Source organism: Phycobacter sedimenti (genome assembly GCF_038148855.1).
Taxonomy (GTDB): Bacteria; Pseudomonadota; Alphaproteobacteria; order Rhodobacterales; family Rhodobacteraceae; genus Phycobacter; species Phycobacter sedimenti.
Map to the genome: position 1 here is coordinate 1 of NZ_JBBVGR010000010.1, position 57,222 is coordinate 57,222.

Genomic DNA, 57,222 nt, shown 5'->3' on the forward strand with positions numbered 1-57,222 from the left:
CCGCCGGTGAAGGGGGTTCTAGTCCCAACACAAAATACCCGCAACCCTAAAATCAAAGAAAATGGAAGAAAACTGAAAAGTAGTTTTATTTCAGTGTGTTACCCTCAATTTTTGCGAGAAACTGGCAACCAAACAGGAGATGTCCGGCAGTGATGAGCATGCTGTTCTTCAAGATGCAGACCTCAACCCGGATCATCCACCGGCTTATCCCAAGACATATCCACAGCGCGCGCTCCGATCCGTCCGAATGCCATGAATCACCGGTCGACTCGGTCTGTTTCGCAACACTCCCCCTTCCTGTCAGATGTCCTTCATCAGACGCAGAGCGTCATAGATTGCCGCATGGGTGTTGCGGGCCGAGACGGCATCGCCGATCCGGAACAGCTGGAAGGCGCCGTCTGCGTTCCGGGTTACCTGCTGCGGCGCGCCCGCAATCAGAGCCTCGTGATCCAACTCGCCATGATTGCGGCTGAGCGGTTTCAGGTCGAAGTAGAGATCATCCAGCGGCAGGGTGCCATAGTTCACCACCACCTGATCGTAATCGGCGGAATAGCTGTGATCGCTGTAATCGGTGCCGATGGTGGCGGTCAGCGTGTTGCCCTTACGCGCGACTCCCAGCAGACGGCGGGTGACGGTGAAGCGCACATCCTTGTCCTGTAGGCTGCGCATGTAGGGCACAAGGTTCATCGCCATGATGTCCGGGGCAAAGACGCGGTCCGGCGTCATCACCTCGACCGTGCTGCCCGCGGCGGCGGCGACTTCGGCCGCCATCAGGCCCGGATGATCGCCGCTTTCGTCATAGATCAGCACGTTCTGCGCAGGCTTCACATCGCCCGAGATCAGATCCCAGGCCGAGATCACATTTGCGGCTTCCTCCTTGGCCTCGAAGAGATGGCCGTTGGGCTGCCCGCCAGTGGCGACGATCACCACATCGGGGTTGAGGGCGGTCACATCCGCCGCCTCTGCCCAGGTGTTGAAATGGAAACTCACATCGCGCGCCGCGCATTGGGCCATGCGCCAGTCGATGATGCCGATCATCTCGCGCCGACGCGGGCTTTGCGCGGTGAGCCGCACCTGCCCGCCGGGATCAGCGGCGGCCTCGAAGACCGTCACAGCATGGCCGCGCTCGGCGGCAACCCGTGCCGCCTCAAGGCCCGCCGGGCCTGCCCCGACGATCACGACCTTCTTTTTCTTATCTGCGGCCGGTATGTCATGCGGCATGCTCAGCTCTCGCCCGGTGGCAGCGTTGTGAATGCACAGGGCATCCCCCGCCTGATAGATCCGGTCCAGACAATAGGTGGCGCCGACACAGGGGCGGATATCCTCCTCGCGCCCCTCCATGATCTTTTTCACCACATGGGGATCGGCCATATGGGCGCGAGTCATCCCCACCATATCGAGAAGGCCCGACGCGACCGCATGGCGCGCCGTCGCCACATCTGGGATACGGGCGGCATGGAAGGTGGGCATGCCGGTGGCCTGTTTCACGGCGCCTGCAAAATCAAGATGCGGCGCGGCGGCCATGCCCTGCACCGGGATCACATCGGTCATCGCCGGGTCGGTGTGGATACGGCCCCGGATCACGTTGAGGAAATCCACCATTCCAGTCGCGGCAAGGCGTTTGGAGATCTCCAGCCCCTCCTCGGGGGTGATGCCGCCCGCCTGATCCTCATCCGCCGTATAGCGCAGACCGACGATGAAGTCGCCCCCGACCCGATCCCGCACCGCCTGCAAGACATCCAGCGGCAGCTTCATACGACTTTCGAGGCTCGCACCGCCATAGGGGCCATCGAGATCATTGGTGAGCGGCGACCAGAACTGGTCCAGCAGGTGGCCGTAGACCTGCAGCTCGATCCCGTCCATGCCGCCTGCCTTCATCCGCTCGGCGGCATCGGCGAAATCGGTGATGATCCGCTCAATGTCCCAATCCTCGGCCAGTTTCGGAAAGGCGCGGTGCGCGGGTTCCCGGTGCCGGGTGGAGCTGACCGAGGGCAGCCAGTCTCCCTTGTTCCAGGTGGTGCGGCGGCCCAGGTGGGTGAGCTGGATCATCACGGCGGCGCCATGCTCATGCACCCGGTCAGTCAACGCCTTGATCCAGGGCACCACCTCGTCCTTGTAGGCCAGCACATTGTTGAACACCGGCGGGCTGTCCTTGGACACCGCCGCGGAGCCTGCCGTCATGGTCAGCGCCACGCCCGCCTTGGCGCGTTCAGCGTGATAGGCGGCATAGCGCTCCTTTGGCATGCCGTCCTCGGGGTAGGCCGGTTCATGGCTGGTGGTCATGATCCGGTTGCGCAGGGTGAGGTGCTTCAGTTTGTAGGGCTGCAAAAGCGGATCATTGGACATCTTGTTGTCTCTCCTGCCGGGCGTGTCGTTTGCGGGAATGGTGGGACGGATCAGGGGTCATAGGAAGGGGTCAGTACCAGGCGTCGGCCACTTCGGCCTTCTTGCGGGCGATGAAATCGCGCAGCGCCTCGTCCACGCCTTCATCCAGCGGCGGCGCCTCATAGGCGGCCAGCTGCGCCTTCCAGCGGGCATTGGCGCGACTGGCGGCATCGATGCCGCCCTTCTCGTCCCAGGTCTCCCAGGGCTGGTGGTCGTCCACGGCGCTGTCCCAGTAGGCGGTCTGGTAATGGCGCAGAGTATGCTGGGTCGAGAAGAGGTGCTCTCCGGGCCCCCCTTCGGCAAGGGCGTCAAAGCCCAGCGTGTCCTCGTTCACTTCGAAGCCCTTCAGATAGGCATGCAGCGCACCACAGAGATCCGCATCCAGAATGAACTTCTCGTAGGACATGGAAAGCAGCCCATCGAGGAACCCCGCCGAATGCAGGATGTAGTTTGCGCCGCTCTGCACCGCCGACATCATCGACATCATCGACTGCTGCATCGCTTGGGCATCGGGCCGTTTCGAGGTCGAGAAATTCCCGGCGCAGCGCAGGGGCAGATTCAGCCGCCGCGCCAGCTGCCCCATGGCCAGCGAGGCGAGAGCCGGTTCCGGCGTGCCAAAGGTGGGCGCGCCCGAGCGCAGCGACATCGAGCTGATGAAGGAGCCAAGAATGGCCGGGGCGCCGGGGCGCACCAGTTGGGTGATCGCGCAGGAGACCATGGTTTCGGCCAGGCATTGCGCCAGCGATCCGGCCATGGTCAGCGGCGAGACCGCCCCGCCCAGGAGGAACGGCAGATGGATCGACCCCTGCCCCGCCGCCGCATAGGCGCGGATCCCGCGCGAGGTGATCCCGTCGATCACCAGCGGCGAGGTGGTGTTGAAATTGCCCATGATGACGCAGTTCTGATCGACAAAATCGGCCCCGAACAGGATGCGGCACATCTCGATACTGTCCTCGGCGCGCTCGGGCGCGGTGATCGAGCCCAGAAAGGCGCGGTCGGAATAGCGGATATGGGCATAGACCATATCCAGATGGCGCTTGTTCACGGCGATATCTGTGGGCTCGCAGATGGTGCCGCCGGAATGATGCAGGTTCGGGCTCATCTGCGCCAGTTTCACGAAGTTCTGGAAGTCTTCGATGGTGCCGTAGCGGCGCCCATTGTCCAGATCCATCACGAAAGGCGAGCCGTATGAAGGCGCAAACACCATGGCATCGCCACCGATCTCCACCGTGTTGGCCGGGTTACGGGCATGTTGGGTGAACCGCGCGGGCGCGGTCTTCAGGATCTCGCGGATCATGCCCGGCGCGAATTTCAGGTTCCAGCTGTCCTTTGTCAGCTCACTCACCTCGGCGCCCGCGGAGCGGAACAGGGCAACGGTTTCGGGATCCTCGCGGAACTCGATCCCGATCTCGGCCATGATGCGCTCGGCCGTCGCCTCGATCTGCGCAAGGCTTTCCCCAGACAGGATATCATAGGTGGGAATCTTGCGGCTGATGTAAGAGACGCGCAGATGATCGTTCTGTCCCGCCGCGCCGGTGCGCTGCGCACCGCGACGCCCCCGCCTGCCGCGCGCCTTTTCCACAAGTTCCGCCATGTCGCGCCCTCTCCGGTGGTTACGATCGCCATTCTTGACACTACTGTCAATTCAGCATTCACTACCGTCAACTCCAATTGCGTCACGGGAATGTCGCTGCCATGCCACATGCCATGAGCCCGCCCCAGATCATCCAGCCCCCCTCGCGACCGGCCACCACCGAGGAGGCCTGGCTGACGGCGGCTTACGACGTGCTGACCACCCAAGGGGTTGAAGCGGTGAAGATCATGCCGCTGGCCAAGCGGCTTCAGGTCTCGCGCACCAGTTTCTACTGGCATTTCAAGGACCGTGAGGCCCTGCTCGAAGCGATGATCCGCCACTGGGAGGACAAGAACACCGGCACGCTGGTGGCCCGCACCGAAGCCTATGCGGAGAACGTCTTTGAGGCGGTGTTCAACCTTTTCGACTGCTGGCTCGACCCGCAGCTTTTTGATTCAAGGCTTGATCTGGCGATCCGCAACTGGGCGCGCAGCGACCCGGCCCTGCAGGCGCGGCTGGACAGGGCCGATGGGCAGCGCCAGCAGGCGATGACCGACATGCTGATGCGCTTTGGCTATGACGCCGAAGAGGCCGAGGTCCGCGCGCTGACCATGATCTACACCCAGATCGGCTATATCTCGATGCAGGTGCACGAGGATGAGGCCCGACGCCTTGCCCGGATGCCCGCCTATATGGAGGTCTTCACCGGCAAACGGCCCGCGCAATCGGACATCGACCGCTTCATGGCGCGCCATCGCTGACGGCTGCATCAGGAAACAGCGCCCCTGGCCGGGGTATTTACACAGAGGGCTTCAGGACAGGTTGGTAAACACGGATCTGTTGCTGCGAAACCAGGGCTCCAGAACATCTTTCATCGCCGTCACCTTGGCCGATCCCTGCAGGTCCCGGTGACTCAGCAGCCAGATCGGCGCATAGGGCTGCAGCGTCAGATGCTGCAAGGGCACCAACCCCGGATAGGCCCGCGACAGAAAGACCGGCATCCGCAGCGCCCCCATGCCTGCCAGCGCTGCTGCAATCATGCTCGGCATGTCATCAAGCCGTGCGCGTACGCGGATATCGGGATGGGTCTTGCGTGCGGCAAGCGGTGGCGCCTCATGACCGGAGTATAGCACCCAGTCGAGGGGAGCTTGCGGGGTCTCGGCGGCGGCTTTTGCAATGTCCGGCAAGGCAAAAATGCCGCTCATCTGCTCGACCAGCTTTCGGCCCACCAAGGTTTCCTGCGGCTGACGGCTGATCCGGAGCGCAAGATCCGCCTCGCGCCGCGACAGGTCCAACACACCGTTTGACGCCAGGACTGTCAGCTCCACCTGCGGATGCAATGCCGTAAACTCGGCCAGCAACGGTGCCAGCAGCGTCTGGATCAACAAGGGCGGGGCGGTCAGGCTCAAGGGACCGGTCAGATCCCGAGCCCTGCCGGACAGGCGGCGCAGCGCGGCCTGTTCCTCTGCCTCCATCCGGCTGGCAGCCTGCGCAATCTCAAGCGCCTCTTCCGTAGCATGATAGCCCTCGGGCCGACGTTCGAACAGCGGGCGGCCCAGCGCGTCTTCGGCGCGGCGGATCCGGCGGGCAACGGTGGTGTAGGTCAGGCCCAGCTCTGCCCCGGCCTCGGTCAGGCTACCGCCCCGCACTAGGGCCAGCACGGTCTGCATATCGTCCCAGCTGATCTTCATGCATGCGTTTTTGCATATCGCATGTCGATAATCACGCGTTTTCTGGCAGCGCCCTGTTTGGCAATCAGAACCGGCAACACCACCAGAGGAGGCCACCATGGTCTATGCCTACGTCAATCTCAGCGTCACTGATGAAACCACCTTCGCCGCCTACCGGGAGCAGGCAGGCGCAGCCCTCGCCAAACACGGTGCACGGGTCGTCACCTCCAGCCCCCAGCAAAGCGTGATCGAAGGCAGCCGCGATGCGACCGGGCGCGGCGTCATCCTCGAATTTGACACCAGCGAAGCTGCGCTTGGCTGGATCAATGACCCGGAACTCAAAGAGGTGCACGCCCTGCGTCAGGCCTCCGGAGACAGTGCAATCACGCTTTTGGCCTGACTCCCCTGCCCGCGCAGCGCCACAAGGATGGCGACTTTGCGCAACCGCGGCGCGCATCGCGCGGCGCCACCAAAAGCGCGGGCGCGGAGCATTCTGCTCTGCGCCCGCCTGCCAATTCGCAAAAGGTGCTTACTCTGCCGCGATCTGGCCGTCGGCCTTTTCGACCCGCACCGCCGAGAACTTGAACTCCGGGATCTTCCCGTACGGGTCCAGCGCCGGATTGGTCAGGATATTGGCAGCAGCTTCCACATAGGCGAAAGGCACGAACACCATATCTTCGGACACCGCGCGATCCGCGCGCGCCATGATCTCGATCGAGCCGCGCCGTGTGGTCAGACGAACCATCTCTCCGGCCGCCACCCCCATCTTGCGAAGGGTTTTCGGGTGCAGCGAGCAGTTCGCCTCAGGCTCCACGGCATCGAGCACCATGGACCGTCGCGTCATGGATCCCGTGTGCCAGTGTTCCAGCTGCCGCCCGGTGGTCATGATCATCGGGAAGTCCGCATCCGGCGCCTCGTCCGGCGGGATCACGGCGGCAGGGGTAAAGCGCGCGCGCCCCTCGGCCCTCGGGAAACCATCGCCAAAGACCACTGCCTGACCAGGGTCTTCGGGCGAGAGCGACGGGTAGGTCACGCTCTCATGCTCCAGCCGCTCCCAGGTGATATTGTCGAGCGAGGGCATGTTGAGCTTCATCTCGGCAAAGACCTCGGACACATCCGCATAAACCCAGGGCAGACCGACCCGTTGCGCCAGATCCACGGTGATGCGCCAATCCTCGCGCGCCTCGCCCGGCGGCACCACTGCGGGGCGCACCCGCTGCACCTGCCGGTTGGTGTTGGAGACCGTGCCGTTCTTTTCATAAAGCGCCGAGGCGGGCAGGATGATATCGGCATAATTCGCCGTCTCGGTCAGGAAGATATCCTGCACGATCATCAGATCCAGCTTTGCAAAAGCCTCGCGGGCGTGATCGGCGTCGGGGTCGGACATCGCCGGGTTTTCGCCCTGGATGTACATGCCACGGATGTTCCCTGCGTAGACCTGATCGACGATCTCGGTCACGGTGAGGCCCTTCTCGCTGGAGAAATCCCCGCCGCCCCAGACATCCGTGAAGCTCTTGCGCACATCGTCTGACGTCACAGTCTGATAATCCGGCAGGAACATCGGGATCAGGCCCGCGTCCGAGGCGCCCTGCACGTTGTTCTGTCCGCGCAAAGGATGCAGACCGGCGCCGGGTTTGCCCACATTGCCGGTCATCAGCGCCAGCGAAATCAGGCAGCGCGAATTGTCGGTGCCGTGAATGTGCTGGCTGACGCCCATGCCCCAAAAGATCATCCCCGCCTCAGCGCCCGCAAACAGGCGCGCCACGCGGCGCAGCTGCTCCGGCTCGATACCGCAGATCGGGCTCATCGCCTCTGGCGTGAACTGGCGCAGGTGCTCTTTCTCTGCCTCCCAGTTCTCGGTCCAGCGGTGGATGTACTGGCTGTCGTATAGCTCTTCCTCGACGATCACGTTCATGATCGCGTTCAGCATCGCCACATCGGCGCCGGGGCGGAATTGCAGCATCTCGGCGGCGTGGCGTTTGAGGCCCACGCCGCGCGGGTCCATCACGATCAGCTTGCCGCCGCGTTTGGCGAATTGCTTGAAATAGGTCGCGGCAACCGGGTGATTTTCGACCGGGTTGGCCCCGATCACGATGGCCACATCGGCGTTTTCGATCTCGTTGAAGGTCGCCGTCACCGCGCCCGAGCCGACGTTCTCGATCAGCGCCGCCACGGATGAGGCATGACACAGCCGGGTGCAGTGATCGACGTTGTTATGGCCGAACCCCTGGCGGATGAACTTCTGAAAGAGATAGGCCTCCTCATTGGTGCATTTGGCCGACCCGAACCCCGCCACGCTGCGCGGATCTGCATCCCGCAACTGTCGCAGGCCCTTGGCGGCCAGATCCAGCGCCTCGTCCCAAGTGACTTCACGGAAATGGGTGGCGAGGTTGCCGGGGTCCACGTTCAACCCCTTCGCGGGCGCGTCTTCGCGGCGGATCAGCGGTTTGGTCAGCCGGTGCGGGTGGTGGATATAATCAAAGCCAAACCGCCCCTTGACGCAAAGCCGCCCTTCATTGGCGGGGCCATTGATGCCTTCGACATATTTGACCTTGCCGTCCTTCACCTTGAGGGAAACCTTGCAGCCCACCCCGCAGAAGGGGCAGACACTTTCGGTCTCAGAGTCGTAATCCCTGCTGTCGCCCTGCTGGGCATCATCCATCACGCTGGCAGGCATCAGCGCACCCGTGGGGCAGGCCTGCACACATTCACCGCAGGCCACGCAGGAGGACGCGCCCATGGGGTCAGAAATATCAAAGGTCGGATAGGCATCATGTCCACGCCCGGCCATGCCGATCACATCGTTGACCTGCACCTCGCGGCAGGCGCGCACGCACAGCCCGCAGGAGATACAGGCATCCAGGTTCACGCGCATCGCGACGTGGCTGTCATCAAGCAGTGGAATGCGGCCTTCTTCCAGTTTCGGGAAACGCGACTCCGAAACCCCGTTTAGCTCGGCCATATCCCACAGGTGTGAAGACTTATCGTGCGCCTCTTCCTGCTTGGGCTGATCGGCGACCAGCAGCTCCATCACCATCTTGCGGGCGTTCGTGGCGCGGGCGTTGTTGGTGGTGACCACCATGCCTTCACTGGGTTCGCGAATGCAGGAGGCCGCCAGCGTGCGTTCGCCCTCGATCTCGACCATGCAGGCGCGGCAGTTGCCATCGGGGCGATAACCCGGTGCGGGCTTGTGGCACAGGTGCGGGATTTTGAGGCCCCGGCCATTGGCGACTTCCCAGATGGTCATGCCCGCCTCGGCGGTGACCTCTTCGCCATCAAGGGTAAAGGTGATTTTCGCGGACATGGCTCAGATCTCCTCCGGGAAGTGTTTCATGGTCAGGCGGATCGGGTTGGGCGCGGCCTGGCCCAGACCGCAGATGGAGGCATCGACCATGGTCTGACTCAGCTCCTCCAGAAGTCCCTGATCCCACTTCGGCGCCTGCATCAGCTTCACCGCCTTTTCGCAGCCGACCCGGCAGGGGGTGCACTGGCCGCAGCTTTCATCCTCGAAGAACCGCAGCATGTTGAGCGCCGCATCGCGCGCGCTGTCCTGATCGGACAGGACCACCACGGCAGCCGAGCCGATGAAGGTGCCATGGGGCTGCAACGTGTCGAAATCGAGGGGGATGTCATCCATATGCGCGGGCAAGAGCCCCGAGGACGGCCCCCCCGGCTGGTAGGCCTTGAAGACATGCCCGTCGAGCATACCGCCCGCAGCCTCGATAATGTCGCGAATGGTGGAGCCAGCCGGCAGCAGGTGCACACCGGGGTTCTTGACCCGGCCAGAGACGGAGTAGTTCCGCAGACCCTTGCGGCCGTTCTTTTCCACCGTGTTCAGAACCTCGGGGCCGAAACGGCAGATGCGCGCCACCCAGTAAAGCGTTTCGACATTGTGGACGAGCGTCGGCTGACCGAAGATCCCCACCTGCGCCACAAAGGGCGGGCGGTGGCGCGGCTCTCCGCGCTTGCCCTCGATGCTTTCGATCATGGCGCTTTCTTCGCCGCAGATATAGGCCCCTGCCCCGCGTCGCAGATCGATATAGCCTGCCTCGACGATCCCGGCGGCCTCAAGCGCGGCGATCTCGCGGTGCAGTATTTCCAGCACCGCCGGGTATTCGTCGCGCATGTAGATAAAAGCTTTCTCAGCCTCCACCGCCCAGGCGGCGATCAGCATGCCCTCAAGGAACATATGAGGCTCGCGCTCAAGGTGGTGACGGTCCTTGAAGGTGCCCGGCTCGCCCTCGTCGCCGTTGACGGCCAGATAGCGCGGACCGGGATTGGCGCGCACGAAACCCCATTTCTTACCCGAGGGAAAACCGGCCCCGCCAAGACCGCGCAGGCCCGCCTCAAGCACCTTGTCCTGAACTGCCTCCCAATCGCCCCCCGCGCGCAGGGCGGCAAGGCTGCGATAGCCGCCATCGGCCACGTATTCCGCATAGGTCTGGTAATCCGGTATCTGCGGGTGCACCTCGCCCGCATGGATCGCGGCAATGGTCTTTTCCGCGGTCGCATGATCGATGTGATTGTGGCCGATCTCCAGCACCGGCGCGGTATCGCATCGGCCCATGCAGGGCGCGCGCAAGACGCGCACCTCGGACGGATCCAGGCCGTCCTCAAGCGCCTGCTTCAGCTGTTGGGCGCCCGCCAGCTCGCAAGAGAGGCTGTCACAGACCCGGATGGTCAACGCGGGCGGCGGTGTCTCACCTTCGCGCACCACATCGAAATGGGCATAGAAACTGGCAACCTCGTAGACCTCGGCCTGCGACAGGCGCATATCCTCTGCCAGGGCGCGGATATGGGCGGCACTCAGATGACCATGAGCATCCTGAATGAGATGCAGAAACTCGATCAGAAGATCGCGATTGCGGGGCCTGTCGCCCAAGAGGGACAAGATCTCTTCATGGGCCTGATCGTCCAGTTGACGCCCCTTGGGGGTCTTGCGCCCCTTGCCCTTGCCGGATTTCCAGATGCCCTTGCTATTGTCCAACGGTGCCACGCCGATCTCCACTTCGCTGGTGCCATGCCCAAAGGCATTTCATCAGCATGGCATATCGTCAAATCGCAATTCCCAAAGGCACGATAACGAAGGCTTATTGCACAAAGGCGTCAACGACAGTCTTCAGGGCCCGCACAGTGCTCAGCTCGGACTGACGCTGCATGGTCGCAAGGCAGATGGGGCGCGCCGGGCTCGGCTCGACCAGCCGCAGAACACATGTACCTTCGAGCGGGCCGAGGGCATCCACCAGTGCCCGAGGAAGGATGGTTGCCAATTGCCCCTCGCGGGCCATGACAATCGCGGACATGAACCCGTTCGACTCGGACACCACCCTTGGCTTCAGTCCCTGCTCGGCAAAGATCCAATCCAGAATGCGGCGGTTCTGCATGGATTGATCCAGAAGCCCCAAGGGCAGTTCGGCGGCCTTTGACCAGGTGATCTCCTCACCCTGCCCGCGCACCAACTCTGGCGTGGCCATCAACACGTAGCACTCATCATAAAGGGGCAGTCGGCGCACCAGGGTCTGCTCGATGGAGTCGGCATAGGTCAGACCCGCATCAATCGTGCCCGAAAGCAAACGCTCCTGAATGGAGGCCGAGGACATCACGTTGATCCGGGTCAGTATATGTGGATGCGCCTGCCGCAGACGCGTGACAAGGCGAGCCGCAAAACTGGTGGCAGTGGGCACGACCCCCAGATCCAGAGTACCGGTGACCTGCCCGCGCGCCGCCGCGATCTCTTGCTCCAGGGCCTTTGCTTCTTCCAGCAGGCTGCGCCCGCGGCTCACCAATAGCTCTCCCTCGCCGGTCAGTCCCTGAAACCGATTGCCCCGGCGCACGATGGACACGCCCAGCCGATCCTCGAGATTGCGAATGCGCATCGAGAATGCAGGCTGCGACATGCCGCAGTCTTCGGCCGCCTTGGCAAAGTGCTGATGACGTGCCAGCGCCGTCAGCAATTGGAGATCTCTCAGTTCCAGCATGGGGGAACAGTAGGGCCTTGCAGAGGTTGGCCGCAATGGCTGTGGTTGAGCAAAACACTGCCATTCCTCGCAACCTGGTCGGCAAAACGGGCCAGGCTTCAGGCAGAATCACGCTTTCATTCGCCACCGCCCCGTCAACCCCCTCCAAAAAGTGAGCAAAAAATCCGCAGCAAAAAATGCAGACGATTTTAAAGGACTGATGCTGCATTCACTCCGTTCAACGGCGAACGGCCATGAAAGACTGGGCAGTGGCAGACATTGGGCTGGTCGTTCGGTCGCTTGTGATTTCAGCATCAAAACAGGGCCTTGGCCTGAAAAGGCATGGTCAGACCTCTGCGGTACTGCCCCCTCGGAAGTCAAAGCAGGCCGCGCTCAGTGCAGCACGCCACCGAGTGAAAGATTGCGTTAATCCATCCGTAAAGGCTTGGGCGTAGCGTTGAGGTTGGTCTGCATCCCGACCTCGTAACGCAAAGAGTAAACTTATGAAAACGTTAACCTGTTCCGCCCTGTTCACCCTCATTCTGTCCCCTGTTTGGGCAAACGACTACGAGCCAAGCATGAGAGCATATCTGGAAAATAGCATTCGCAGCTGGGCTGCCGCCCCGGTGCTGGTTGAGGCCATCAACGGGCAAAATGCCCGGACCTCCGGCTATTCCCAGGATCAAATCGATGCTCTGGACACTGCCTGGCGCAACGAAGTGGGCACCGCATCGACCCCGACCCTGACTCCGGTTCTGCAGAACGCCGCATCTGACTTCCTGCGTGACCAGGTCATGCAGTCCGGTGGGCGCATCACCGAAGCCTTTGTCATGGACGCCCAGGGTCTGAACGTCGCGGCCTCGGCGGCGACATCGGACATGTGGCAGGGCGATGAGGCCAAGTTCCAACAGACCTACCCCGTCGGTCCAGATGCTGCACACTTCGGGGACGTTGAGATGGATGCGTCGACACAGACGTATCAGGCTCAGATCTCACTCACAATTGTGGATCCTGCAACCGGCGCTCCGATCGGGGCAATGACGGTGGCTGTTGACGCTGAATCGCTGATGTAGTCCCGCGCACTCCACGCACTTCAAAAGATCGAAAGGTGCACAAATGAAAGTCCGTCTTCCCTCGATATCCTTGTTCAAAGGCATGTCGGTGTTCATGAAATGCTGCCTGCTGATTGCAGTCACCACCCTGGTGGTGGCTGGGTCGCTGACCTACAAGAACGAAAAAACCTTCAAGGCAGCTGTCGAAAAGGGTGTTCGCACCCTCGGCAACGGTGTCACGATCACCGTGGCAGCCCGCAGCGGTGGCGCGATCCGGTTTGGGGACTCTGAGCGGCTCGCCGCTGACATCCAGAAGATCATCGATCTGTCCGAGGGCCGCGCCCTTTCAGGCATTGCAGTGAACAAGGACGGCAAGGTGATTTCCACCGCAGGCGAGATCAGCGATGCTGACCTTGCCACGCTGGCAGAACTGGGCCATGCATCGGCGCAGTCCGGCCAGACCGAAGTTTCACCGGATGGCTACTTCGTCGCGGCCCCGGCTGCTGCTGGCGCGGACGGCTCGGTCATCGTCGGCTCGGTCGCGATGATCTGGTCGCCCGAGGTTGCCTTTGCGGAGGCCGCATTTGACGAGATGATGTCGCTGGTCTTTGCGGTGGCTGCCTTTGTCATCATGTGCACCCTGTCGGTTTTTGCACTCCGCTCGATCCTGTCGCGACCGCTGAATGACGTGACCCACTCCATCGATGTCATTGCCGACGGCGACTATGACACCGAAGTGAACCACCTGGATCGACGGGACGAGATTGGCAAGATCGCCAAGACCCTGGACCACCTCAAGGACCAGCTGTCCGCCGCACGCGACATCGAAGAGCAGAACAAGGCTGCTCAGGCCAGCCAGAAAAAGGTTGTCGAAAGCCTCAATATCGCCCTGCAAAGCCTGTCCGAAGGCGATCTGACCAACAAACTCGACAGACCTTTCGCGGCGGAATACGAGAGCCTGCGTCAGAACTACAACACGGCCGTGGAAAAGATGGTCGGTATCATCGATGCGGTGAAGGAAAACTCTTCGCGAATCCGCGACAACTCCGAAGAGATCAGCCAATCCTCCAACGACCTGTCTCAGCGCACCGAAAGCCAGGCCGCAACCCTGGAAGAGACCGCAGCGGCGATGGAAGAGCTGACCGTGAGTGTACGCTCGGCCGCCGAAGGTGCCAAGGAAGTCGAAAGCATCGTTTCCGAGGCGAAATCCACCGCCGAGCAAAGCGGCAAGGTCGTGACCGACGCCGTGAACGCCATGTCGGAAATCGAAACCTCCTCCGAACAGATTTCGCAGATCATCTCTGTCATCGACGACATCTCGTTCCAGACCAACCTCTTGGCGCTGAACGCCGGTGTGGAAGCGGCCCGAGCGGGCGAAGCCGGTCGCGGATTTGCGGTCGTGGCATCAGAAGTGCGCGCTCTTGCCCAGCGGTCGTCGGATGCGGCGCAGGAAATCAAAGGCCTGATTGCCCAAAGTACACAGCACGTGAACAAGGGCGTGGACCTCGTTGGCAAAGCAGGCGACGAGCTGAAGAAGATCATCGATCGTGTCGGCACCATTTCCGGCCACATCTCTGAGATCGCAGGGGGCGCACGCGAGCAGTCGACCACCCTGGCCGAGATCAACACCGGTGTGACCCAGCTGGACCAGGTGACGCAGCACAATGCAGCCATGGTTGAAGAAGCCACCGCCGCGGCCCAGATTCTGCGCAACGACGCAAATGAACTGGCACGTCAGGTTTCTGTCTTCAACACCGGGGGCGGTCGAACGAACGTCGCCACGCTCTCGGCGGCACCTGCACCTGCCGCACATCCTCCGATGGGCAGCGAGGATGAGGACTTCTTTGCAGACGAAGCGCCGCCCAAGGCCGCCGTGGGCTGGGAGGACTTTTAAAAGCCACTCCTGCGACCCAAGCAGACGGAGAATCAGCGCGCTGCCCGGACGGGCGGCGCGTTTCCGTTTGGAACGGAAAGACCAGGGAGAAGCGTGACGGCATGCCCGGAGCCGCGATGGCGTATCCGGCAATCCGGCCCGGCTCGGGTTCGATAGGTAGTCAGCTGCCGTAGACCTGCCCCCAACGCTCGATCAGCCGTTGCTGCAAGACCTTGGCCCGGCGGTTCCAACTGCGCGCACCGGGGGGGCGTTCGCGGTCCGCCCGTTTGATCCGTGCGCGCGCCGCACTGTCGGCAGCAAAGATCGCAAAGGCCAGCTCGGTACCATCGGTCGCCGTCAGGAAACCGCCAAGCCCCGAGACGAAGTTGAGCGTGCCTGTCTTGGCGACCACCTTGATCGGATGCGTTTTCAGAACGCGCCCCTTGCTGTCGCGCATCGGAAAGGGTTTCAGCAAGGGTTTCAATTGCCCTGTCCGGTGCGCCGCCACCAGAACGGAGACCATGTCATTGGCCGTCATGCGCGAGGCCTCCCCCAGTCCGGAATGATCCACCAACCGGCTGCTTTTCACGCCATAGCTGCGTGCCGCCCAGGCTGTCATTTCCGCGGCCGAGGCCTTCAGGGATGCCGGGCGCTTCCCCAGGGCCGCGGTCGCGGACATCCCGATCATCTCGGCCATCAGGTTGTTGGAATACTTCAGCATCGCCTTCAGCAACAAAGGCAGGGGGGCGCTTTGGTGGTGGGCGAGTTCACGGGCCTGCGGCAAAACACCCGTCACCTTGGCCTCGCGCAGCACGATCCCCTGCGCCCGCGCCATGGTGCGAAAGACATCCCCCGCATAATGGCCCGGATGGCGCACCGGCAACCAGCGGGATCCCCCCTTGCCAAGGGCCTCGCTTGCCACGCTCCAACTGTCCACATCGCCCTTGTCGGCATAGGTGTAGACCGGCAAAGCGCGGTGCTTGACAGTCATCTTCGCCATCGCAACGTCGGGTCGGTATTTCTCGGTGCGGGCATCCATGCTGACCGACCATCCCTTGGCCGCGCGTTTCCACTCGAAGTGCACCCGGTTGAAATTGAGTGCGATGCCGGACACCGCCGGGCTGTAGCCCACATGATCAGGCTGATCGGGATCGATCGTCTCCATGCGTGCGAGGGCGCCGTCCCACACCTTGAAGTCACCGCGGACCTCGCGCACACCCGCCTGCTTCACGGACCGCGCAAGGTCCGCCAGATGATCGGTGCTCAGCGTCGGATCCCCGCCGCCGGCCAGGATCAGATCGCCGTGCAGAACACCCGCCCGCAGTTCTCCGGCCGCAAGGATGCGGGTTGCATAACGATGGTCGGCGCCCAGAACGTCCAAGGCATAAAGCGCGGTCAGCGTCTTGGCGACACTGGCCGGTGGCAACCCGACCTCGCCCCCTTCTGTCTCAAGCCGCGCACCGGTCTCAACATTTGCCACGGCACAGGCGATCCTGCCCCGCAATCCGGATCCCGCAAGCAGGGTGTCCAGATCCGAAACGGACCCAACGGGCAGGGCTGCCTTGCGCGCCAAGGGACGCAAGGAGATTGCAGGCGCATTCGCCAATGCCTGTGCGGCAGAGGAGCCCGCAAGCGCCGCCAGACCGGCGCGTAGGAAATGTCGTCGTGATAACATGTCTGTCAGTATCTATTAAAATTGCTGCCAAACGGCAAACGCAGGACGTTTTTTGCGTTTCCCCTGTTCCGCTTGCCTGCTACCGCTGTCTCTCATGTTTCAAGCAGTCATTATCATGTTCATCGCCATGTCAATGATCCCGGCCGGGGACCTGTGCGGGAAACTGTTGACCAGCAGCGGCTTGGCAACACCCGCTTTTGTCGCTTGGTCCCGCTTTGCCATCGGCGCAGCCCTGGTCCTGCCCTTTGCCCCAAAAGGCTGCCTGCGCCTGCTCAAGGACTGGCGGATCTGGCTGCGGGCCAGTTTCATCACCGGCGGCATCCTGTCGATCCAGACGGCCCTGAAAACCGAAGCGATTGCAGATGTCTTTGCCGCCTTTTTTATCGGACCGGTCATCAGCTACCTCCTGTCCGTGTTCCTGTTGCGCGAACGCACGACGCCACTTAGGGCGCTCTTGATGGGTGCGGGGTTCTGCGGCGTCCTCTTGGTGGTGCGGCCCGGCTTTGGCGGCTCTGCCAACCTGCTCTATGCGGTACTTGCGGGCTGTTTCTATGGCTGTTTTCTCACCGCCTCCCGGTGGCTGGCGCATCTGGGAAAACCCGTGGAGCTGAGCTTCACGCAACTCCTGCTCAGCGCCCTGTTCCTATTGCCCATCGGCCTTGCGAACCTGCCCGAAGCAACGCCCTCTGTCGCGGCGCTCACATTTGGCAGCGCCGCCTTTTCGATGCTGGGCAACCTTCTTCTGCTCTATGCCTATAGCCGGGCCGAGGCTTCAAGGCTGGCGCCCACCGTCTATTTCCAGCTGATCGCAGCGGTCCTGCTGGGCTGGGCCGTGTTTGGCCAACTGCCGGACCTTCTGACCTGGGCGGGGCTTTTGGTGGTGATCAGCGCGGGCATCGCCTCGGCCAGCCTACGCCGCTGACCAGTCGCCACGGGCGCGGATCTCGGTCGAGCTGGCCTCCACCATGGGCACGTTGAGGAAACACCAGGCGGGCGCCTCGGCCTGCGCGAGCAGATGGCTCTCGCTGCTTTTCAGCCGATATTGCCCATAGATGCGCGCCGCGGGCGACAGCCGCGCCGAGATCCGGTCGCCGGGCCGGGCCAGCACTCCCACCGGCACGGTCTCAAGGATCTCGCGCCAGTCCTTCCAGCGGTGAAAATGGGTGAGGTTGTCGGCCCCCATCAACCAGACAAAGCGCACGCCAGGATAGCGCGCCCGCAGATGCCGCAGGGTTTCCGCCGTATAGCGCGTGCCCAGACGCGCCTCGATATCGCTGATCCCGATCCGCGGATGCTGCATCATCTCCCGCGCGGCCTGCATCCGCCGCTCAAGCGTCGCCGGGGTGCGAGACTTCAGCGGGTTGCCGGGGGTGACCAGCCACCACATGCGATCCAGCCCAAACCGTTTCAGCGCCGCAAGGCTGATCTCAACATGCCCCCGGTGCGGCGGATCGAACGAGCCGCCCAGAAGCCCCACGCTCATGCCGGGGCGAAGATATGGATATCCGCATGTCATAGGCGACTTGATGCGCATAGATTTGCGGGAAGATCAATTGGCTGCGCTACGCATGGCACGGCAACGACAAATTCCTTGCGCACGCGGCCCGAACCAAGTTCGATGCACGCATTGATTGAACCCCTTGCCGCCGCGCGGTCACAGAGCGGACCGCGTTCTTCAGCAACAGCTGCGGCGTGAATGCATGCGGACAGATGGGGAGAAACAGACACTGAGGTGCTTGTGCTCTAGGGGTTTTTGCTCTCAACTCTGTCGTGTCGGGGGCCCCTTGCAGGCTGTTGCGGGAACTGTCTATGGTGCCCGCAAGAATATCGCAAACGTTGGTGTCTCGAAAAATACTACTCACAAGTAAGGTTGGAGGCGTGCAATGAATGTATGCTTACTTTGCCCCTCAACACACCGCTGGATATCAACGGGTTTTGGCTTTGTGGAGGCGGTTGCCTTACCTGTTTACGATTTCTCCAAATAGGTTTTCAGGTAGATGTCGGAGAAAAGAAGTGAGTGATTATTGGAAAAAGAATTGGCGATTTTTTTTGGTGCTTGTTTTGGCAGAGTTGGTCATGATTGGTGTTGAGATATGGGGGGTGGAAAATCGTGGAGTGTCCGGTGGCCTTACCTCGGTTGATTTGGCAACTTATGTTTTTTTGCCGCTTGCCATGTTGCAGATGATTATTTCGTCTTTTTATGAGAAATAATAGATTTAAGAGGGGCTGGCGATGTTCGATTTTCTAAGGACAAATGTGCGGTTGAAAAACGCTCATCCTGTGTGGGCAATTTTGGGCCTGTGATGGCTTTGTCGCACAAATCCGATGATAGCCAGTCTTCCCCTTACCCCGGACGGATTTAGCCTACGGGCTCAGTGACGGGTAGGCCAAGAACCGAATAGCGTTTTAGGACGGCGATGCGGGCGGGCCCTACTCGCCCTCCCCTCGGTTCGGACGCCGTTCCCAAATACAGCTGCCCATGCACAGGGGGTGTACGCGGGGTGCACTGGGGGTGCACGGAGTACACCCCCCGATCTGCGCCGTTCCTGTACCCTCGCGATGCTCCGCCTAGGCGATTGCTCCTGCCTAGCCCTTGGGCTATCACACCGGGCAGCAGATTTCCCCCATTACGGAGCAGTCACATGGCCGCCTATCAGTACGTCTACCACATGCAGGGTGTCTCCAAGACCTACCCCGGTGGCAAGAAATGCTTTGAAAACATTCACCTGTCCTTCCTGCCCGGCGTGAAGATCGGTGTGGTCGGCGTCAACGGCGCCGGTAAGTCGACACTTTTGCGCATCATGGCCGGGATCGACAAGGATTTCACCGGCGAGGCCTGGGCCGCAGAAGGCGCCAAGGTGGGCTACCTGCCGCAGGAGCCGCAGCTGGACGAAAGCCTTTCCGTGCGTGAAAACGTCATGCTGGGCGTTGCGGAAAAGAAAGCGATTCTGGACCGTTACAACGAACTGGCGATGAACTACTCGGACGAGACAGCCGATGAAATGGCCAAGCTGCAGGATGAGATCGACGCCCAGAACCTCTGGGATCTGGACAGCCAGATCGATGTCTCGATGGAGGCGCTGCGCTGCCCGCCGGACGATGCGGATGTAAAGACCTTGTCGGGCGGTGAAAAGCGCCGCGTGGCGCTCTGCAAGCTGCTGCTTGAAGCCCCCGATATGCTGCTGCTCGATGAACCGACCAACCACCTCGATGCAGAGACCATCGCCTGGCTGCAGCAGCACCTGATTGATTACAAAGGCACAATCCTCTGCGTCACCCACGACCGTTACTTCCTCGACGATATCACCAGCTGGATCCTGGAACTGGATCGCGGTGCTGGTGTTCCGTGGGAAGGCAACTATTCCAGCTGGCTCGAGCAGAAGGCCAAACGGCTGGAGCAGGAAGCCCGCGAAGACAAATCCAAGCAGAAGACGCTGGAGCGCGAACTGGAATGGATGCGCCAGGGCCAGAAGGCACGTCAGGCCAAATCCAAGGCCCGTATCGCCGCCTATAACGAGCTGGCCAACCAGTCCGAACGCGAAAAGGTCGGCCGCGCCCAGATCGTGATCCCGAACGGCCCACGTCTGGGCTCGAAGGTGATCGAGGTCAACGGCCTCAGCAAACACTATGGCGACAAGCAGTTGATCGAAAACCTTTCTTTCTCGCTGCCGCCCGGTGGCATCGTTGGCGTGATCGGCCCGAACGGCGCTGGTAAGTCGACCCTGTTCAAGATGCTGACCGGCCAGGAACAGCCCGATGAGGGCAGCGTCGAATATGGCGACACGGTCAAGCTGTCTTATGTGGATCAGTCGCGCGATGATCTGAACGACGGTGACACCGTCTGGGAGGCGATCTCTGGCGGCGCCGAGATCATCGAACTGGGCGATGCGCAGGTGAACTCGCGCGCCTATTGCTCATCCTTCAACTTCAAGGGCGGCGATCAGCAGAAAAAGCTGAACCTCCTGTCAGGCGGTGAGCGCAACCGTGTCCACATGGCGCGGCTGTTGAAAGAAGGCGGCAACGTCTTGCTGCTCGACGAGCCGACCAACGACCTGGACGTGGAAACCCTGCGCGCCCTCGAAGACGCGCTGGTGGATTTCGCGGGCTGCGCGGTGGTCATCTCGCACGACCGTTTCTTCCTCGACCGGATCTGTACCCACATCCTCGCCTTTGAAGGCGATGCCCATGTGGAGTGGTTCGAAGGAAACTTCGAGGACTACGAAGAAGACAAGAAACGCCGACTTGGCGCCGACGCGCTGGAGCCCAAGCGCCTGAAGCACAAGAAGTTTGTGCGGTAAGGTCTGCCCAAGTCCGCCGCTTTTCAGGCTCCTGCCTGATCGTGGGGAGGTTCCGTGGGAAGGTTCCGGCCAGCCTTCCCACGGCGATTGGCAGGCGCGATAGACGCCGGGGCACGAAGGCCCTGAAAGGCCGGGGGATCGCCTGCCACCTGCCCTGACTTTCCCGGCGTTTTCACGCCTCGGCATCAACGCTGAACGGGATTTAAACAAAATCTTAAGGATTAATCTCTGTAGTAGGTGAACGGCTGTGGGGTATCTTGCCCTCAGGTTGGACACAACAGATCGGAGACGAGCACATGGCTGGAGTTATGCTGGGAACACTGACCGGGTTCTTTTCGGCAATCTACAGCCTCGTGGTGCTCGACCTTTCGGTGCTGATGAGCCTTGCGGTCTATTCCGGCGTGGGTGTTGCCACTGCGCTTCTCGTGATTCTTGCAATGCTCCTGCGTTCCTCCGGCGACGCGCAGGCCGCCTATGAGGAAAACCCGGTCGAGGCATAAGCCCTCCCGGTTCCCTCAGGCGGGTTTTTTGATCCAGCCGACAATCTGCCCTTCCCGCAATGCCCCCGACTGGCGTTTCGTCTCGCGCCCGCGCTCGAAGGCAACCATCGTGGGAATGCCGCGAATCTGATAGCGCGCCCCGGCGGATTGGTGATCCTGGGTATTCAGCTTCACCAGACGCGCCTGCCCCTTCAGCTTTTCCGAGGCCTTGGAAAACTCCGGCGCCATCATCCGGCACGGGCCGCACCAGGGCGCCCAGAAATCCACCACCAGAGGCAGATCATCGTTCTTGGACGCCTTCTGCAGGATCGCCGGATCGATGTCCTTGGGGGTCTGGGGCAGCAGCGCCTCACCACAGGTGCCGCATTTTGCACCCGCCGTCAGTCTTTCTTCTGGCACCCGGTTCAGCTGGCCGCAGGACAGGCAGGTCAGTTTCTTCGCACCCATGGCGGGATCCTCCAACACTGGCGCACACTTGAGCGCCGCAAACACATTCAAAATTCGATATAGGAAGTTCTGCACGCATCGCAAGAGGTCCCGAATCCGTCCCAATCATGTCATTGTGATCACGCAGACCTGATCGGGTTCAAGCCCCCCATTGACGCAGGATTTTCTCCCTATCACACTGACTCTGAACGAAACTCTTTGTGAACGAGGCTGATATGATTTCACGCCGCCTGTTTCTGGCGACATCCGCTGCCGCCGCCGCGCTCCCTGGTGTTGGCGCTGCCACGGAAGACTTCGACCCCAACCCGCAGATGGTCAGGATCAGAAAGGAATTCGAACCGGGGCAGATCCTGGTTCTGCCACGCTCTTATTACCTTTACTATGTCACCGAACCGCGCAAGGCGATGCGCTATGGCGTTGGCGTCGGGAGGGCAGGTCTTGAGTTTACAGGCCAAGCCGTGATCGGCGCCAAGAAGGAATGGCCCACCTGGCGTCCGACGCAGGAGATGATCGAGCGCAGCCCGCGCACCTATGCGCGCTTTGCCGGAAACAAGTACATCCAGCCTGGCGGGCCGGACAATCCGCTTGGCGCGCGGGCGCTCTATCTGTTCCAGAACGGGGTAGACACCTACTACCGCATCCATGGCACCAACCAGCCCGATACCATCGGACACTCCGTGTCGAACGGCTGCATCCGCCTGCGCAACGAACATGTTAAGGATCTCTACGAAAGGGTGCCGCTGGGCACCGTCGTGACGGTTCTTTAGGCTCCTTCAACGCAGGGAGCGGCGCATTTTCGCCACACACCCCCCCGCGCCTCGAAAAACCGGGGCGCGTTTTTCTTGCACGAAGGGGGCAGCATGTCAGATGCTGTGACTGCGACGTTACGCGAATGACATTACTGTACCCCTCGAAGGCACGGTCGTGACCATCTGCAGTTGCGGAGCGTGACCGTATGCGCGGTTAGACTGAGACTAGACTTTAGGAGTACAGACGATGGCCACAGGCACCGTCAAATGGTTCAATACAACCAAAGGCTATGGCTTTATTGCCCCTGACGCGGGTGGGAAAGACGTATTTGTCCACATTTCAGCGGTAGAGCGGTCCGGCCTGACCGGCCTCGCCGACAACCAGAAAGTGTCCTACGAGCTGCAACCGGGCCGTGATGGCCGCGAGTCTGCCGTGGACCTTCAACTGCTCTGACCGCAGTTTCCAACTAGACCTACCGACGTCTGGCAGCCCCCCGACAGCATCTTGGGGCTGTCCTTGTCGTGCCTTGGCAGCTGCGCCTCCAGGCGCGGCCATCTCTGATCGCTCAGTTCGCCTGCGCGCCGTGCGGGATCAGTCCTTTGCGCGCTGCACCAGCTCCAGAGCGATCGGACCAAGGGCGGCGACGTTCAGCTTCACGCCCTCCGGGTTGGGATGGATGTCATCATCCTGCAGGAACTGCTGCGCTTCGGCCGGATCGCCGCCGACCTGCTTCGAAATCCCGGCAAAGGCATCGGGATGCAAAAGCACTCCGTACTCCTCGGCCAGATCGGGATAGACGGCATCAAAGGCCGCCCGGTAGTCCGGCCCGTAGTTGTTGGGCGCCCGCATACCGATCAACAGCACTTCGACACCTTTGTCCTGCGCTGCCGCCAGGATCTTGGACAGGTTTGACTTCATCTCCTCGGCAGACAGACCGCGCAGCAGGTCGTTGCCGCCCAGAAGCACGATCAGCCCGTCAGGAGTGTCCGCAAGGGTCCAGTCGATCCGGGCCGCGCCCCCTGCGCTTGTGTCGCCCGAAACGCCAGCATTGGCGATCTCCACTTCAGCACCGTTTTCCCGCAGCCAGGTTTCCAGCTGCGGCACGAACCCATCCTCCTGATGCAGCCCATAGCCCTGCACCAGGCTGTCTCCCAGTGCCGTGATCCGAACAGGATCGGCCCAGGCCGCCGCACCCGCGGCCAAAGTCACGCCGATCATAACCCCAAGTACCGCCCATACCTTGCGCATTGCTGCAATCGCTCCATATCCCAAGTAACGTTCTCAACAGGCCCGGATTCATGACAGATCACATTCGTCCCGTTCTCCACCTATCAGATGCGTCTTTGACCCTGAATGGCAATACCGGCCCGGTCCGTATCCTTCAGGGCATCTCGCTGGATGTGCAAAAAGGTGAGACTCTGGGAATGATCGGAGCTTCCGGGTCCGGCAAGTCGTCTCTGTTGATGTTGATGGGAGGACTGGAGCAGGCCACCGGCGGCACCATTCATGCGCTTGGTCAAGATCTAACCGCGATGAACGAAGACGCGCTCGCCCGGTTCCGCCGTGCCCACATGGGTGTGGTGTTCCAGAACTTCCACCTTATCCCGGCAATGACCGCGCTCGAAAACGTCGCCACCCCGCTGGAACTCGCTGGCGCGCCCGACGCTTTTGACCGGGCGCAAGCCGAACTTGATGCGGTTGGGCTGGGGCACCGCTCGGGGCACTATCCGGCGCAGCTCTCGGGCGGTGAACAGCAACGCGTCGCCCTCGCCCGCGCACTGGCCCCGCGCCCCGAGATCCTGTTGGCGGATGAGCCGACCGGCAACCTGGATGAGGCCAACGGCGCGGCTGTCATGGATCTGCTCTTTGGCCTGCGCGACCGATACGGCGCGACGCTCGTAATGGTCACGCACGCGCCCGAGCTGGCCGCGCGCTGTGACCGGGTTGTGCGCCTGCGCGACGGGCGTCTGATGGAAGACCAGGCCGCGCAAGAGGCCGCCGAATGAGCCTCACAAAAGATCTGTCCCTCGCCTGGCGGTTTGCCCTGCGTGAGCTGCGCAGCGGCCTCAAGGGCTTTCGCATTCTAATTGCCTGCCTTGCCCTGGGTGTCGGGGTCATTGCCGCCATCGGATCGATCCGCGCCTCGATTGAGGCCGGTCTGTCCCGCGAAGGGGCAACGATGCTTGGCGGCGATGCGGAAATGTCCTTCACCTACCGCTTTGCAAATGCCGAAGAACGCGTTTGGATGGAAGGGATTTCTGACCGCCTCTCGGAGGTTGTCGATTTCCGCTCCATGGCTGTTGTGGGAGAGGAACGCGCGCTGACGCAGGTCAAGGCCATCGATGATCTCTACCCGCTGACCGGCCAGCTGCGCCTGAGCCCTGACATTCCGCTCGCTTCTGCGCTGGACGGATCGCAAGGGCTGCCGGGTGGCCTGATGGAGCGCGTACTCGCCGACCGTCTGGGGCTAGCTACTGGTGACACCTTCCGCCTCGGAAACCAGGATTTCCGCCTGATGGCCCTGATTGAAAACGAACCGGACGCCGCTGCAGCCGGTTTCACGCTCGGGCCGCGCACCATTGTTGCAACGCAGGCGCTGGCCACGTCCGGCCTGCTGGAGCCGGGAACGCTCTATTCTTCGAACTACCGGCTGGACCTGCCTGAGGGCGCAAACCTTGCGCAACTTCAGGGTGCCGCCGAAGCCGAATTCGCAGAATCCGGCATGCGCTGGAAGGATGCCCGCAACGGTGCCCCCGGCATTACCTCCTTCGTGGAACGTCTGGGCGGCTTCCTGGTGCTTGTGGGCCTGTCCGGGTTGGCCGTGGGCGGCGTCGGAGTGTCTGCCGCCGTGCGTGCCTTTCTCGCGGGCAAGACCGAGACCATCGCCACCCTTCGTACCCTTGGCGCGGAACGGCAGGTGATCTTCCTGACCTATTTCCTGCAGATTGGCGTTCTTGCCCTTGCGGGCATTGCTATCGGCATGGTGATCGGCGGGTTTGGCCCCGTCCTGGTCGGGCCGCTGATTGCCGCGCAACTGCCTTTCCCGGCGATCTTCTCGGTCTATCCCGGTGCCCTCGCGGAAGCTGCACTCTATGGAATTCTGACCGCTTTCATCTTTGCGCTGTGGCCACTGGCCCGGGCCGAGCGGATCCGCGCAGCCGCCCTGTTCCGGGACGCCTTTGCAGGCGGCAGCATGCTGCCCGCACCACGCTACCTTGTGGCAACGGCCGTGGCCTTGGCGCTGCTGGTCGGCGCTGCGGCGCTGTTCAGCGGTTCGGTCGAACTCACGCTCTGGACGGCGGCGGGGCTGGGAGGCGCGCTGGTCATCCTCATGCTGGCGGCGCTCATCCTCGGTCTGATGGCCCGGCGCGGCGCGCGCATTGCGCGCGGGCGCCCCTCCCTCCGCTGGGCGCTGGCGGCCATCGGCACCTCCCGTGACGGGGCGGTTCCGGCGGTGCTTGCGCTCGGGCTCGGCCTGACGGTTCTGGCCGCCATCGGCCAGATCGACGGCAACATGCGCCGCGCCATCACCGGCACCCTGCCGGACGTTGCCCCGTCGTATTTCTTCGTGGACATCCAGCGCGACCAGATGCCGAGCTTCCTGGAACGGGTTGAAAACGACCCTGCCGTCAGCCGCATCGAAAGCGCGCCGATGCTGCGCGGCGTGGTCACGCAGATCAACGGACGCCCCGCGCGCGAAGTCGCCGGGGATCACTGGGTCGTACGGGGAGACCGCGGGTTGACCTATGCGGGCGCCAAACCGGCAAATACGCAAGTGACCGCCGGCGCATGGTGGGATGACGACTACAGCGGGCCGCCCCAAATCAGCCTTGCCGAAGAAGAGGCCGGAGAGCTGGGCATCGCCCTTGGCGACACGATGACCGTGAACGTTCTGGGCCGCGACATCACCGCCACCGTGACCAGCTTTCGGTCGGTTGATTTTTCCACCGCGGGCATGGGCTTCGTCATCGCGATGAACGAATCCGCGCTTGCCGCCGCTCCGCATAGCTATATCGCGACGGTCTATGCCGAAGCGGAAGCCGAAGCGCAGATCCTGCGGGATCTGGCACAGGAAATGCCGAACATCACGGCCATCCGGGTGCGCGATGCGGTGGATCGTGTCTCTGACATCCTGCGGCAACTGGCGGCGGCAACCTCCTACGGCGCGGCTGCAACGCTGCTGACCGGGTTCCTGGTGCTGCTGGGCACTGCGGCCGCCGGTGAGCCTGCCCGCCGTTATGAGGCGGCGCTTCTCAAGACGCTTGGTGCTCCGCGCAGCCAGATCCTCAGCAGCTTTGCGCTCCGCTCGATCATTCTGGGGGCTGGCGCCGGGATGGTTGCGCTGCTTGCGGGGATCGCGGGCGCCTGGGCGGTGAATTCCTATGTGTTTGAAACCAGCTACAGTATCATCTGGCCCAATGCGCTGGCGGTGGTGGGCGGCGGGATCCTGACCACCCTAATGGCAGGGCTTGCCTTTGCCTTGCGCCCCCTTGCGGCGCGTCCGGCCCGCATCCTGCGGGCGCGGGATTGAGCAGGTCGCTCCACAGACGAAAGAACAAGGGATCAACGCGTACAGCCGACGGGCTGCAGGATCTGCAGGAGGGCCACATTGTCGCAAACGAGCGAGGCCAGCGTCACATCATCAAGAGACGCGTAAAATGCCTCTGCAGCGGCAGTCAAAGCCTCTTTCAGCCGACAAGCATGGACCAGCGGGCATGTGTTGTCCACGTCCGCAAAACACTCGACCATGGGGAAACAGCCTTCCAGATCCCGAAAGACGTCACCGATACGGATTTCAGCGGCGTCGCGCCCAAGACTCATGCCGCCATTGCGCCCCCGCTGAGTGTTCAGGTACCCCAGCTGACCAAGCTGGTTGATCACCTGGGCCAAGTGGTTTTCAGATATGTTGCAGCATTCGGCCGTCTCGGTTTTCGTTACCAGCCTGTCCGCATTGGCCGCGCAATACATGAGCAGCCTGACGGCGATATTCGTACGCTTGGTAATTCGCATATTCTACTCACCCCCAAATATGCGGATTACAGTATATTAAACCTTCCCGCGCGGTTTGATATGGATCAAGCACGTGAGGGAGACTTTCTGAGGGCCGCATGACAACCCCGTATTTTTTTGGCTATGGCAGCCTCGTGAACACAGCCACCCATGAGTATCATGATCCGCGTCCCGCGCGCCTGTCGGGCTGGCGCCGCACCTGGGCGCACACGGATCTGCGGGATGTTGCTTTCCTCACTGCAATCCCCGCACCGGATCACGCGATAGACGGGTTGATCGCCGCAGTGCCGGGCGCAGATTGGGAAGCCCTCGATCAAAGGGAGTACGCCTATGATCGCCTCCCGGCGTCCAAGGCCGTGCATCATGACTTGCCGGGCGTACCCGAAATCTCTGTCTACGCAGTACCACAAACGCGCCAGAAGCCCGGATCCGAACGGCATCCCATTTTGCAAAGCTATCTTGACGTGGTTCTGCAGGGATACCTGAACGTCTTTGGTAAAGATGGGGCCATCGCCTTCATGGAGACGACAGACGGATGGGATGCTCCGATTCTGGATGACCGCAGCGCCCCCATCTACCCACGCCACCAGACGATCACTGCACAGGAACGCAGCCTTTTTGACGCCCTGATCGAAAGTGTCGGCGCGCGCAGGATCTCTTTGAAAGAATGAGAGCTGCAACGCGGGCAGACGGTCGCCTGGACTAAAGCACTGTGAAGCTCCGGCGACGAGCTGGGGGCCATTGCCAACCGCACGAATGACGGGAGGTCGCGCAGGAAGAGCAGCTCGTTCATGACAGTGATCACGCTGCCTGCGGCCTATTCGAGACAGTTTCCACGGGTTTCGAAGGCTGGTGTGTCATGGGTATCCGCCGCAACGCACCATCGACAGGATCAGGGTATAGCGGCTAGGACTGGGAACATGATTTCAAAAACCCTGCTTAATATTCAACGCCTCACCCGGCAACTCTGGATTCGGGTCGTCCTGATCTCGCTGTGCTCGCTGCTGGCGCTGGTACTCGCCCCCTTGCTGACACCCGTCTTGCCGGATGCGCTCAACACACGGTTCGGACGCGAGGCCGTTCTGCCCATCCTGACGATCCTGGCCTCAGGCATGCTGGCGGTGACGACCTTTTCGCTCAACGTCATGGTCAGCGCCTATCGCACAGCCTCTTCGATGGCCACGCCACGGGTCTATCGGTTGCTCCTGGAAGACACCGTGACGCAAAGCGTTCTCGCCACCTTTGTAGGCGGATTTGTGTATTCCCTGAGTGCAATCATCCTGTTTCGCGCCGAATTCTACGCCCCGCAGTCCGCCATTGTTGTCTTTGGCATGACCATCTTCGTCGTGGTTCTGATCGTGATCGCGATCCTGCGCTGGATCGATCATCTGTCGGGGCTGGGCAGCATGGATCACACGCTCCGCATGATCGAGACCCGCGCCCGAACCAGTCTCATTCAACGGGCCAAACGCCCTTGTCTTGGCGGACAAGAAGCCAAGAACGACGACTGCCCCGCTGGCGGCAATCCGATCCCGGCAAAGAACAGCGGCTTTGTCCGGTTCGTCGACATGGCGCGCCTGAATGAGACCGCCGAAAAGGGCAATGCACATATCACCCTGCATCGCCGACCCGGAGATTTCGTGTTGCGAGGTCGCCCCGTGGCCTGGGCCGAAGGTCTGGACAAAGCCGGGTGCGCGGACCTTTCCTCCGCCTTCGAGATCGGCGATGTGCGCAGTTTCGATCAGGATCCCCGCTTTGGCCTCACGCTATTGGCCGAAACCGCGCAAAAGGCGCTCTCTCCCGGTGTGAATGATCCGGGCACGGCCATTGAGGTGATGGGACGTCTTGAACGGCTGCTGTGGGAGACACTGGAAGAAAGCCCTTCCGATCAGGACTGTATGTTCAAAAATGTCAGCCTGGTCCCGGTCGCCCCGCGCAGCCTTTTGAACAACAGCTTTGCGCCGATCGCACAAAGCGGTGCCGAAGATACGCAAGTGATGGATTGGATGGACAAGGCCCTGTGCGCTCTTGCGCAGCATCCCACCGACGGATTGGCAAATGCCGCCGAGGCGCTGCGCCTTGAGCTGTTCCCGAAGGCAACGCAAGACTAGCCCAGCCAAAGAAAAACGGCCCGCACACTGCGGACCGTTTGTTCGAATTCTGCACGTGCCGAAGAAGGCCGTCCAGCGTCAGCCCTTTGCGCGGACCCTTTCCATCAAGGCCAGAAGCGCGCTCATATCGGGGCCGCGTTCCATGCCGGTCACGGCCTTGCGCAGCGGCATGAACAGGGATTTGCCCTTGCGACCCGTGGCCTCTTTGACGGCTGCAGTCCAGCTGCCCCAGGTCGTCGCATCGTATGGGCCATCGGGAAGCATTGTCATTGCCTCGGCGATGAAGTCCTTGTCCTCATCAGCGATCAGCGGCTCAGCGCCATCGCGGCACAGCGCCCACCAGCCCTCAAGATCCTTGAGCGTGGTGATGTTTTCCTTGGCCACATCCCAGAAGGCAGCCTGCTTGTCCGCCGGAACGCCCAAGCCTTCGATCTGCGCCTGCACCGCCTCAACCGGCAGGGTTTGCAGGTAGCGGCCGGTCAGCGGGAACAGATCCTGCACGTCGAATTTCGTGGGGGCCGAGCCGAAACGTCCGATGTCAAAGCCCTCGATCAGCTCGGCCATGTCAGAGCGCAGCTCGACCGGGTCAGACGAGCCAAGGCGCGCCATAAGGCTAAGCAGAGCCATCGGCTGCACACCCTGCTCACGCAGATCACGCAGAGCCAGCGTACCCAGACGTTTGGAGAGCGCCTCGCCCTGCGGGCCGGTCAGCAGCGAATGGTGGGCAAATTCGGGAACCGCGCCGCCCAGCGCCTCGATGATCTGTATCTGGGTGGCGGTATTTGTCACGTGGTCCGATCCGCGCACCACATGGGTGACGCCGAATTCGGTGTCATCCACCACCGAAGCGAGCGTGTAAAGGAACTGCCCGTCGCCCCGGATCAGCACCGGGTCCGAAACCGAAGCCGCATCGATCGAGATATCGCCCAAGATGCCATCGGCCCATTCGATACGTTCCTGATCCAGCTTGAAGCGCCACACACCATCACCGCGCTCGGCGCGCAGGGCCGCTTTTTCATCATCCGAGAGGGCCAGGGCGGCGCGGTCATAGACCGGCGGCTTGCCCATGTTGAGCTGCTTCTTGCGCTTGAGGTCCAGCTCGGTCGGGGTTTCGAAGGCCTCATAAAAACGCCCGATCTCGCGCAGTTTGTCCGCTGCCTCGTGATAGCGGTCCAACCGTTCGGACTGACGCTCCACACGGTCCCATTGCAGGCCCAGCCACTCCAGATCCTGTTTGATCGCATCGACGTATTCTTCCTTGGACCGCTCCGGGTCGGTATCGTCGATGCGCAGGATGAAGGTCCCGCCAGCCTTGCGGGCGATCAGGTAATTCATCAGCGCTGTGCGCAGGTTTCCCACGTGGATGTAACCAGTGGGCGAGGGAGCAAAACGGGTGGTGGTCATCAATGGTCTCCTGTTGACCTGCCCCATCTCACAGAAGAGCTGTTTTGTCCAGTTTTCCAAGCGGTGCTGGAGAGCCGGCGCGCGCCTCGGCCCACACTTACCTCACGTTTCCGTGATCAAAACCGCCGACGGACTTGCAACCCCTGCGCGCGCCCTACCTCTGCGCAAGGCCACATCGCATAATTCAGCCTGACCACGGACAGAGAGGAGACCAAAGACATGACCCTGAAATTATCCCGCCGAGCCGCTTTGACCGGTGCAGCAGCCCTGCCCCTTGCAGCGACCGCCGCGCCCGCCCTTGCCGATGGACACGCCGCCAAGGCCCCCGCAAGCCACACGCGCAGCTTCAAACTGGGTGATTTTACCGTCACCACCCTGCTCGACGGCAGCCTGCCGCGTGACGGCGCCAAGGAGATCTTTGGCGGCGGTGCAACGGACGAAGAATTCGCCGAAGTCTCTGCTCAGAACTTCATTCCGGCCGATATGGCGCAGTTCTTCTTCACCCCGACACTGGTAGATACCGGCAGTGAAAAGGTGCTGTTTGATACCGGCCTCGGACAGGGCGGCATCCAAAAGGCCCTGGCCGAAGCGGGCGTCACCCCCGATCAGATCGACGTGGTGGTTCTGACCCACATGCACCCCGACCATATCGGCGGCATGACCACCGACGGCGCGGCGACTTTTGCCAATGCGCGCTATGTGACCGGACGCGCCGAATATGACTTCTGGTCCAAGATGGACGCCGGCAACCGGGTTGGCGATCTGGTGGCCCAGAAAGTGACCCCCATGGCCGAGAAGATGTCCTTCATCGAGGATGGCGGCGAGGTTGCATCGGGCATCTCCGCCATGGCGGCCTTCGGGCATACGCCCGGCCACATGACCTACATGCTCGACAGTGGTGGACAGCAGCTGGTGCTGACGGCAGATCTTGCCAACCACTACGTGTGGTCCTTTGCCCATCCTGAATGGGAAGTCAGGTTCGACATGGACAAGGAAGCCGCCACCGCATCGCGTCGCCGTGTCATGGACATGCTGGCTACAAGCCGTACGCCGATGATCGGCTATCACATGCCCTTCCCGGCTGCCGGTTTCGTGGAAACCCGCGGCGATGGCTTCCGCTTTGTGCCCGTCAGCTATCAGATGATGGGCTGAGAGACGCAGAGGCCGCGACGGTGACATCAGGCGTGGGCGTTACAGCCCGCGCCTTTTTCGTGAATCGGTCCAGCGCAAAGGCGCGCGGATCCACGATCGGCGTATCCCCCGTGACAAGATCGGCCGTCAGACGCCCCGCTGCGGGGCCGATGCCAAACCCATGCCCCGAATACCCCGTGGAGACGAAAAGCCCCGGCAGGTCATCCACCTGAGAGATCACCGGTAGGGCATCGGGCGTCACGTCGATCATACCGCCCCAGCTTTGCACGACATCGGCGCCCTGAAGGACCGGAAACGCCTTTTGCGCCGCCGCCCAACTGTTTCGGATTGCCTTCTGCGACGGTTCAGGATCCAGCACACGGCAAGCCTCGAAGGGGGTGTGCTGATCCGGTTGCCAGCGTCTGCTCTGAGCCGCCTCAACGCGCCAGCGATCGGACAGGCGGAACCGCAGGGAGCGCCATTCCTCAAGGAAGGCAGGCACGAACTTCAGGGCCAGGCGGAAACTGTCGGGCACCAGATCCACCACGTTTTCGGCTCCATCGGCAATCGAGTAGCCACCATCGGCCCGTTTGCGCAGGGCAAAGCCCTTGGCCCACATGGCGACTTCGGGTCCTTCCTGCACCGCCGATGTCCGCAGCACCGAGTTCAGCACCTTGAGCTGCGGCAGCCAGACGCCCGCATTGCCAAGGAACAGCCGCGACCAGGCACCGCCAGCGACCACCACGGCAGAACACTCCACGCGGCCGCGCTCGGTCATCACGCCGCAAATCTTCCCGGCTTCGGTTTCGACACTACGCACCGCGCATTCGGTCATGACTTTCGCCCCGGCGGCACGCGCCGCGCTGGCAATCGCGTGGGTGGCCAGTTGCGGCTCGGCCCGGCCATCCTGCGGCGTATGCAGGGCCGCAATCGTCCCGGTCTGGTGCCCAGGCATCAGCGCCGCCAGTTGTTGCCCGCGCACCATCCGGGCAGGCGCGCCGAAGGGTGCCATATGCTTGGCCCAGGCTTCGAGATCGGCCGCGGCTTTCTCGCGCTCGGCGGTGAACAGGATACCCGCGCGGGTAAAACCGGTGGGATGGCCCGTGCGTTCCTCAAGCCCCTCCCAGATCTCCATGGCCTTTGCCATCAACGGCAATTCGCGGGGATCACGCTGGGACATGCGTACCCATCCCCAGTTGCGCGAGCTTTGCTCGGCGCCGATCTGGCCTTTTTCGCACAGCAGAACAGAGTAGCCCCGCTCGGCCAGTTCCAGAGCGGTGGTGGCGCCGATGATTCCCCCGCCGATGACGACCGCATCGACACGTTTGGGCAGGGCAAGATCAGCTTGGAAATGGGGCAGCTTAGGTCCAGGCATGAGAAGGTTAATGCCGCGCGGCGCAGGCGCGGTCCATAGGTCAAAATGGCCCAAACGCGCGCAAGCGATCAGCTGTGGTTTTTTGGCGTCAGCCGGCCCGTCAGCTGGGATCGCGCCAGCGGTTCGCGATGGGGTACCGGCGGTCCAGCCAGAAGGCGCGCGGCGTCAGGCGCGTGCCCGGCGCAGACTGGAAGCGCTTGTATTCACTGATATAAATCAGGTGCTCCACCCGTTTGGCCACGTCACGATCAAACCCGGCGGCCACGCAATCGGCAATCGAGCCTTCCTCGTCCACCAGGATCGTGAGCAACGCATCCAGCTCGGGGTAATCGGGCAGGCTGTCGCTGTCTTTCTGATCTTCGCGCAGCTCGGCAGATGGGGGTTTGTCGATCACGTTGGGGCGGATCACCTCCCCCGCTGGGCCCATCATCCAGGGCCGGTGATTGGCGTTGCGCCAGCGGCAGGTTTCAAAGACGCGGGTCTTGTAGAGATCCTTGATCGGATTGTAGCCGCCGTTCATGTCGCCATATATGGTGGCATAGCCAACGGCGACCTCGGACTTGTTGCCGGTGGTCAGGAGCATCTCGCCGAACTTGTTGGACATCGCCATCAACAAAAGGCCACGCAGGCGGGACTGGATGTTCTCTTCGGTCAGGTCAGCATCGCGCCCCTCGAACAGCGGCGCAAGCGTATTCGTGATCGCCGCGCGCCCCTCGCTGATCGCCACATAGTCATAGCGCACGCCCAGCGCCTTGGCGACAGCCTCCGCATCCTCAAGAGACTCCGCGCTTGTATATTCCGAAGGCAGCATCACGCAGCGCACGTTATCGGCCCCGATCGCATCGACGGCAATGGTGGCCACGATGGCCGAATCCACCCCGCCGGACAGGCCCAGTAGCGCCTTCTTGAAACCTGTCTTGCGCATGTAGTCACGCAAACTCTCGACCATGGCACGGTAGTCCTGCTCCCATGCGTCCGGCAAATGGGCTTTCTCGCCTTCCACCGCGCGCCAGCCTTCGGATGTGCGCTCCAGATCCAGCTGAGTGATCGCCTCGTCGAAAAGCGGCATCTGCACGGCCAAGGCCCCGCCGGGGTTCAATACAAAACTGCCGCCATCGAATACCTGGTCGTCCTGACCGCCCACCATGTTGAGGTAGATGACGGGAAGCTCGGTTTCGATGCAGCGGGCCACCATCATGTTGTAGCGCACCTCCATCTTACCCCGGAAATACGGCGAGCCATTGGGAATCAGCAGAAACTCGGCGCCGGTTTCAGCAAGGGTTTCCGCGACATCCTCATGCCAGCCGTCTTCGCAGACCGGGCTGCCGATGCGGGTGTCATCAATCGCATAAGGCCCGCCCAGCGGCCCGGCATCAAAGACGCGCACCTCGTCAAAGACGGTTTCATTGGGCAGGTGGTGCTTCAGGATGCGCGAGGCGATACGTCCCTCTTTCAGGATCAGATAGGCGTTGTAGAGTTTGCCATCCTCGGCCCAGGGCGCCCCCACCGCCAGCGCGGGTCCGTCCGCGCAATCCATCGCCAACTGCTCGGCGGCAGCCATGGCCGCCCGGTGAAAGGCCGGCTTCATCACCAGGTCTTGCGTGTTGTACCCCGTCAGAAACATCTCGGGCAGGGCCACCAGTTGCGCCCCGGCCTCCTTCCCTTCCTCCCAGGCAGCGCGGGCCTTGGCGACGTTGCCACCGATGTCACCCACCGTGGGGTTGAGCTGCGCCAGAGTGATACGGAACCGGTCTGCCATGGTGATCGCGCCCTTCGAAAAGTCTGTTACCAGCCGTTTATCAGATACGGGGCCAAGGGAAAGAGTGCGCCGAGCAAAAGACATTGCGACAGGGCGGAGTGTCGCATAGTTTCCAAGCACAGATGCTAAGATAGCAGGCGCTCCGCGTCGACTGACACCGCGCCCCGCCAGCAGTTGCCGGGGCAGAACCAAAGGGCAGGCAGAAGTTTCATGACCCGTTTAGGCACCGCACTGGCTTTTTCGACGGCTTTGGCACTGGTTTCCACCGGGCTTGTACAGCCCGCCCTGGCGCAAGACGGCCAGGTCATGACCACGCAGGACGAAATCGGCGGCGTCTACGAAGGCACCTTTCGCGGCGGATTGCAGCACGGGATCGGCACTTACAAGCTACCCAGCGGCTATGAATACTCGGGTGAATGGGTGGATGGCGAGATCCGCGGTCAGGGCGTTGCCCGCTACCCCAATGGCGCGGTCTATGAGGGAGAGTTCGTCAAGGGCAAACCCGAAGGCCTGGGCAAGATCACCTTTGCCGATGGCGGCACCTACGAGGGGGAATGGTCCGACGGGCTGATCAATGGCAAGGGCGTTGCAGTCTATGCCAACGGCGCGCGCTATGAAGGCGACTTTGTGAACGGCCAGCACCATGGCACAGGCGTGATGCAGAACCCCGGCGGCTATGAATATGCCGGTGACTGGATCGAAGGGCGCAAGGAAGGGGAAGGGAAGATCACCTATCCCGATGGCGCGACCTACGAAGGCGGAATTCTGGATGGCCAGCTTCATGGCATCGGCACTCTGATCATGCCGGATGGGCTGGTTTACGAGGGCGAATGGGCCAACAACCAGATGCACGGTCAGGGCAAGCTGACCCAGCCCAATGGCGACATATACGAAGGCCCCCTTGAAAACGGGCGCCGTCAGGGTCTCGGCCGCCAGGTGCACGCCAATGGCGATATCTACGTGGGCGACTTTGCGGATGACTTGCGCCACGGGAATGGCACCTTCACCAAGACCGACGGCTATGTCTACGAGGGCGAATGGCTTGCAGGCCAGATCGAGGGCGTCGGCAAGGTTACCTACCCTGACGGGTCGGTCTATGAAGGTCAGTTCCGCGACGATCTGGCCGAAGGTCTGGGCAAGATCACCTACCCAGATGGGTCAACCTACGAGGGCGACTGGATCGCCGGCGTGATCGAAGGGCAAGGCACCGCGACCTATCCCAATGGCGTTGTCTATTCCGGCGGCTTCAAGAACGCCCGCAATCACGGTCAGGGCGTGATGACCTATGAAAGCGGGTATCGATACGAGGGCGAATGGAAGGACGGCCAGCGCCACGGGGCGGCCAAGGTCACTTATGCCGATGGCTCCATCTACACCGGGGAGTTTGCCAACAGCCAGCGCCACGGCAAGGGCCGGATCGAAATGCCCGGCGGCTTTGTCTACGAGGGCGACTGGCAGGAAGGCAAGATCACCGGGACAGGCGTCGCCACCTATGCCAATGGCGACGTCTACGAGGGCAGCTTTGTCAACGGCAAGCGGCAAGGCCCCGGCCTGATGCGCTATGCCACCGGACAGGAAACCAGTGGCGCCTGGGAAAACGGGGCGCTGGTGACCGACGGCTCGGATGATGCGTCATCGACTGAACCGACCGATCCCGCAGATAACAACTGACGGCGGATCGGCCAGAACCGCCAGTCAATTCCGGATGCAGCTGCGCTAGACCCGAGCACCGTCATCCATGCGGGCCAGAAATGCCTCTGCATCGGAAATGATCTGCGCCCTTCGGCCTTCAGCCATCCGGTCCCATGTGCGGTACATGTTGCCCATGCGCGGATTGGCCGCGAACCTCTCGCGGTGACGCACCAAAAAGTGCCAATAAAGCAGATTGAAGGGACAGGCCCCCTCCCCGGTCTTCTGGCTGACCTTGTAGGCGCAGGTCTTGCAGTAGTCGGACATGCGGTTGATGTAGGCCCCGCTTGAAACATAGGGTTTGGAGCCGACAACGCCCCCATCGGCAAATTGACTCATGCCAACCGTATTTGGCGCCTCTACCCACTCAAAGGCATCGGCATAGACGGCGAGATACCATTCGTGGACCTCGGTTGGGCTTATACCCGCCAAAAGGGCGAAATTCCCTGTCACCATCAGGCGCTGGATGTGATGGGCATAGGCCTCTTCCCGCGTCTGTGCGACCGCTTCTGACAAGCAGCGCATATCCGTCTCCGCCCCCCAATAAAGCGGCGGCAGCGCGCGGACATGCTCCAGAGCATTGCGCCGGGGGTAGTCTTCGCCTTCCAGGAAATAGATTCCCCGCACGAACTCGCGCCAGCCAAGGATCTGCCGGATGAACCCTTCGGCGGCGTTTATGGGTACGTCCCCTTTTTTCCAAGCCTCCTCAGCGGCGCGGCAAATCTCCAAAGGCTCCAGAAGACCAATGTTCATGTAGGGCGACAGCACCGAATGATAGAGCCATTTCTCGCCGCGCAGCATGGCGTCCTGGTAGTCCCCGAACAGCGGCAGCCCGTCGCGGATGAACTGCTCAAGCGCGCGCAGGGCATCGCTGCGCGTCACTGCGAAATGAAACGGGAGCAGATCGCCAAAGTGATCGCCAAATCGCTCTTCCACCAGATCCAGAACCTCTTTGGTTTCTGCATCAGGGGTGAACTGCATTGGCCCGCTGCCGCTAATCTCTTTCGGCGGCGCCTTGCGATTATCATGGTCAAAGTTCCACTTGCCCCCAGCGGGTTTGCCCCCCTCCATCAAAAGCCCGGTCTTGCGCCGCATCTCGCGATAGAAATACTCCATGCGCAATTGTTTGCGGCCCTCGGCCCAGCCCGTGAAATCGGCACGGGAGGCGATAAAGCGCGTATCCGGCTTGAGGCTGACCTTGATCGGCAGAGATTGCAAATCGCGGATCAAGCGCCATTCACCGGGCGTCGTCGCGATCACCTCGTCCGCGCCGGTCTGCTGCGCGCGGCGCAACAGCTCATCGGCAATAGTCCCGGTGTTTTCTTCATCATCAAGGCGGGTATAGGCAACATCCCAGCCATCGGCGCGCAATTCGCCAGCAAACTTGCGCATGGCAGCAAGGATCAGCGCTATTTTCTTGGGATGATGGCGCACGTAAGTGCCCTCTTCGGCCACCTCTGCCATCACCACCGTGTCCGCGGCCCTGTCACCTGCCTGCAAAGCGGACAGGGTCTCACTCAACTGATCGCCAAGAACGAGAATAAGTCGTGCCACGGGTATCTGCCTCATTGTAGCCGCCTGCATGAGCTAGGCGGTTTTCCCGTCGGATCAATTGCCAAAACCCTTTGGCTGGGTTCGACGCTGCCCTCCGCCTAAAGGGTCAATATGTCTGAACTATTTTCGCTCTTTCCATTCGCCTCATGGCCTGTATAAGGTTCCCCCATGACAGCACGCGCACATATCCACGGCCCGGCCACCGCCATTTGCGGTGCGGCCCTGCGCGACCTACTGATCCTAACCCGCCTCTGAGCGTGCCATTCGGCGCGCCCGCTCAGAGGAGGAGGTTTGCGCGCCAATCGAATGGATCCAGGACAGAGTTTTAAGAAAGCTACCGACATGACGAACGCACTCGAAAAAGATCGCGTATTGATCTTTGACACCACCCTGCGCGATGGCGAGCAAAGCCCCGGCGCCACCATGACCCATGATGAAAAGCTCGAGATTGCCGGGCTTTTGGATGAGATGGGCGTCGACATTATCGAAGCCGGTTTCCCCATCGCGTCGGAAGGCGATTTCAAGGCGGTAAGCGAGATTGCCGAGCGCTCCAAGAATTCCGTGATCTGCGGGCTGGCGCGTGCCAATTTCAAGGACATCGACCGCTGCGCCGAGGCCGTCCGAAAGGCGGCAAAGCCTCGCATCCACACCTTCATCGGCACCTCGCCGCTGCACCGCGCCATTCCGAACCTCAGCATGGACGAGATGGCCGAGCGCATCCACGACACCGTCACCCATGCGCGCAATCTGGTTGAGGATGTGCAATGGTCCCCGATGGATGCGACACGCACCGAGTGGGATTATCTCTGCCGCGTGATCGAGATCGCGATCAAGGCCGGTGCCACCACCATCAACATCCCCGATACCGTCGGCTATACCGCCCCGGTCGAGTCGGCTGACCTGATCCGCCGCCTGATCGAGACCGTACCCGGCGCGGATGAGGTGATCTTTGCCACCCACTGCCACAACGACCTCGGCATGGCGACCGCCAACGCCCTGGCCGCCGTGCAGGGCGGCGCACGCCAGATCGAATGCACCATCAACGGTCTGGGTGAACGGGCCGGCAATACCGCGCTGGAAGAGGTCGTGATGGCCCTGAAGGTACGCAACGACATCATGCCCTGGCACACGCAGATCGACACCACCAAGATCATGCATATCTCCCGCCGGGTCTCCACCGTGTCGGGCTTTCCGGTGCAGTTCAACAAGGCGATCGTCGGCAAGAACGCCTTTGCCCATGAAAGCGGTATCCACCAGGACGGGATGCTGAAGAACAAGGAAACCTTCGAGATCATGCGCCCCGAGGACGTGGGCCTGTCGGGCACCTCTTTGCCCTTGGGCAAGCACTCGGGCCGCGCCGCCCTGCGCGACAAGCTGGGCCAGCTGGGCTATGAGGTCGGCGACAACCAGCTGAAAGACATCTTCGTCCGCTTCAAGGAGCTGGCCGACCGCAAGAAAGAAGTCTTCGACGACGATATCGTGGCGCTGATGCGCTCGGGCGAGGATGCGGAGAACGACTATCTGCAGCTTGTGTCGATGAAGGTGATCTGCGGCACCGGTGGCCCGGCAGAAGCCACCCTCGAGATGGAGATCGACGGCAAGGACGTCAGCGCCACAGCCGAGGGAGACGGGCCGGTCGATGCAACCTTCAAAGCCGTGCGAAAGCTCTATCCGAATTCCGCTCATCTGCAGCTCTACCAGGTGCACGCGGTGACCGAAGGCACCGATGCTCAGGCAACCGTGTCCGTCCGGCTTGAGGAAGACGGCAATATCGCCACCGGCCAGTCGGCCAATACCGACACGGTCGTGGCCTCGGCCAAGGCCTATATCAACGCGCTCAACCGCCTGATCGTGCGCCGCGGCAAAGTCGGCGAGGGTGCCGATGCGCGTGAGATATCCTACAAGGACGCGACCTGAGCGTCGAAATGATCCGGCGCCGTGCCGTAGGCGCGGCGCCGGGCCCAACGCCTTTTCGACCATCTTGGATGGTCGGCAAAGGGGGCGGGAGGCCCCCGCCAATACCGGGGATCACCCCTTGTTCAGCTCTTCGAACAGTGCAGTGATGCGCAAGGCTTCCTCTTCGGCGCCAAAAGGCGCATTCACCACAAACATCCCCGACCCAACCATTCGGTGCCCCGCGCGCGCGGGCGGGAAACGCACCTCGTGCCGCAGGGCATCCGGCAGGTCCTGCGCCTCCAGCGCCGCCAGCATCTTCTCATGCGCCCCATCTGTCAGGATCGGGTACCAAAGCGCAATAACACCCACGTTCCACTTGCGGTGCAGCTTAGCGATGATGCCGGGAATGCGGGCGTAATCGGATTTCACCTCGTAAGACGGATCGATCAGCAGCAGCCCCCGGCGCGGCGTCGGCGGCGCCAGCGACAAGGCCAGTTCAAACCCATCCTGCTGGTGCACCTTGGCCCGCCACGGCTTTAGGGCCTGCCGCAGGGCAGCGCATTCCTGCGGGTGCAGCTCGGCGAAATGCAGGCTGTCCTGCGCGCGCAGCAGCGAGGCCGCCACCAGGGGCGAGCCAGGGTAGCTCGTGGCGCCAAACCGCGCACGGCAGTCAGCGATCGCGCGGCTGAGCGGGTGCTCTCCGGGCAGCGCGGCGGCCCCCAGCACCTTCGTGATCCCTGCCTCAGCCTCTCCGGTTTTCAGGGCTTCGGGGGCCTGCAACTCGTAAAGACCGCGCCCCGCATGGGTTTCGATGTAACTGAGCGGTTTGTCCTTGCGCGCCAGATAGGCCAGCATCCAGGCCAGAAGCGCGTGTTTCTGAACATCAGCCAGGTTTCCGGCGTGGTAGATATGTTGATACGACAGCATGAAATGCCACTATCCTCATTCGAAACCCAGAGAAAGACAAAACGCAGCGCATCGCGCGCCGAACCTGCGGGCAAGGCCCATGTTTCACAGGCGGAAAGGCGCTAGTTGTGCGCATTCGGCCCTTTCGCGGCGACGCTGCGCTGCTTATAAGTTCATCAGTGCGTGGCGGCAGCAGAGTCGCAGGCGAAACGGCAGAACTTACAGGATCCCTTTTATATGGCGCTCTTTGGAAATCTAGGCGGTCTGTTCACCTCGGACATGGCCATCGATCTCGGCACTGCGAACACCCTGGTCTATGTGAAAGGCCGTGGCGTGATCCTGTCCGAGCCGTCGGTGGTGGCCTACCATGTCAAAGACGGCGTCAAAAAGGTGCTGGCCGTGGGCGAGGACGCCAAGCTGATGCTGGGCCGTACGCCCGGATCGATCGAAGCGATCCGCCCGATGCGGGAAGGGGTCATCGCCGACTTCGACACTGCCGAGGAAATGATCAAGCACTTCATCCGCAAGGTGCACAAGCGCTCGACCTTCTCCAAGCCCAAGATCATCGTCTGCGTGCCCCATGGCGCGACCCCGGTGGAAAAACGCGCCATTCGCCAATCGGTTCTGTCGGCCGGGGCACGGCGCGCGGGCCTCATTGCCGAGCCCATCGCGGCAGCGATTGGCGCGGGCATGCCCATCACCGACCCGACCGGTAACATGGTCGTCGATATTGGCGGCGGCACCACCGAGGTGGCTGTCCTGTCGCTGGGCGATATCGTCTACGCGCGCTCGGTCCGCGTCGGCGGTGACCGCATGGACGAGGCGATCATCTCTTACCTGCGCCGCCAGCAGAACCTTTTGATCGGGGAATCCACCGCTGAGCGGATCAAGACCTCGATCGGCACCGCCCGCATGCCCGACGATGGCCGCGGCCAGTCCATGCAGATCCGGGGCCGCGACCTGCTGAACGGTGTGCCCAAGGAAATCGAAATCAGCCAGGCCCAGGTGGCCGAGGCGCTGGCGGAACCAGTTCAGCAGATCTGCGATTCCGTGATGACCGCGCTGGAAACCACCCCGCCGGACCTGGCGGCAGATATTGTCGACCGGGGCGTCATGCTGACCGGCGGCGGCGCGCTTCTGGGCGATCTTGATCTGGCCCTGCGCGAACAAACCGGGCTTGCGGTTTCGATTGCCGACGAAAGCCTCAACTGCGTGGCCCTCGGCACCGGCAAGGCGCTGGAGTTCGAAAAGCAGCTCCGCCACGCGATTGACTACGACAGCTAAGGCGCCTTTTCCTCTCTCCTTGAAGAGAGCAGGCGCCCGAAAGGAAGCCTTTGGCCAAAGACCGCTCACAGCGCGACGACTACTCAGCCCCGCTGCGACGCCTGCTGATCGGGCTTGTCTGCCTGTGTCTTGCAGCCATCTTTCTGATTTGGCGCATCGACAGCCCGCGGGTTGAACGCTTCCGCGCGCAGCTGGTAGATACAGTGGTGCCCAGCATGGATTGGGCCATGGCCCCCGTCACCGGGGCCATCAACCTGATCCGGGATTTCCAGAGCTATCAACGGCTGGCCGAGCAGAACCGAGAGTTGCGGTCAGAATTGCGCCAGATGCGCGCCTGGAAAGAAGCCGCGCTGCAGCTGGAACAGGAAAACGCCCGCCTTCTTGATCTCAACAACGTGCGTCTCGACCCCAAGCTGACCTATATCACAGGCGTTGTACTGGCGGACAGCGGCTCGCCCTTCCGCCAGTCGGTGATCCTCAACATCGGTGCCCGCGACGGCATCCAGGATGGTTGGGCGGCCATGGACGGCATCGGGCTGGTGGGCCGGATTTCCGGGACTGGCCAGGATACCTCCCGTGTCATTCTGCTGACCGATGCCGCAAGCGCGGTTCCCGCGATCATCCAGCCCTCGGGGCAGACGGCTCTGGTCACGGGGGACAATACAGCAGCGCCCGTTCTCGACTTTCTGGAAAGCCCGGACCTGATCCGCCCCGGCGACCGCGTGATCACCTCGGGCGACGGATCGGTCTTTCCGCCGGGCTTGCTGATTGGTCAGGTCGCAGAAGACCGCTCCGGACGCAAACGCGTCCGCCTCTCGGCTGATTACGAACGGCTCGAATTCCTGCGCGTGTTGCGCCATCAGGGATCCGAAGCGATCAAGGAACCCGGCGCGCTGGTGGTGCCTGCGCCGGATGCGACCACACCACCACAGCGCCCCGATGGCCTGGGGCCGCAATCCCTGTCCACATCCGGTGGAGGTGGCAATGGCTAGCACCTCTCCGGGCCGGATCTGGATGATGCGCTTGGCTTTCCCTGTGCTGGCGCTGATCCTGATGTTCTTTCATCTTTTGCCGCTGGACACCCTGCCCAGCCGCTGGGCACCGCCTGATCTGTTGCTGGCCCTGGCCCTGGCCTGGTCTCTGCGGCGCCCAGATTTTGTGCCTGCAGTCCTGATAGGCGCGACCATGCTGGTGGCGGACATGATGTTCCAGCGTCCCCCCGGTTTGTTTGCGATGCTGGTGGTATTGGGCTGCGAATTTCTGAAGTCGCGTGTGATGCCGCATCGCGAAACCGCGTTTGCCGCCGAATGGCTGGCCGTCGCCGTCGTGATTTGCGGTATCGTCATATTGAACCGGGCCATCCTTGCCATTCTTGCGGTGGCTCAGGCCCCCCTTGGGCTCACGCTTATTCAGGCGGTATTGACCATCGCCGCCTATCCGCTGGTCGTCGTGCTGAGCCAGACCCTTTTGGGCGTGCGCAAACTCTCCCCGGCCGAAGCCGAAGTTCTGGGGAGCCGCTGATGAGACGCAATCCCAAAGAGCTGGAATTCACCCATCGCAAGCTGACCCGCCGCGCCTTGTTGCTGGGCGGGATGCAACTGGCCTTTGCAGGCGGGCTGGCGGCGCGCATGCGGTATCTGCAGGTGGATCAGGCCGATCAGTTCCGCCTTCTGGCCGAAGAAAACCGCATCAACATTCGCCTGCTGCCGCCCGCGCGCGGCGAAATCTTTGACCGCAACGGCATCGTGCTGGCGCAGAACTCGCCCTCCTACCGCATCATCATCGTGCCCGAAGACGCTGGCGACGTCGGAGAGGTTATCGCCAAGCTTTCACGGCTGATTCCGCTTGCGCCGGAGGACGTGGAGCGCGCCCTCACCGAAATGCGCCGCTCGCCGCCATTCCTGCCGGTGACCCTGGCGGATCAGATCGGCTGGGAGGATATATCGAAAGTGGCGGTCAACGCCCCTGCCCTGCCGGGCATCACGCCAGAGGTGGGCCTGACGCGGGTCTACCCGCAGGCACATGCGCTTGCCCATGTGGTTGGCTATGTCGGGCCGGTCTCGGACTACGACCTGAGCAAATTGGAGACACCGGAACCCATACTGCGTATTCCCCGTTTTCAAATCGGAAAGGTCGGTTTTGAGTCCAAACGCGAGGACGCGCTTCGCGGCAAGGCAGGCGCCAAACGGGTCGAGGTGAACGCCACTGGTCGCGTCATGCGCGAACTGGACCGGCGCGAAGGGGAACCCGGCGCCGACATGCAGTTGACCGTCGACGCCGAATTGCAAAGCTATGTTCAGGCCCGCCTTGGCGGCGAAAGCGCCGCCGCCGTGATCATTGACTGCCGGGATGGCGATATCCACGCGATTGCCTCTTCGCCCAGTTTTGATCCGAACCTTTTTGTGCGCGGCATCTCGGTGGCGGATTATCGCATGCTGACCGAAGATCCCTTTCGTCCCTTGGCGAACAAGGCGGTTCAGGGCACCTATCCGCCCGGATCGACCTTCAAGATGGTCACGGCCCTGGCCGCCCTCGAAGAGGGGCTGATCGGCACCGATGAGACCGTTTATTGCCCGGGATATCTGGAGGTCTCGGGACGCAGGTTCCACTGCTGGAAACGGGCAGGTCATGGTCATGTGGACCTCAACGCCTCTCTGAAGCAGTCCTGCGATGTTTACTATTACGACCTTGCCCTGAAGGTGGGAATCGACAAGATATCGGCGATGGCAAACCGGCTTGGTCTTGGGGTGCGCCACGATCTGCCAATGTCGGCAGTGGCCAGCGGGCTGGCCCCGAACCGCGACTGGAAACAGCGGGTACATGGGCAGGACTGGCTGATCGGGGACACGGCAAACGCTTCTATCGGGCAGGGCTACATGCTCGCCTCTCCCATGCAGCTGGCAGTGATGACGGCCCGTATCGCATCGGGACGTGACATAACGCCAAGGCTTTTGAAATCCATCGATGGGATCGAACAGCCGAGCGCAGAGCCCGAAGCGCTCGGCCTCAATGAAAACAACCTGCGCACGGTGCGGCGTGGCATGTTTTCGGTCAGCAACGACCGGCGCGGCACCGGGTATCGCTCGCGCATCATCGCCGAAGACATGCGCATGGCCGGGAAAAGCGGCACCAGCCAGGTCCGCAACATCACCGCAGCCGAACGCGCGGCAGGCGTTATCCGCAACGAGGACCTGCCATGGGAGCGACGGGATCATGCGCTCTATGTGGCCTATGCGCCCTTTGACAACCCGCGCTTCGCCGTTTCGGTGGTTGTCGAACATGGCGGAGGGGGGTCCACCGCGGCGGCGCCGATCGCGCGTGACGTCCTGTTGCAGGCGCTGTATGGCGGCACCCCGCCACTTTCGGCCTACCCGAAGGCAGACCGCAACCGCATCAAGGCACAGCAGGAGCGACTGGAGCGTGAGCGCCTGAAGCGCGAAGACGCAGGAGGCAGTGACCGGGCATGAGCTATCTTGAACACCACGCCAAATCGGTTCCGACGGGCCTGCGCAAGATACTGTACCTGAACTGGCCGCTGACGCTGCTTTTGGCCTCGGTCGCGGGTGTGGGATTTCTGATGCTCTATTCGGTGGCCGGAGGGTCCTTTTCGCCCTGGGCCGAACCTCAGGCCAAACGCTTTGCCCTTGGCATGGCCGTGATGCTCGTGGTGGCCATCGTGCCGATCTGGTTCTGGCGCAACATTTCCGCCCTCGCCTACCTCGTCTCGCTTGTCCTGCTCCTTGCAGTCGAATTCTTTGGGACCGTCGGCATGGGGGCGCAGCGCTGGATCGATCTCGGCTTTATGCGCCTGCAGCCGTCCGAGCTGATGAAAATCACCTTGGTGATGCTTCTTGCCGCCTATTACGACTGGCTGCCGGCCGAAAAGACTTCTCGCCCCTTCTGGGTGCTGGTGCCGGTCCTGATGATCCTGATCCCGACCTTTCTCGTGCTCAAGCAGCCCGACCTTGGAACCTCGATCCTGCTGATGGCGGCAGGCGGCGGGGTGATGTTTCTTGCGGGCGTGCATTGGGCCTATTTCGCGGCCGTCATCGCCGCCGCCGTTGGGCTGGTCACGGCCGTCTTTCAAAGCCGGGGCACCGACTGGCAACTGATCAAGGACTATCAGTTCCGCCGCATCGACACATTCCTTGATCCGTCGCAAGATCCCCTGGGCGCGGGCTATCACATCACCCAGTCCAAGATCGCGCTGGGGTCGGGCGGCTGGTCCGGGCGCGGGTTCATGCAAGGAACCCAATCGCGGCTGAACTTCCTGCCGGAAAAGCACACCGATTTCATCTTCACCACCCTGGCCGAGGAGTTCGGTTTCATCGGCGGCTTTACCCTTCTCGGCATCTACGTGCTGATCATCGTTTTCTGCGTCGCCACCGCCCTTGCGGCGCGGGACCGGTTCTCCTCTCTTGTCACCTTGGGCATCGCGATCACCTTCTTCCTGTTCTTCGCGGTGAACATGTCGATGGTCATGGGGCTGGCACCGGTCGTGGGCGTTCCCTTGCCCTTGGTCTCTTACGGTGGATCGGCCATGCTGGTGCTGCTGGCCGCCTTTGGCCTCGTGCAAAGTGCAAATATTCACCGCCCGCGTTAAGCGCCATTCCCAACCACAGGACTTTTCTTCATGAGCATCTTCCACCTCGCCTATCATGTTGACGATCTGGAGCGCGCCCGCGCCTTTTACGGCACTCTTCTGGGCTGTCAGGAAGGGCGCAGCACGGACACCTGGGTCGATTTCAATTTCTTCGGACACCAGATCTCACTCCATCTGGGCCCGGTCTTTGCCACCGCCAACACCGGCAAGGTGGGCGATCACATGGTGCCGATGCCCCATCTTGGCGTGATCCTGCCGCAGGAGGAATGGCGCGCGCTGGCGGACCGGCTGCTGGCAGAGGGCATCGCGTTCACCATCGCCCCGACCACCCGCTTTGAAGGCGAGCCGGGGGAGCAAAGCACCATGTTCTTCCATGATCCCGCAGGCAACCCGATCGAGATCAAGGGCTTTCGTGACATGGCAGGAGTATTCGCCACATGATCAACGTCCAGTTTGCCGCCCTGCCCGCCCGTTGGGAGACCTACCGCGATCCACTCAAACACGCCTTTGCCAAGGCCGGACTGGAGGTGGACATGCGGCTCGACCACGCCTCGGATCAGGTGGACTACGTGGTCTATGCGCCCAATTCCGACCTTCAGGACTTCACGCCCTACACCCGCTGCAAGGCGGTGCTGAACCTCTGGGCCGGGGTGGAAAAGATCGTCGGCAATCAGACCCTGACCATGCCGCTCTGCCGCATGGTGGATCCCGGCCTGACCGCAGGCATGGTGGAATGGGTGACCGGCCATGTGATGCGCTATCACCTGGATATCGACCGTTCGATCACAGTGCAGGACCGGTGGGAGCCTGTGGTGCCGCCCCTGGCCTTTGGGCGCCCTGTTACCATGCTGGGCCTTGGCGCTTTGGGGAGCGCCTGTGCGCAAAGCCTCGCCCGCATCGGATTTCCGGTCACCGGCTGGTCGCGTTCCCCGAAGGAGATTGACGGGATCACCTGCCTCCATGGCGATGAGGGTTTGAAACAGGCCCTGTCAACGGCAGAGATCGTCATACTCCTCTTGCCGGATACACCCGCGACAACGAATATCCTGAATGCAGAGACACTCTCCCTGCTGCCCAAAGGCGCGCGGATCATAAATCCGGGCCGTGGCCCCCTGATCGACGATGCCGCGCTTCTGGCCGCACTCGACAGCGGGCAGGTGGGCCATGCCACGCTGGATGTCTTCCGGGTGGAGCCCCTGCCCGCAGATGATCCCTATTGGGCGCATCCGAATGTGACCGTCACGCCCCATATCGCTGCGGAAACCCGCGCCAGCACAGCCTCCGAGGTGATTGCCGAGAATATCCGTCGCGGCGAGGCGGGGGAACCTTTCCTTCACCTCGTCAATCGCGATCTCGGGTACTGAACGAGTTGCGCCGGAGAATACCCCGGCGCAATCACTTTACTTGGCGGCCAGACCGCGCCCTTTTAGCAGCGCGTCCACTCCGGGCAATCGCCCCCGGAAAGCAGTGTACAGTTCTGCCGGATCCTTGGAGCCGCCCGAGGACAGGATATGCTCCTCCAGCGCCTTGGCCCGCGCGGCATCAAAGGCCCCGCCTGCCTCTTCAAAGGCGGCAAAGGCATCGGCGTCCATCACCTCGGACCACATGTAGCTGTAATAGCCCGAGCTGTAGCCATCACCCGAAAAGACATGCGCGAAATGGGGCGTCGCATGGCGCATGGTGATTGCATGGGGCAGGCCGATTTCCGCCAGAACCTCGGCCTGCTTTGCCATCGGATCGGCGGGGGCCGCGCCATCGTGGAAGGCCAGATCGACCAGCGCCGAGGCAACATATTCCACGGTTTGAAAGCCCATATCGTAGGTGGCCGCGCCCAGAACCTTATCCAGCATTGCCTTCGGCATCGCCTCGCCGGTTTCCGCATGGGTGGCGAATTCGCTCAGCACTTCTGGGACTTCCAGCCAGTGTTCGTATAGCTGCGAGGGCAGTTCCACAAAATCGCGTGCAACCGAGGTGCCGGAAATGCTCTCGTAGGTCACATCCGACAGCATCTGGTGCAGCGCATGGCCGAACTCGTGGAACAGGGTACGCGCATCGTCATAAGACAAAAGCGCCGGATCGCCCTTGGCGAAGTTGCAGACATTGATCACCACAGGGGCCTGTTTTTCCGGGAACTTCGCCTGGCTGCGCATGGCCGAACACCAGGCGCCCGAACGTTTCGATCCGCGCGCGAAGTAATCGCCGATGAAGACCGCCACATGCTCGCCGTTCCGGGTCACCTCCCAAGCGCGGCAATCAGGGTGATAAAGCGGGATATCCAGCGGCGCGAACTCCAGCCCGAACAGCCGGTTTGCGCAGGCGAATGACGCCTCGATCATCCTGTCGAGTTGCAAGTAGGGTTTCAGTTCCGCCTCATCGAGGTCATGTTCGATCTTGCGGCGTTTTTCGGAATAGTAGTGCCAGTCCCAGGGCTCCAGGTCGCCATTGATCCCATCGGCCTGCATCATCTCGGTCAGCACCATCGCATCTTCATCGGCGCGCGCTTTGGCCGGGCCCCAGACATCCATCAAAAGGCCCCGAACGGCATCCGGCGTCTTGGCCATTTCGGTTTCCAGCTTATAGGCCGCGAAATTCTCATAGCCGAGCAGCTTGGCCCGTTCTTCCCGCAGTTTCAGAATTTCGGCCGCGATTTCCCGGTTGTCGGTCTTGCCGCCATTGGCACCGCGCGCCGCCCAGGCCTGAAACGCCTTTTCACGCAGATCGCGGCGCGGGGAGAACTTCAGAAACGGCGTGATGATAGACCGGGAGGTGGTGACAACCGGCCCGTTTGCGCCCTTTTCTTCACCCGCGGCGCGGGCGGCGGCGACGGCGAAATCGGGCAGACCTTCCAGATCATCCTCGGAAAGTTCCATGAACCAGTCGCGCTCATCCGCCAAAAGGTTCTGGGTGAACTCGGTGCCAAGAGTGGCCAGACGTCCCTTGATCTCTTGCATGCGGGCATCCTCAGCGCCTTCAAGCGCTGCGCCACCCCGCACGAAGCCTCGGTGGGTCAGCATCAATACCCGCTGCTGCTCCTCCGTCAGGTCAAGAGCCTCGCGCTGGTCCCAGACCGCCTTGACGCGCGCATAAAGCGCCTTGTTCGCCGTGATGGCCGAGAAATGCGCGGCCAGCTTCGGAGAAAACGCCCGCTGCAACTCTTCCCGCTTGGGGTTACTGTCAGCACCCGCAACTGCGTAGAAAACCGACAAAACCTGTTCCAGCGGGCGACAGGGGGTCTCCAGTGCCTCAATCACATTGGCAAAGCTCGGTGCATCAGGGTTCGTGGCAATGGCCTCGATCTGGGCCTTGTGTGCGACAAGCGCCTCCTCCAGGGCGGGGGCAAAATCCTCGTCGGAAATGCTGTCGAATGGCGCAAGTCCAAAAGGGGTGTCCCAGAGGGACAAAAGCGGGTTGGTCATAGGCAAAGCCTCCTTTGAAAGAGAAGCTATGCCTGCGCCCCGCCAGCGTCCAGAGGACGCGGGCACAATCCCCCGGATCATTCAATCAAAAGCGCGGAAAACCGGTCGATTCCAGCGCAATCAACTCTTGCTGGCCGCGCAGACCGGGCACTCCGCGCGCGGCTTCAAGCCAATCCGGCGGCTCTCTCCGTAAAGCGCATCATAGATCAGCATGGAGCCGCGCAGTACTTCACCGGCGCCGGTGATCTCCTTGATTGCCTCGACCGCCATCATCGCCCCCACTACGCCCGGAAGGGGGCCGATCACGCCGGCCTCTGAACAACTTGGCGCAAGGCCCGGCGCCGGGGCCTCGGGGAAGATACACTGGTAGCAGGGACCGCCCATCTTGGGCTGGAACACCGACAGTTGGCCCTCCCACTGCGACAGTGCCCCAGAGATCAGCGGCTTGCCAAGCGCCACGGCTGTTCGGTTGGACAGGTAGCGGCTATCGAAATTGTCGGTTCCGTCAAGGATGATATCGTATTCCGCAAAAAGATCGGCTGCGATTTCCTCGGTCAGGCGGCGATGATAGGGGTGCACGGTGACAAAGGGGTTCTGCGCCTCCATCGCCCGCTGCGCCGAGAACACCTTGGGAATGCCGATGTCCTCGTCGCGGTGAATGACCTGCCGCTGCAGGTTGGCGTTTTCCACAACATCGTCGTCGATCACCCCAATGGTGCCCACACCTGCGGCCGCCAGATATTGCAGCGCGGGCGCGCCCAGCCCCCCTGCGCCGATCACCAGAACCTTAGCGTTCTTCAGCTTCTTCTGACCCGGCCCGCCGAGTTCACGCAGAACGATATGACGGGCATAACGGTTGAGTTCGGTTTCCGAAAACCGCCCCGGTTTGTTGGCCGAAATGCGGTTCGCTTCCTCTTGCTCGGTTCCGGCATCGGCGCGGGCGCGCAGATGGGCCACAGCCCAGCTGTAGACCCCGATCACAAGGGCGACACCGCCAAGGATCAGCCAGGACTGCGCCGATCCTCCCGTGGCCACACGCAGGGGTGAGCCTTCAGGCAGGGTCAGTTGCAAGAGCAGAACAGCGGCAAACAACACAAGCAATACAGACAGGCGCACCCCACGCGCCAGCCCCATCAGCCTACCGCCCCACCAGATCAGCCCCGCAAGGCCCAGAACCAGGATCATCACCCTCTCCCTGTTGAACCGAACCCACCGCTGCCGCGCCGGGTCTCGCTCAGGTGCTCCACCAGCTCAAACCGTGCCTGCAGCACCGGTGCGATCACCATCTGAGCGATCCGGTCGCCATGAGCGATCTCGAACCGTTCCTGCCCCGCATTTAGGATGATCACCCCCAAAGGCCCGCGATAATCGCTGTCGATGGTGCCCGGCGTATTCGGCAATGTGATCCCATGTTTCAGCGCCAGGCCAGAGCGCGGGCGGATCTGGATCTCATAGCCATCCGGAATCTCGACCCGCAGCCCCGTAGGAACAAGGGCGCGGGCGCCCGGCTCCAGTACGACAGGCGTTCGATCCGGCAAATCCGCGCGCAGATCGGCTCCTGCAGCACCTTCGGTCTCATAGGAGGGCAGCGGCAGATCCGGATCTGCCTGCGCATCACGGCATATGCGGATGGTGACCATGTTGGCTCCTTGTTGAAAAATTCAGAAACGCAGACGCCCGGACCGGCTCAATCCGCAAGCACAGAGGCGATCCGCTCGGCCAGCCTGCGCGCCACCTCATCCTTGCCCATGCGCGGCCAGTCCTCGGCCCCATCTTCTGAGATCAGGGTCACAGCGTTTTCGCTGCCACCCATGATGCCAGTCGCCGGAGAAACATCGTTGGCCACAATCCAGTCGCAGCCCTTGCGCAGGCGTTTCGCAGTGGCGTTTTCCAAAACGTCATTGGTTTCGGCGGCAAAACCCACAACCAGACCGGGGCGACCTTTTTCCATGTGCGATACGGTCTTGAGGATGTCGGGGTTCTCGGCGAACTCCAGCGCGGGCAGCCCGTCCTTCGTTTTCTTGAGTTTGCGGTCCGAGGCGCTTTCCACCCGCCAATCCGCAACCGCCGCCGCAAAAACCGCGGCATCGGCCGGCAGGGCGGCCTCGACCGCGGCTTGCATTTCAAGCGCGCTTTCCACCGGCACGACCTCAACACCTTCGGGGGGCCGGACCGTTGCCGGGCCCGTGATGAACACCACTTCCGCTCCCAACGCGCTCAGAGCACGGGCCACCGCCGTCCCTTGCGCACCGGAAGAGCGGTTGGCGATGTATCGCACCGGATCAATCGGCTCATGCGTGGGACCGGAGGTCACCACGATACGCTTGCCGGTCAGGGAGCCTTTCCGAAACTGCGCGGCAATGGCGGCGACAATCTCGTCCGGCTCGGCCATCCGTCCGGGGCCGAACTCACCGCAGGCCATGCCGCCTTCATTGGGGCCGACAAAGCGGATGCCATCCCCTTTCAGCACGTCGATATTGCGCTGCGTCGCGGGATGTTCCCACATGCGAACGTTCATCGCGGGCGCGATCAGCACCGGCGTGTCGGTTGCAAGCAACAGGGTCGAGGCCAGATCATTCGCCAGCCCCTGCGCCATTTTTGCCATCAGATCAGCCGTGGCGGGGGCCACAACCACCAGATCGGCGCTGCGCGATAGCTGGATATGGCCCATTTCGGCCTCTGACGTCAGATCGAACAGATCGCGGTGCACGGGCGCGCCCGCCAGAGCCGACACGGACAGAGGGGTCACGAATTCCTCCCCTGCGCGGGTCAGAACCGGAGCCACGCTTGCGCCCTGATCCTGCAGGCGGCGGATCAGTTCCAGGGCCTTGTAGGCGGCGATGCCACCGCCGATGATCAGTAGAATATGTTTGCCAGCCAGCATATTAACCGTCTCCGCCCGTCCTTGGGAGTTCTCTTGTGGCGCCGACCTTACTGCGCGCGGCACCAAGTGTGAAACGGTTTTCGGCTCAGCCTTTCTTGAACACCAGACAGGGGTCCGGGCGCTCTGCCGCAGGGCTGTCGAGCAGAACGTCAAACGTGCCGCTGATCGCTCCCCCCTCGCTTTGGCCGAGGCTCAGAACCTTCGCGCCGAGACGCGCTGCACTGAGATAGACAGCCAGTCCCCGATCCAGCCGCGCATGGCCATTGCCGGTGATGACCACCACCGGCCCGCCTGTGTCGCTCAGCGCCCGATCTGTGGCCGCAGCAAGGGCGGCATCGCGCAAACGCTGGAAATCCACCAGAACGGGCAACATCTCTTCGGGCATGGCATTGCAGTGATTGGCCATCTGGTCTGCCTCACGCGCCGATTGCTCGGCCTCGGGCAAGGGCTTGTCCAGCCCGAACTCCGGAGCCCGCGCACCAAAGTAGCTGGCCACCCCCTGCTCCAGCGCCGATCGGGCCTCGGCCCGAGGCACCAACGCGCCGTATTGACGGGCCGGAGCCGCCGCCTCAAAGACCGGAGCGTATAGGTCGAACGCAGGCCAGCCAGACTCTGCCCAGTCAAGAGCCTTGGCCGTGACATCAGCGCTGCCCATCATATCAGGCGTAAGCCCATCCGCCTGTTCCTGCGTGATCATCTCCCAGACAACGGCACGGGGGGCAATCTGAAGCAGGATCTCGGCCTGGTTCAGATGGTGGGCCGCATTGTCATGCACTTCACCAAGAATAACGACATCTGCATCCCGCAGCAGGGACGATGCCGCTTCTGCAGAGGCGACAAATGCAGGCGCGGACCCGGCCCGGACAGACGCCGCTCCGCCGGTCAACAAAAGGGCGACCGCAGCACTCACTGCGGCCGCCTTCCCGACAAAAAGAATCGACTTTCTCATGAGAGGAAGTTGTGCACCTCCCGCGAGCAGCCTTCAAGGGTCTTTCGCATTTTCTGGAACGCGGCGGCCTCCAGCTGGCGCACACGCTCTTTCGACAGGTTCAGCTCAAGGCCGAGGCTTTCGAGGGTGCGCGGTTCTTCGCGCAGCTTGCGCTCGGTGATGATGAAGCGTTCGCGTTCGTTGAGGGCCTGGAGGGCCTGCACGAGCCAGGCACGAAGCTGACGGCGGTCATGCTCGGCTTCGACCAGTTCAGCGGCCTGGGCGCTGTCGTCTTCCAACGCTTCGATCCACTCGCGCCCCTCATCGTCAGAGGACTGCACCGCGTTCAAAGAGAAGTCGGACCCAGACAAGCGGCCATCCATCATCTCCACATCGCGCAGGGGCACGCCGATCTCTGCTGCGATCTGCTGGTTGAGCTGGTGCTTGTCCAGCTCGACCCCCGCGGCGCTGGCCTCTCGCTCCAGCTGAGCCTGCACCCGCCGCATGTTGAAAAACAGCGATTTCTGGGACGAGGTGGATCCGGTGCGCACCATCGACCAGTTTCGCATGACATAGTCCTGAATCGACGCCTTGATCCACCAGACCGCATAGGTGGAAAACCGCACGCCGCGATCGGGATCGAATTTGTCGGCGGCCTTCATCAGGCCCACACCGGCCTCCTGAATGAGATCATTCATCGGCGCGCCGTAACGTTTGAACTTGGCCGCCATCGAGATCGCCAGACGCATGTAGGCGTGGATCAGGCGATGGAGCGCTTGCTCGTCCCGCTGGTCCCGCCAGGCGTAGGCCAGTTTCAACTCGGTTTCAGCATCCAGCAGCTCGGCTTTCATCGCCTGCCGTGGCAGCGGGTTTTCAGTGGTCGCGTCAAGTGCCATGATACTCCCCTCGAAACTCATTTGATGGTATTACGCAGCCGCAGCGCGATTGGATCACCTGGTCTTAAAATTTCTTTACGCACCTCACTGGACTTGAAAACGCATCGCCACAGGTACTGCGCTCAGGGCACGAAAATCGGCCGTTCCCACCGTGATTGGCTCATTGTTCGGAGCTTGCGAGGTGGGCAGATGCTTGTCTTGAGGCAGGTCAGCAGATACGCAAACCGAAACAGAACCTTCAGATAACAGGGTACGCACCTTGACCGTAGCTGTCACACTCATTCTTGGCGGGGCCGCATCCGGCAAGTCGGCCTTTGCCGAAACCCTGTGCGTTTCCTCAGGCAAGCCAAAGGCTTATTGGGCCACATCACAGGTGCTTGATGATGAAATGCGCGAAAAGGTGGACAAACACCTCAAGCAGCGTGGCGCGGGCTGGCAGACTTTCGAGGAGCCATTTGACGCTGCCACTGTTCTCGGCCGTCTCTCCGCGGACCAGATTTGCCTTGTGGACTGTGCAACCATGTGGCTGACCAACCACCTTTTGGCCGACAACGATCTGGAGGCCGAGACGCAAGGCCTGTTGGACGCCATTGACAGATGTGCCGCTGAAATCGTGATCGTCACGAATGAAACCGGCCTCGGCATCGTGCCAGAGAATGCGCTCGCGCGCAGGTTCCGCGAGGCACAGGGTCGGCTCAACATCGCGCTGGCAGCCCGCGCGGATATCGTGGTTCAGGTGACGGTCGGCCTTCCGCTGGTTCTGAAAGGAGCGTTGCCGTGACACGCCTGTTCCTGGTCCGCCATGGGCCAACCCATGCGAAATCGATGGTTGGCTGGTCCGACCTGCCTGCGGACCTGTCCGATACTGACGCCCTTGACCGCCTGTCCGCAGCCCTGCCCGATGAGGCGCTTGTCGTCTCCTCGGACCTGTCGCGCGCAGCCGACACCGCCAGCGCAATTGCACGCGGCAGACATCGCCTTGATCATCTTCCGGACCTGCGGGAAATCCATTTCGGCGCCTGGGAGCTGCGAAGCTGGAAAGAAATCGACGCCGAAGACCCCGAGCGCATCCGCGCCTATTGGGAAACGCCCGGCGACGTGCGCCCGCCCGGCGGTGAAAGCTGGAACGAGGTCTGCGCCCGTGTGGACCGCGCCATCGACGGTCTGATCGCGGCCCATCGCGGCAAGAACCTGATCGTCGTGGGGCATTTCGGCCAGATCCTGACCCAGATCCAACGGGCCGAGCGGCTGACACCGGAAGAGGCCTTCTCTCACCGGATCGACAACCTGTCCCTGACGGAGATCCACTGTGCGCCGGATGGCTGGCAGGCCAAGCGGATCAATCACCTTCCGTGATGGCATAACGCACAAACCATCGATTTGATAATACCCCGGGCCGGGATAGCCTGCCGGTATGACATATGATCTTTATATCGGCGACCGCATGTATTCCAGCTGGTCCTTGCGCGGCTGGCTCATGCTCGAAAAATTCTCGCTCCCCCATGTGGTTCATATGGTGGGGCTCTATTCCGGAACCATGGCGGATGATCTTGCGGATCTGGCGCCCGCGCGGCTGGTGCCGACCCTGCGCACGCCTGAAGGGACCGTGATCGGCGAAAGCCTTGCGATGGCAGAAACCCTGGCCGAGCGGCACCCCGACGCGGGTCTTTGGCCCAAGGATGCGGCGGCGCGGGCCACGGCGCGCTGGCTCGTGGCCGAAATGGCCTGCGGTTTTTCCGCGCTGCGCGGCAATTGCCCCATGCAGCTGAGCCACATCTGGGAGGGGTTCACGCCCTCGGAGGCCGTGCTGAAAGATCTGGCGCGGATCGAAACGCTTTTTGCCCATGCCCGCACGGTCTCTGGCGCGACGGAGGGCTGGCTCTTTGGTGACTACAGCCTTGTCGATGTCTTCTATACGCCCGTCGCGGCGCGGATCGTCGGCTATAACCTGCCTGTTTCGCCTGAAACACGCGCCTATTGCCGCGCGCTGCTCTCTGACCCTGCGGTCTTGCGCTGGCAGGAACAGGCCCGGGACGTGACCTACGATCCCGAACCCTATGCCATCGACCTGTCCCGGCGCGCGTGGAGCCTTGGCTAAGCCAATCCAGAATTCCGCGAAATCAACGTCAAAAACACACGCATAACCTGTTTTTCTGACGACTCCGATCCCTCGTTCGCTAGTGTTTTCACAGGCAT

Annotated in this window: 49 protein-coding genes; 27 read left to right on the plus strand and 22 right to left on the minus strand. The window is 62.1% G+C overall.

Annotated elements, in window-relative coordinates:
• Positions 1–300: 300 nt before the first annotated feature.
• A complete protein-coding gene (locus AADA15_RS16850; protein WP_341642727.1) occupies positions 301–2,346 on the minus strand; it encodes an oxidoreductase in 2,046 nt (681 codons plus the stop codon).
• Between the two features lie 70 nt (positions 2,347–2,416).
• Complete coding sequence (locus tag AADA15_RS16855; protein ID WP_341642728.1) at positions 2,417–3,979, minus strand: trimethylamine methyltransferase family protein; 1,563 nt, start codon at positions 3,977–3,979, stop codon at positions 2,417–2,419.
• A gap of 101 nt (positions 3,980–4,080) precedes the next feature.
• On the opposite strand from AADA15_RS16855, the gene AADA15_RS16860 reads away from it, so the two are divergent.
• Positions 4,081–4,719 carry a TetR/AcrR family transcriptional regulator gene (locus AADA15_RS16860; RefSeq protein ID WP_341642729.1) on the plus strand — a complete coding sequence of 213 codons (639 nt, stop codon included), beginning with the start codon at positions 4,081–4,083 and terminating at the stop codon, positions 4,717–4,719.
• Positions 4,720–4,770: 51 nt separating this feature from the next.
• Here the strand turns inward: AADA15_RS16860 and AADA15_RS16865 are convergent, their stop codons facing one another.
• Complete coding sequence (locus AADA15_RS16865) at positions 4,771–5,649, minus strand: LysR family transcriptional regulator (RefSeq protein WP_341642730.1); 879 nt, start codon at positions 5,647–5,649, stop codon at positions 4,771–4,773.
• Between the two features lie 97 nt (positions 5,650–5,746).
• Between AADA15_RS16865 and AADA15_RS16870 the strand changes: the two genes are divergently transcribed.
• Positions 5,747–6,028, plus strand: coding sequence for a DUF1330 domain-containing protein (locus tag AADA15_RS16870; RefSeq protein WP_341642731.1), 282 nt, complete (start codon positions 5,747–5,749; stop codon positions 6,026–6,028).
• 129 nt (positions 6,029–6,157) lie between these two features.
• Here AADA15_RS16870 and fdhF read toward each other — a convergent pair whose 3' ends face one another.
• The 3 genes from fdhF to AADA15_RS16885 all read right to left on the minus strand — a co-directional run bounded on the left by fdhF (position 6,158) and on the right by AADA15_RS16885 (position 11,606).
• Complete coding sequence (gene fdhF / locus AADA15_RS16875; RefSeq protein WP_341642732.1) at positions 6,158–8,932, minus strand: formate dehydrogenase subunit alpha; 2,775 nt, start codon at positions 8,930–8,932, stop codon at positions 6,158–6,160.
• Positions 8,933–8,935: 3 nt separating this feature from the next.
• Positions 8,936–10,624 carry an NAD(P)H-dependent oxidoreductase subunit E gene (locus tag AADA15_RS16880; RefSeq protein WP_341642733.1) on the minus strand — a complete coding sequence of 563 codons (1,689 nt, stop codon included), beginning with the start codon at positions 10,622–10,624 and terminating at the stop codon, positions 8,936–8,938.
• Positions 10,625–10,718: 94 nt separating this feature from the next.
• On the minus strand, positions 10,719–11,606 hold the full coding sequence (locus AADA15_RS16885; protein WP_341642734.1) for a LysR family transcriptional regulator: 888 nt from the start codon (positions 11,604–11,606) through the stop codon (positions 10,719–10,721).
• Positions 11,607–12,088: 482 nt separating this feature from the next.
• Between AADA15_RS16885 and AADA15_RS16890 the strand changes: the two genes are divergently transcribed.
• Together AADA15_RS16890 and AADA15_RS16895 are read left to right on the plus strand one after the other, a co-directional pair.
• Positions 12,089–12,658 carry a hypothetical protein gene (locus tag AADA15_RS16890; protein ID WP_437343215.1) on the plus strand — a complete coding sequence of 190 codons (570 nt, stop codon included), beginning with the start codon at positions 12,089–12,091 and terminating at the stop codon, positions 12,656–12,658.
• A gap of 43 nt (positions 12,659–12,701) precedes the next feature.
• Positions 12,702–14,531, plus strand: coding sequence for a methyl-accepting chemotaxis protein (locus AADA15_RS16895; protein ID WP_341642736.1), 1,830 nt, complete (start codon positions 12,702–12,704; stop codon positions 14,529–14,531).
• 160 nt (positions 14,532–14,691) lie between these two features.
• Here the strand turns inward: AADA15_RS16895 and dacB are convergent, their stop codons facing one another.
• The gene (dacB, locus tag AADA15_RS16900; RefSeq protein ID WP_341642737.1) at positions 14,692–16,185 is read right to left on the minus strand and encodes a D-alanyl-D-alanine carboxypeptidase/D-alanyl-D-alanine endopeptidase; all 1,494 of its coding nucleotides are present in this window, start codon (positions 16,183–16,185) and stop codon (positions 14,692–14,694) included.
• A 115-nt stretch (positions 16,186–16,300) separates the two neighbouring features.
• On the opposite strand from dacB, the gene AADA15_RS16905 reads away from it, so the two are divergent.
• On the plus strand, positions 16,301–17,107 hold the full coding sequence (locus AADA15_RS16905) for a DMT family transporter (RefSeq protein WP_341642738.1): 807 nt from the start codon (positions 16,301–16,303) through the stop codon (positions 17,105–17,107).
• Here the strand turns inward: AADA15_RS16905 and AADA15_RS16910 are convergent.
• Positions 17,096–17,701 carry a nicotinate-nucleotide adenylyltransferase gene (locus AADA15_RS16910; protein ID WP_341642739.1) on the minus strand — a complete coding sequence of 202 codons (606 nt, stop codon included), beginning with the start codon at positions 17,699–17,701 and terminating at the stop codon, positions 17,096–17,098. The genes AADA15_RS16905 and AADA15_RS16910 overlap by 12 nt on opposite strands.
• 497 nt (positions 17,702–18,198) lie before the next feature.
• Between AADA15_RS16910 and AADA15_RS16915 the strand changes: the two genes are divergently transcribed.
• The 3 genes from AADA15_RS16915 (at position 18,199) to AADA15_RS16925 (ending at position 20,983) form a co-directional block, all read left to right on the plus strand.
• Complete coding sequence (locus tag AADA15_RS16915; protein ID WP_341642740.1) at positions 18,199–18,396, plus strand: hypothetical protein; 198 nt, start codon at positions 18,199–18,201, stop codon at positions 18,394–18,396.
• A 431-nt stretch (positions 18,397–18,827) separates the two neighbouring features.
• Complete coding sequence (ettA, locus tag AADA15_RS16920; protein ID WP_341642741.1) at positions 18,828–20,483, plus strand: energy-dependent translational throttle protein EttA; 1,656 nt, start codon at positions 18,828–18,830, stop codon at positions 20,481–20,483.
• Positions 20,484–20,779: 296 nt separating this feature from the next.
• Complete coding sequence (locus AADA15_RS16925; RefSeq protein ID WP_341642742.1) at positions 20,780–20,983, plus strand: hypothetical protein; 204 nt, start codon at positions 20,780–20,782, stop codon at positions 20,981–20,983.
• 15 nt (positions 20,984–20,998) lie between these two features.
• Here the strand turns inward: AADA15_RS16925 and trxC are convergent, their stop codons facing one another.
• Positions 20,999–21,430 carry a thioredoxin TrxC gene (gene trxC / locus AADA15_RS16930; RefSeq protein ID WP_341642743.1) on the minus strand — a complete coding sequence of 144 codons (432 nt, stop codon included), beginning with the start codon at positions 21,428–21,430 and terminating at the stop codon, positions 20,999–21,001.
• Positions 21,431–21,645: 215 nt separating this feature from the next.
• Between trxC and AADA15_RS16935 the strand changes: the two genes are divergently transcribed.
• Positions 21,646–22,197 (plus strand): L,D-transpeptidase, encoded by a 552-nt coding sequence (locus AADA15_RS16935; RefSeq protein WP_341642744.1) that lies wholly within the window; start codon positions 21,646–21,648, stop codon positions 22,195–22,197.
• A gap of 229 nt (positions 22,198–22,426) precedes the next feature.
• On the plus strand, positions 22,427–22,633 hold the full coding sequence (locus AADA15_RS16940) for a cold-shock protein (protein ID WP_065272777.1): 207 nt from the start codon (positions 22,427–22,429) through the stop codon (positions 22,631–22,633).
• Positions 22,634–22,771: 138 nt separating this feature from the next.
• Here AADA15_RS16940 and AADA15_RS16945 read toward each other — a convergent pair whose 3' ends face one another.
• The gene (locus AADA15_RS16945) at positions 22,772–23,428 is read right to left on the minus strand and encodes an arylesterase (protein ID WP_341642745.1); all 657 of its coding nucleotides are present in this window, start codon (positions 23,426–23,428) and stop codon (positions 22,772–22,774) included.
• Positions 23,429–23,478: 50 nt separating this feature from the next.
• Here AADA15_RS16945 and AADA15_RS16950 point away from each other — a divergent pair, with 50 nt between their 5' ends.
• Together AADA15_RS16950 and AADA15_RS16955 are read left to right on the plus strand one after the other, a co-directional pair.
• Positions 23,479–24,186 (plus strand): ABC transporter ATP-binding protein, encoded by a 708-nt coding sequence (locus AADA15_RS16950; RefSeq protein ID WP_341642746.1) that lies wholly within the window; start codon positions 23,479–23,481, stop codon positions 24,184–24,186.
• The gene (locus AADA15_RS16955; RefSeq protein ID WP_341642747.1) at positions 24,183–26,711 is read left to right on the plus strand and encodes an ABC transporter permease; all 2,529 of its coding nucleotides are present in this window, start codon (positions 24,183–24,185) and stop codon (positions 26,709–26,711) included. Before AADA15_RS16950 ends, AADA15_RS16955 begins: the two co-directional genes overlap by 4 nt.
• A gap of 32 nt (positions 26,712–26,743) precedes the next feature.
• On the opposite strand, the gene AADA15_RS16960 is transcribed toward AADA15_RS16955, so the two are convergent.
• Positions 26,744–27,190: an RrF2 family transcriptional regulator gene (locus AADA15_RS16960; RefSeq protein ID WP_341642748.1), complete on the minus strand. Its 447-nt coding sequence runs from the start codon at positions 27,188–27,190 to the stop codon at positions 26,744–26,746.
• A gap of 98 nt (positions 27,191–27,288) precedes the next feature.
• On the opposite strand from AADA15_RS16960, the gene AADA15_RS16965 reads away from it, so the two are divergent.
• Complete coding sequence (locus tag AADA15_RS16965) at positions 27,289–27,861, plus strand: gamma-glutamylcyclotransferase family protein (RefSeq protein WP_341642749.1); 573 nt, start codon at positions 27,289–27,291, stop codon at positions 27,859–27,861.
• A gap of 249 nt (positions 27,862–28,110) precedes the next feature.
• Positions 28,111–29,301 (plus strand): DUF2254 domain-containing protein, encoded by a 1,191-nt coding sequence (locus tag AADA15_RS16970; protein WP_341642750.1) that lies wholly within the window; start codon positions 28,111–28,113, stop codon positions 29,299–29,301.
• Positions 29,302–29,379: 78 nt separating this feature from the next.
• On the opposite strand, the gene gltX is transcribed toward AADA15_RS16970, so the two are convergent.
• A complete protein-coding gene (gltX, locus tag AADA15_RS16975) occupies positions 29,380–30,705 on the minus strand; it encodes a glutamate--tRNA ligase (RefSeq protein ID WP_341642751.1) in 1,326 nt (441 codons plus the stop codon).
• Positions 30,706–30,924: 219 nt separating this feature from the next.
• Between gltX and AADA15_RS16980 the strand changes: the two genes are divergently transcribed.
• Complete coding sequence (locus AADA15_RS16980) at positions 30,925–31,857, plus strand: MBL fold metallo-hydrolase (protein ID WP_341642752.1); 933 nt, start codon at positions 30,925–30,927, stop codon at positions 31,855–31,857.
• Here AADA15_RS16980 and AADA15_RS16985 read toward each other — a convergent pair.
• Together AADA15_RS16985 and AADA15_RS16990 are read right to left on the minus strand one after the other, a co-directional pair.
• Complete coding sequence (locus tag AADA15_RS16985; protein WP_341642753.1) at positions 31,835–33,211, minus strand: NAD(P)/FAD-dependent oxidoreductase; 1,377 nt, start codon at positions 33,209–33,211, stop codon at positions 31,835–31,837. The two genes, AADA15_RS16980 and AADA15_RS16985, sit on opposite strands and share 23 nt — an antisense overlap.
• A gap of 100 nt (positions 33,212–33,311) precedes the next feature.
• Positions 33,312–34,970, minus strand: coding sequence for an NAD+ synthase (locus AADA15_RS16990; RefSeq protein WP_341642754.1), 1,659 nt, complete (start codon positions 34,968–34,970; stop codon positions 33,312–33,314).
• A gap of 210 nt (positions 34,971–35,180) precedes the next feature.
• Between AADA15_RS16990 and AADA15_RS16995 the strand changes: the two genes are divergently transcribed.
• Positions 35,181–36,641, plus strand: a complete 1,461-nt coding sequence (locus AADA15_RS16995; RefSeq protein ID WP_341642755.1) for a 2-isopropylmalate synthase — start codon at positions 35,181–35,183, stop codon at positions 36,639–36,641.
• A 45-nt stretch (positions 36,642–36,686) separates the two neighbouring features.
• Here AADA15_RS16995 and AADA15_RS17000 read toward each other — a convergent pair whose 3' ends face one another.
• Positions 36,687–38,213, minus strand: coding sequence for a cryptochrome/photolyase family protein (locus AADA15_RS17000; protein ID WP_341642756.1), 1,527 nt, complete (start codon positions 38,211–38,213; stop codon positions 36,687–36,689).
• A 342-nt stretch (positions 38,214–38,555) separates the two neighbouring features.
• On the opposite strand from AADA15_RS17000, the gene AADA15_RS17005 reads away from it, so the two are divergent.
• The gene (locus AADA15_RS17005; RefSeq protein WP_341642757.1) at positions 38,556–40,130 is read left to right on the plus strand and encodes a 2-isopropylmalate synthase; all 1,575 of its coding nucleotides are present in this window, start codon (positions 38,556–38,558) and stop codon (positions 40,128–40,130) included.
• A gap of 111 nt (positions 40,131–40,241) precedes the next feature.
• On the opposite strand, the gene AADA15_RS17010 is transcribed toward AADA15_RS17005, so the two are convergent.
• Positions 40,242–41,036, minus strand: a complete 795-nt coding sequence (locus AADA15_RS17010) for a 23S rRNA (adenine(2030)-N(6))-methyltransferase RlmJ (protein ID WP_341642758.1) — start codon at positions 41,034–41,036, stop codon at positions 40,242–40,244.
• Positions 41,037–41,252: 216 nt separating this feature from the next.
• Between AADA15_RS17010 and AADA15_RS17015 the strand changes: the two genes are divergently transcribed.
• From AADA15_RS17015 to AADA15_RS17045, 7 genes are read left to right on the plus strand one after another with little or no spacing between them, the layout of a single operon-like run.
• Positions 41,253–42,299 carry a rod shape-determining protein gene (locus AADA15_RS17015; protein WP_192965834.1) on the plus strand — a complete coding sequence of 349 codons (1,047 nt, stop codon included), beginning with the start codon at positions 41,253–41,255 and terminating at the stop codon, positions 42,297–42,299.
• A gap of 50 nt (positions 42,300–42,349) precedes the next feature.
• A complete protein-coding gene (gene mreC / locus AADA15_RS17020) occupies positions 42,350–43,291 on the plus strand; it encodes a rod shape-determining protein MreC (protein ID WP_341642759.1) in 942 nt (313 codons plus the stop codon).
• Complete coding sequence (locus AADA15_RS17025) at positions 43,284–43,820, plus strand: rod shape-determining protein MreD (protein ID WP_341642760.1); 537 nt, start codon at positions 43,284–43,286, stop codon at positions 43,818–43,820. The genes mreC and AADA15_RS17025 overlap by 8 nt, the downstream gene beginning before the upstream one ends.
• On the plus strand, positions 43,820–45,766 hold the full coding sequence (gene mrdA / locus AADA15_RS17030) for a penicillin-binding protein 2 (RefSeq protein WP_341642761.1): 1,947 nt from the start codon (positions 43,820–43,822) through the stop codon (positions 45,764–45,766). The genes AADA15_RS17025 and mrdA overlap by 1 nt, the downstream gene beginning before the upstream one ends.
• Positions 45,763–46,902, plus strand: coding sequence for a rod shape-determining protein RodA (gene rodA, locus AADA15_RS17035; RefSeq protein WP_341642762.1), 1,140 nt, complete (start codon positions 45,763–45,765; stop codon positions 46,900–46,902). Before mrdA ends, rodA begins: the two co-directional genes overlap by 4 nt.
• A gap of 30 nt (positions 46,903–46,932) precedes the next feature.
• On the plus strand, positions 46,933–47,343 hold the full coding sequence (locus AADA15_RS17040) for a VOC family protein (RefSeq protein ID WP_341642763.1): 411 nt from the start codon (positions 46,933–46,935) through the stop codon (positions 47,341–47,343).
• Positions 47,340–48,266, plus strand: coding sequence for a 2-hydroxyacid dehydrogenase (locus tag AADA15_RS17045; protein ID WP_341642764.1), 927 nt, complete (start codon positions 47,340–47,342; stop codon positions 48,264–48,266). The genes AADA15_RS17040 and AADA15_RS17045 overlap by 4 nt, the downstream gene beginning before the upstream one ends.
• Before the next feature lie 36 nt (positions 48,267–48,302).
• On the opposite strand, the gene AADA15_RS17050 is transcribed toward AADA15_RS17045, so the two are convergent.
• From AADA15_RS17050 to AADA15_RS17075, 6 genes are all read right to left on the minus strand, one after another.
• A complete protein-coding gene (locus AADA15_RS17050) occupies positions 48,303–50,318 on the minus strand; it encodes a M3 family metallopeptidase (protein ID WP_341642765.1) in 2,016 nt (671 codons plus the stop codon).
• A gap of 120 nt (positions 50,319–50,438) precedes the next feature.
• The gene (locus AADA15_RS17055; protein ID WP_341642766.1) at positions 50,439–51,503 is read right to left on the minus strand and encodes a HesA/MoeB/ThiF family protein; all 1,065 of its coding nucleotides are present in this window, start codon (positions 51,501–51,503) and stop codon (positions 50,439–50,441) included.
• Entirely contained in the window at positions 51,503–51,958 is a 456-nt protein-coding gene (gene dut, locus AADA15_RS17060) for a dUTP diphosphatase (protein ID WP_341642767.1), read from the minus strand. The genes AADA15_RS17055 and dut overlap by 1 nt, the downstream gene beginning before the upstream one ends.
• Before the next feature lie 47 nt (positions 51,959–52,005).
• Positions 52,006–53,202 (minus strand): bifunctional phosphopantothenoylcysteine decarboxylase/phosphopantothenate--cysteine ligase CoaBC, encoded by a 1,197-nt coding sequence (gene coaBC / locus AADA15_RS17065; RefSeq protein WP_341642768.1) that lies wholly within the window; start codon positions 53,200–53,202, stop codon positions 52,006–52,008.
• 85 nt (positions 53,203–53,287) lie between these two features.
• Positions 53,288–54,151 (minus strand): ChaN family lipoprotein, encoded by an 864-nt coding sequence (locus AADA15_RS17070; protein WP_341642769.1) that lies wholly within the window; start codon positions 54,149–54,151, stop codon positions 53,288–53,290.
• A complete protein-coding gene (locus tag AADA15_RS17075) occupies positions 54,148–55,026 on the minus strand; it encodes an RNA polymerase factor sigma-32 (protein WP_341642770.1) in 879 nt (292 codons plus the stop codon). Before AADA15_RS17075 ends, AADA15_RS17070 begins: the two co-directional genes overlap by 4 nt.
• 259 nt (positions 55,027–55,285) lie before the next feature.
• Between AADA15_RS17075 and cobU the strand changes: the two genes are divergently transcribed.
• The 3 genes from cobU to AADA15_RS17090 are packed head-to-tail and all read left to right on the plus strand — an operon-like array spanning position 55,286 to position 57,124.
• Positions 55,286–55,807, plus strand: a complete 522-nt coding sequence (gene cobU, locus AADA15_RS17080) for a bifunctional adenosylcobinamide kinase/adenosylcobinamide-phosphate guanylyltransferase (RefSeq protein ID WP_341642771.1) — start codon at positions 55,286–55,288, stop codon at positions 55,805–55,807.
• Complete coding sequence (locus tag AADA15_RS17085) at positions 55,804–56,382, plus strand: histidine phosphatase family protein (RefSeq protein WP_341642772.1); 579 nt, start codon at positions 55,804–55,806, stop codon at positions 56,380–56,382. Before cobU ends, AADA15_RS17085 begins: the two co-directional genes overlap by 4 nt.
• 58 nt (positions 56,383–56,440) lie before the next feature.
• Complete coding sequence (locus tag AADA15_RS17090) at positions 56,441–57,124, plus strand: glutathione S-transferase (RefSeq protein WP_341642773.1); 684 nt, start codon at positions 56,441–56,443, stop codon at positions 57,122–57,124.
• Positions 57,125–57,222 lie beyond the last annotated feature (98 nt).

Excerpts from the sequence above, each read along its gene's own strand:
- trxC (WP_341642743.1), bottom strand. The coding sequence starts at position 21,430 with ATGGGTGCGAAGAAACTGACCTGCCTGTCCTGCGGCCAGCTGAACCGG.
- dut (WP_341642767.1), bottom strand. The coding sequence starts at position 51,958 with ATGGTCACCATCCGCATATGCCGTGATGCGCAGGCAGATCCGGATCTG.
- AADA15_RS16995 (WP_341642755.1), top strand. The coding sequence starts at position 35,181 with ATGACCCGTTTAGGCACCGCACTGGCTTTTTCGACGGCTTTGGCACTG.
- AADA15_RS16865 (WP_341642730.1), bottom strand. The coding sequence starts at position 5,649 with ATGAAGATCAGCTGGGACGATATGCAGACCGTGCTGGCCCTAGTGCGG.
- AADA15_RS17075 (WP_341642770.1), bottom strand. The coding sequence starts at position 55,026 with ATGGCACTTGACGCGACCACTGAAAACCCGCTGCCACGGCAGGCGATG.
- AADA15_RS16990 (WP_341642754.1), bottom strand. The coding sequence starts at position 34,970 with ATGGCAGACCGGTTCCGTATCACTCTGGCGCAGCTCAACCCCACGGTG.
- AADA15_RS17045 (WP_341642764.1), top strand. The coding sequence starts at position 47,340 with ATGATCAACGTCCAGTTTGCCGCCCTGCCCGCCCGTTGGGAGACCTAC.
- AADA15_RS17090 (WP_341642773.1), top strand. The coding sequence starts at position 56,441 with ATGACATATGATCTTTATATCGGCGACCGCATGTATTCCAGCTGGTCC.
- AADA15_RS17070 (WP_341642769.1), bottom strand. The coding sequence starts at position 54,151 with ATGAGAAAGTCGATTCTTTTTGTCGGGAAGGCGGCCGCAGTGAGTGCT.
- AADA15_RS16965 (WP_341642749.1), top strand. The coding sequence starts at position 27,289 with ATGACAACCCCGTATTTTTTTGGCTATGGCAGCCTCGTGAACACAGCC.
- AADA15_RS16960 (WP_341642748.1), bottom strand. The coding sequence starts at position 27,190 with ATGCGAATTACCAAGCGTACGAATATCGCCGTCAGGCTGCTCATGTAT.
- AADA15_RS16940 (WP_065272777.1), top strand. The coding sequence starts at position 22,427 with ATGGCCACAGGCACCGTCAAATGGTTCAATACAACCAAAGGCTATGGC.
- AADA15_RS17040 (WP_341642763.1), top strand. The coding sequence starts at position 46,933 with ATGAGCATCTTCCACCTCGCCTATCATGTTGACGATCTGGAGCGCGCC.
- AADA15_RS17050 (WP_341642765.1), bottom strand. The coding sequence starts at position 50,318 with ATGACCAACCCGCTTTTGTCCCTCTGGGACACCCCTTTTGGACTTGCG.
- AADA15_RS16905 (WP_341642738.1), top strand. The coding sequence starts at position 16,301 with ATGTTCATCGCCATGTCAATGATCCCGGCCGGGGACCTGTGCGGGAAA.
- fdhF (WP_341642732.1), bottom strand. The coding sequence starts at position 8,932 with ATGTCCGCGAAAATCACCTTTACCCTTGATGGCGAAGAGGTCACCGCC.
- AADA15_RS17055 (WP_341642766.1), bottom strand. The coding sequence starts at position 51,503 with ATGATCCTGGTTCTGGGCCTTGCGGGGCTGATCTGGTGGGGCGGTAGG.
- AADA15_RS16860 (WP_341642729.1), top strand. The coding sequence starts at position 4,081 with ATGCCACATGCCATGAGCCCGCCCCAGATCATCCAGCCCCCCTCGCGA.
- AADA15_RS16895 (WP_341642736.1), top strand. The coding sequence starts at position 12,702 with ATGAAAGTCCGTCTTCCCTCGATATCCTTGTTCAAAGGCATGTCGGTG.
- AADA15_RS17015 (WP_192965834.1), top strand. The coding sequence starts at position 41,253 with ATGGCGCTCTTTGGAAATCTAGGCGGTCTGTTCACCTCGGACATGGCC.
- AADA15_RS17005 (WP_341642757.1), top strand. The coding sequence starts at position 38,556 with ATGACGAACGCACTCGAAAAAGATCGCGTATTGATCTTTGACACCACC.
- AADA15_RS16935 (WP_341642744.1), top strand. The coding sequence starts at position 21,646 with ATGATTTCACGCCGCCTGTTTCTGGCGACATCCGCTGCCGCCGCCGCG.
- coaBC (WP_341642768.1), bottom strand. The coding sequence starts at position 53,202 with ATGCTGGCTGGCAAACATATTCTACTGATCATCGGCGGTGGCATCGCC.
- AADA15_RS16870 (WP_341642731.1), top strand. The coding sequence starts at position 5,747 with ATGGTCTATGCCTACGTCAATCTCAGCGTCACTGATGAAACCACCTTC.
- AADA15_RS16970 (WP_341642750.1), top strand. The coding sequence starts at position 28,111 with ATGATTTCAAAAACCCTGCTTAATATTCAACGCCTCACCCGGCAACTC.
- dacB (WP_341642737.1), bottom strand. The coding sequence starts at position 16,185 with ATGTTATCACGACGACATTTCCTACGCGCCGGTCTGGCGGCGCTTGCG.
- AADA15_RS16950 (WP_341642746.1), top strand. The coding sequence starts at position 23,479 with ATGACAGATCACATTCGTCCCGTTCTCCACCTATCAGATGCGTCTTTG.
- AADA15_RS16980 (WP_341642752.1), top strand. The coding sequence starts at position 30,925 with ATGACCCTGAAATTATCCCGCCGAGCCGCTTTGACCGGTGCAGCAGCC.
- AADA15_RS17010 (WP_341642758.1), bottom strand. The coding sequence starts at position 41,036 with ATGCTGTCGTATCAACATATCTACCACGCCGGAAACCTGGCTGATGTT.
- rodA (WP_341642762.1), top strand. The coding sequence starts at position 45,763 with ATGAGCTATCTTGAACACCACGCCAAATCGGTTCCGACGGGCCTGCGC.
- AADA15_RS16910 (WP_341642739.1), bottom strand. The coding sequence starts at position 17,701 with ATGACATGCGGATATCCATATCTTCGCCCCGGCATGAGCGTGGGGCTT.
- AADA15_RS16850 (WP_341642727.1), bottom strand. The coding sequence starts at position 2,346 with ATGTCCAATGATCCGCTTTTGCAGCCCTACAAACTGAAGCACCTCACC.
- AADA15_RS17025 (WP_341642760.1), top strand. The coding sequence starts at position 43,284 with ATGGCTAGCACCTCTCCGGGCCGGATCTGGATGATGCGCTTGGCTTTC.
- AADA15_RS16855 (WP_341642728.1), bottom strand. The coding sequence starts at position 3,979 with ATGGCGGAACTTGTGGAAAAGGCGCGCGGCAGGCGGGGGCGTCGCGGT.
- AADA15_RS16885 (WP_341642734.1), bottom strand. The coding sequence starts at position 11,606 with ATGCTGGAACTGAGAGATCTCCAATTGCTGACGGCGCTGGCACGTCAT.
- AADA15_RS16925 (WP_341642742.1), top strand. The coding sequence starts at position 20,780 with ATGGCTGGAGTTATGCTGGGAACACTGACCGGGTTCTTTTCGGCAATC.
- AADA15_RS16985 (WP_341642753.1), bottom strand. The coding sequence starts at position 33,211 with ATGCCTGGACCTAAGCTGCCCCATTTCCAAGCTGATCTTGCCCTGCCC.
- gltX (WP_341642751.1), bottom strand. The coding sequence starts at position 30,705 with ATGACCACCACCCGTTTTGCTCCCTCGCCCACTGGTTACATCCACGTG.
- AADA15_RS16890 (WP_437343215.1), top strand. The coding sequence starts at position 12,089 with ATGAAAACGTTAACCTGTTCCGCCCTGTTCACCCTCATTCTGTCCCCT.
- AADA15_RS16945 (WP_341642745.1), bottom strand. The coding sequence starts at position 23,428 with ATGCGCAAGGTATGGGCGGTACTTGGGGTTATGATCGGCGTGACTTTG.
- mrdA (WP_341642761.1), top strand. The coding sequence starts at position 43,820 with ATGAGACGCAATCCCAAAGAGCTGGAATTCACCCATCGCAAGCTGACC.
- ettA (WP_341642741.1), top strand. The coding sequence starts at position 18,828 with ATGGCCGCCTATCAGTACGTCTACCACATGCAGGGTGTCTCCAAGACC.
- AADA15_RS16955 (WP_341642747.1), top strand. The coding sequence starts at position 24,183 with ATGAGCCTCACAAAAGATCTGTCCCTCGCCTGGCGGTTTGCCCTGCGT.